This is a genomic window from Pseudomonas sp. NBRC 100443 (assembly GCF_030268185.1).
Lineage (GTDB): Bacteria > Pseudomonadota > Gammaproteobacteria > Pseudomonadales > Pseudomonadaceae > Pseudomonas > Pseudomonas citronellolis.
Window position 1 is genome coordinate 1 of sequence record NZ_BSQE01000001.1, and the last position, 55,378, is coordinate 55,378.

The 55,378-nt window shown below is 69.4% G+C and carries 54 protein-coding genes (1 of these 54 cut by a window edge); 25 read left to right on the forward strand and 29 right to left on the reverse strand.

What is annotated here, in order from left to right; genetic code table 11:
- The 6 genes from QSJ95_RS00005 to QSJ95_RS00030 all read right to left on the reverse strand — a co-directional run.
- Nucleotides 1–466 (reverse strand): IS110 family transposase (locus QSJ95_RS00005; protein ID WP_285638907.1); only part of this gene is annotated, 466 nt, incomplete at its 3' end.
- A gap of 325 nt (nt 467–791) precedes the next feature.
- The gene (locus QSJ95_RS00010) at nt 792–1,352 is read right to left on the reverse strand and encodes a nucleotidyltransferase family protein (protein WP_285638910.1); all 561 of its coding nucleotides are present in this window, start codon (nt 1,350–1,352) and stop codon (nt 792–794) included.
- Complete coding sequence (locus QSJ95_RS00015) at nt 1,349–2,317, reverse strand: XdhC family protein (protein ID WP_285638912.1); 969 nt, start codon at nt 2,315–2,317, stop codon at nt 1,349–1,351. The genes QSJ95_RS00010 and QSJ95_RS00015 overlap by 4 nt, the downstream gene beginning before the upstream one ends.
- A gap of 1 nt (nt 2,318) precedes the next feature.
- The gene (locus tag QSJ95_RS00020; RefSeq protein WP_285638914.1) at nt 2,319–3,554 is read right to left on the reverse strand and encodes a c-type cytochrome; all 1,236 of its coding nucleotides are present in this window, start codon (nt 3,552–3,554) and stop codon (nt 2,319–2,321) included.
- Between the two features lie 2 nt (nt 3,555–3,556).
- Nucleotides 3,557–4,090, reverse strand: a complete 534-nt coding sequence (locus tag QSJ95_RS00025) for a (2Fe-2S)-binding protein (protein WP_285638916.1) — start codon at nt 4,088–4,090, stop codon at nt 3,557–3,559.
- Nucleotides 4,083–6,914: a xanthine dehydrogenase family protein molybdopterin-binding subunit gene (locus QSJ95_RS00030; protein ID WP_285638917.1), complete on the reverse strand. Its 2,832-nt coding sequence runs from the start codon at nt 6,912–6,914 to the stop codon at nt 4,083–4,085. The genes QSJ95_RS00025 and QSJ95_RS00030 overlap by 8 nt, the downstream gene beginning before the upstream one ends.
- A 301-nt stretch (nt 6,915–7,215) precedes the next feature.
- Between QSJ95_RS00030 and QSJ95_RS00035 the strand changes: the two genes are divergently transcribed.
- Nucleotides 7,216–8,427, forward strand: coding sequence for an MFS transporter (locus tag QSJ95_RS00035; RefSeq protein ID WP_285638920.1), 1,212 nt, complete (start codon nt 7,216–7,218; stop codon nt 8,425–8,427).
- A gap of 376 nt (nt 8,428–8,803) precedes the next feature.
- On the opposite strand, the gene QSJ95_RS00040 is transcribed toward QSJ95_RS00035, so the two are convergent.
- Genes QSJ95_RS00040 through QSJ95_RS00050 form a run of 3 tightly spaced genes read right to left on the reverse strand, consistent with a single transcriptional unit; the run spans nt 8,804 to nt 11,407 of the window.
- On the reverse strand, nt 8,804–8,950 hold the full coding sequence (locus QSJ95_RS00040; RefSeq protein WP_009613174.1) for a DUF2474 domain-containing protein: 147 nt from the start codon (nt 8,948–8,950) through the stop codon (nt 8,804–8,806).
- 10 nt (nt 8,951–8,960) lie between these two features.
- The gene (gene cydB / locus QSJ95_RS00045) at nt 8,961–9,968 is read right to left on the reverse strand and encodes a cytochrome d ubiquinol oxidase subunit II (protein WP_285638923.1); all 1,008 of its coding nucleotides are present in this window, start codon (nt 9,966–9,968) and stop codon (nt 8,961–8,963) included.
- A gap of 2 nt (nt 9,969–9,970) precedes the next feature.
- Entirely contained in the window at nt 9,971–11,407 is a 1,437-nt protein-coding gene (locus QSJ95_RS00050) for a cytochrome ubiquinol oxidase subunit I (RefSeq protein WP_285638925.1), read from the reverse strand.
- Between the two features lie 426 nt (nt 11,408–11,833).
- On the opposite strand from QSJ95_RS00050, the gene QSJ95_RS00055 reads away from it, so the two are divergent.
- From QSJ95_RS00055 to QSJ95_RS00095, 9 genes are all read left to right on the forward strand, one after another.
- The gene (locus tag QSJ95_RS00055) at nt 11,834–12,613 is read left to right on the forward strand and encodes a MetQ/NlpA family ABC transporter substrate-binding protein (protein WP_285638927.1); all 780 of its coding nucleotides are present in this window, start codon (nt 11,834–11,836) and stop codon (nt 12,611–12,613) included.
- Between the two features lie 90 nt (nt 12,614–12,703).
- Entirely contained in the window at nt 12,704–13,600 is an 897-nt protein-coding gene (locus tag QSJ95_RS00060; RefSeq protein WP_009613178.1) for a sigma 54-interacting transcriptional regulator, read from the forward strand.
- 756 nt (nt 13,601–14,356) lie between these two features.
- Entirely contained in the window at nt 14,357–16,312 is a 1,956-nt protein-coding gene (betT, locus tag QSJ95_RS00065) for a choline BCCT transporter BetT (RefSeq protein ID WP_058073012.1), read from the forward strand.
- A 128-nt stretch (nt 16,313–16,440) separates the two neighbouring features.
- Nucleotides 16,441–16,947: a sigma-70 family RNA polymerase sigma factor gene (locus tag QSJ95_RS00070; RefSeq protein ID WP_043268844.1), complete on the forward strand. Its 507-nt coding sequence runs from the start codon at nt 16,441–16,443 to the stop codon at nt 16,945–16,947.
- Entirely contained in the window at nt 16,944–17,912 is a 969-nt protein-coding gene (locus tag QSJ95_RS00075; protein WP_285638943.1) for a FecR domain-containing protein, read from the forward strand. The genes QSJ95_RS00070 and QSJ95_RS00075 overlap by 4 nt, the downstream gene beginning before the upstream one ends.
- A 101-nt stretch (nt 17,913–18,013) precedes the next feature.
- Nucleotides 18,014–20,425, forward strand: coding sequence for a TonB-dependent receptor (locus QSJ95_RS00080; protein ID WP_285638945.1), 2,412 nt, complete (start codon nt 18,014–18,016; stop codon nt 20,423–20,425).
- Nucleotides 20,426–20,432: 7 nt separating this feature from the next.
- On the forward strand, nt 20,433–21,581 hold the full coding sequence (locus QSJ95_RS00085; RefSeq protein ID WP_285638947.1) for a PepSY-associated TM helix domain-containing protein: 1,149 nt from the start codon (nt 20,433–20,435) through the stop codon (nt 21,579–21,581).
- Nucleotides 21,578–21,760, forward strand: coding sequence for a hypothetical protein (locus QSJ95_RS00090; protein ID WP_043318704.1), 183 nt, complete (start codon nt 21,578–21,580; stop codon nt 21,758–21,760). Before QSJ95_RS00085 ends, QSJ95_RS00090 begins: the two co-directional genes overlap by 4 nt.
- Nucleotides 21,757–22,482 (forward strand): DUF6796 family protein, encoded by a 726-nt coding sequence (locus QSJ95_RS00095; protein WP_285638952.1) that lies wholly within the window; start codon nt 21,757–21,759, stop codon nt 22,480–22,482. Before QSJ95_RS00090 ends, QSJ95_RS00095 begins: the two co-directional genes overlap by 4 nt.
- Here the strand turns inward: QSJ95_RS00095 and QSJ95_RS00100 are convergent.
- From QSJ95_RS00100 to QSJ95_RS00175, 16 genes are all read right to left on the reverse strand, one after another.
- The gene (locus tag QSJ95_RS00100; protein WP_058488309.1) at nt 22,470–22,835 is read right to left on the reverse strand and encodes a type II toxin-antitoxin system VapC family toxin; all 366 of its coding nucleotides are present in this window, start codon (nt 22,833–22,835) and stop codon (nt 22,470–22,472) included. The two genes, QSJ95_RS00095 and QSJ95_RS00100, sit on opposite strands and share 13 nt — an antisense overlap.
- Nucleotides 22,829–23,044, reverse strand: a complete 216-nt coding sequence (locus QSJ95_RS00105) for a ribbon-helix-helix domain-containing protein (protein WP_009613188.1) — start codon at nt 23,042–23,044, stop codon at nt 22,829–22,831. The genes QSJ95_RS00100 and QSJ95_RS00105 overlap by 7 nt, the downstream gene beginning before the upstream one ends.
- Nucleotides 23,045–23,112: 68 nt before the next feature.
- Nucleotides 23,113–25,137, reverse strand: coding sequence for an OPT family oligopeptide transporter (locus QSJ95_RS00110; RefSeq protein WP_285638959.1), 2,025 nt, complete (start codon nt 25,135–25,137; stop codon nt 23,113–23,115).
- Between the two features lie 188 nt (nt 25,138–25,325).
- A complete protein-coding gene (gene tauD, locus QSJ95_RS00115; RefSeq protein WP_064584511.1) occupies nt 25,326–26,162 on the reverse strand; it encodes a taurine dioxygenase in 837 nt (278 codons plus the stop codon).
- A gap of 187 nt (nt 26,163–26,349) precedes the next feature.
- A complete protein-coding gene (locus QSJ95_RS00120; protein ID WP_285638961.1) occupies nt 26,350–27,168 on the reverse strand; it encodes an ABC transporter permease subunit in 819 nt (272 codons plus the stop codon).
- On the reverse strand, nt 27,158–27,949 hold the full coding sequence (locus QSJ95_RS00125) for a taurine ABC transporter ATP-binding protein (RefSeq protein ID WP_285638962.1): 792 nt from the start codon (nt 27,947–27,949) through the stop codon (nt 27,158–27,160). The genes QSJ95_RS00120 and QSJ95_RS00125 overlap by 11 nt, the downstream gene beginning before the upstream one ends.
- Before the next feature lie 191 nt (nt 27,950–28,140).
- Nucleotides 28,141–29,151, reverse strand: a complete 1,011-nt coding sequence (gene tauA, locus QSJ95_RS00130; protein ID WP_058488306.1) for a taurine ABC transporter substrate-binding protein — start codon at nt 29,149–29,151, stop codon at nt 28,141–28,143.
- A gap of 80 nt (nt 29,152–29,231) precedes the next feature.
- Nucleotides 29,232–30,203 carry an aliphatic sulfonate ABC transporter substrate-binding protein gene (locus tag QSJ95_RS00135; RefSeq protein WP_285638964.1) on the reverse strand — a complete coding sequence of 324 codons (972 nt, stop codon included), beginning with the start codon at nt 30,201–30,203 and terminating at the stop codon, nt 29,232–29,234.
- Between the two features lie 176 nt (nt 30,204–30,379).
- A complete protein-coding gene (locus QSJ95_RS00140; protein ID WP_061562853.1) occupies nt 30,380–31,282 on the reverse strand; it encodes an acyl-CoA dehydrogenase family protein in 903 nt (300 codons plus the stop codon).
- Between the two features lie 177 nt (nt 31,283–31,459).
- On the reverse strand, nt 31,460–32,422 hold the full coding sequence (locus tag QSJ95_RS00145) for an ABC transporter substrate-binding protein (RefSeq protein WP_285638967.1): 963 nt from the start codon (nt 32,420–32,422) through the stop codon (nt 31,460–31,462).
- Between the two features lie 11 nt (nt 32,423–32,433).
- Nucleotides 32,434–33,420, reverse strand: a complete 987-nt coding sequence (locus QSJ95_RS00150; RefSeq protein ID WP_285638969.1) for an aliphatic sulfonate ABC transporter substrate-binding protein — start codon at nt 33,418–33,420, stop codon at nt 32,434–32,436.
- 112 nt (nt 33,421–33,532) lie between these two features.
- The gene (locus tag QSJ95_RS00155; RefSeq protein WP_285638970.1) at nt 33,533–34,684 is read right to left on the reverse strand and encodes an acyl-CoA dehydrogenase family protein; all 1,152 of its coding nucleotides are present in this window, start codon (nt 34,682–34,684) and stop codon (nt 33,533–33,535) included.
- A 4-nt stretch (nt 34,685–34,688) separates the two neighbouring features.
- Complete coding sequence (locus tag QSJ95_RS00160; protein WP_058488300.1) at nt 34,689–35,771, reverse strand: LLM class flavin-dependent oxidoreductase; 1,083 nt, start codon at nt 35,769–35,771, stop codon at nt 34,689–34,691.
- Nucleotides 35,772–35,788: 17 nt separating this feature from the next.
- Nucleotides 35,789–36,733, reverse strand: coding sequence for an ABC transporter substrate-binding protein (locus QSJ95_RS00165; protein WP_285638973.1), 945 nt, complete (start codon nt 36,731–36,733; stop codon nt 35,789–35,791).
- A gap of 12 nt (nt 36,734–36,745) precedes the next feature.
- Entirely contained in the window at nt 36,746–37,834 is a 1,089-nt protein-coding gene (locus QSJ95_RS00170; protein WP_502945253.1) for an LLM class flavin-dependent oxidoreductase, read from the reverse strand.
- A 496-nt stretch (nt 37,835–38,330) separates the two neighbouring features.
- Nucleotides 38,331–39,227 carry a LysR family transcriptional regulator gene (locus tag QSJ95_RS00175; RefSeq protein ID WP_285638976.1) on the reverse strand — a complete coding sequence of 299 codons (897 nt, stop codon included), beginning with the start codon at nt 39,225–39,227 and terminating at the stop codon, nt 38,331–38,333.
- A 113-nt stretch (nt 39,228–39,340) separates the two neighbouring features.
- On the opposite strand from QSJ95_RS00175, the gene QSJ95_RS00180 reads away from it, so the two are divergent.
- The 3 genes from QSJ95_RS00180 (at nt 39,341) to QSJ95_RS00190 (ending at nt 41,898) form a co-directional block, all read left to right on the forward strand.
- Nucleotides 39,341–39,946, forward strand: coding sequence for a 3-mercaptopropionate dioxygenase (locus QSJ95_RS00180; RefSeq protein ID WP_009613210.1), 606 nt, complete (start codon nt 39,341–39,343; stop codon nt 39,944–39,946).
- On the forward strand, nt 39,943–41,526 hold the full coding sequence (locus tag QSJ95_RS00185) for a rhodanese-related sulfurtransferase (RefSeq protein WP_285638978.1): 1,584 nt from the start codon (nt 39,943–39,945) through the stop codon (nt 41,524–41,526). The genes QSJ95_RS00180 and QSJ95_RS00185 overlap by 4 nt, the downstream gene beginning before the upstream one ends.
- A gap of 120 nt (nt 41,527–41,646) precedes the next feature.
- Complete coding sequence (locus QSJ95_RS00190) at nt 41,647–41,898, forward strand: hypothetical protein (RefSeq protein ID WP_061562861.1); 252 nt, start codon at nt 41,647–41,649, stop codon at nt 41,896–41,898.
- A 6-nt stretch (nt 41,899–41,904) separates the two neighbouring features.
- Here the strand turns inward: QSJ95_RS00190 and yedA are convergent, their stop codons facing one another.
- Nucleotides 41,905–42,792 (reverse strand): drug/metabolite exporter YedA, encoded by an 888-nt coding sequence (yedA, locus tag QSJ95_RS00195; RefSeq protein WP_285639653.1) that lies wholly within the window; start codon nt 42,790–42,792, stop codon nt 41,905–41,907.
- A 167-nt stretch (nt 42,793–42,959) separates the two neighbouring features.
- Here yedA and QSJ95_RS00200 point away from each other — a divergent pair, with 167 nt between their 5' ends.
- Complete coding sequence (locus QSJ95_RS00200; protein WP_043268803.1) at nt 42,960–43,406, forward strand: Lrp/AsnC family transcriptional regulator; 447 nt, start codon at nt 42,960–42,962, stop codon at nt 43,404–43,406.
- Nucleotides 43,407–43,843: 437 nt separating this feature from the next.
- Here the strand turns inward: QSJ95_RS00200 and QSJ95_RS00205 are convergent, their stop codons facing one another.
- A complete protein-coding gene (locus QSJ95_RS00205) occupies nt 43,844–45,124 on the reverse strand; it encodes an acetyl-CoA C-acetyltransferase (protein WP_285638982.1) in 1,281 nt (426 codons plus the stop codon).
- 167 nt (nt 45,125–45,291) lie between these two features.
- Here QSJ95_RS00205 and QSJ95_RS00210 point away from each other — a divergent pair, with 167 nt between their 5' ends.
- A complete protein-coding gene (locus tag QSJ95_RS00210) occupies nt 45,292–46,647 on the forward strand; it encodes a 3-oxoacyl-ACP reductase (RefSeq protein ID WP_285638984.1) in 1,356 nt (451 codons plus the stop codon).
- A 332-nt stretch (nt 46,648–46,979) separates the two neighbouring features.
- Here the strand turns inward: QSJ95_RS00210 and QSJ95_RS00215 are convergent, their stop codons facing one another.
- A complete protein-coding gene (locus tag QSJ95_RS00215; protein WP_043268798.1) occupies nt 46,980–47,972 on the reverse strand; it encodes an AraC family transcriptional regulator in 993 nt (330 codons plus the stop codon).
- A gap of 212 nt (nt 47,973–48,184) precedes the next feature.
- On the opposite strand from QSJ95_RS00215, the gene QSJ95_RS00220 reads away from it, so the two are divergent.
- From QSJ95_RS00220 to QSJ95_RS00260, 9 genes are all read left to right on the forward strand, one after another.
- Nucleotides 48,185–49,042 carry a MaoC family dehydratase gene (locus QSJ95_RS00220; RefSeq protein ID WP_285638988.1) on the forward strand — a complete coding sequence of 286 codons (858 nt, stop codon included), beginning with the start codon at nt 48,185–48,187 and terminating at the stop codon, nt 49,040–49,042.
- A 48-nt stretch (nt 49,043–49,090) separates the two neighbouring features.
- Nucleotides 49,091–49,399, forward strand: coding sequence for a MazG-like family protein (locus QSJ95_RS00225; RefSeq protein ID WP_285638990.1), 309 nt, complete (start codon nt 49,091–49,093; stop codon nt 49,397–49,399).
- The gene (locus QSJ95_RS00230; RefSeq protein WP_285638992.1) at nt 49,392–50,144 is read left to right on the forward strand and encodes a methyltransferase; all 753 of its coding nucleotides are present in this window, start codon (nt 49,392–49,394) and stop codon (nt 50,142–50,144) included. Before QSJ95_RS00225 ends, QSJ95_RS00230 begins: the two co-directional genes overlap by 8 nt.
- 58 nt (nt 50,145–50,202) lie before the next feature.
- Complete coding sequence (locus QSJ95_RS00235) at nt 50,203–50,793, forward strand: DUF4136 domain-containing protein (protein ID WP_285638995.1); 591 nt, start codon at nt 50,203–50,205, stop codon at nt 50,791–50,793.
- A gap of 120 nt (nt 50,794–50,913) precedes the next feature.
- Complete coding sequence (locus QSJ95_RS00240) at nt 50,914–51,477, forward strand: DUF4136 domain-containing protein (protein ID WP_043269144.1); 564 nt, start codon at nt 50,914–50,916, stop codon at nt 51,475–51,477.
- Nucleotides 51,474–51,959, forward strand: coding sequence for a GNAT family N-acetyltransferase (locus QSJ95_RS00245; RefSeq protein WP_058488289.1), 486 nt, complete (start codon nt 51,474–51,476; stop codon nt 51,957–51,959). The genes QSJ95_RS00240 and QSJ95_RS00245 overlap by 4 nt, the downstream gene beginning before the upstream one ends.
- Nucleotides 51,946–52,320: a DsrE family protein gene (locus tag QSJ95_RS00250; protein WP_043318751.1), complete on the forward strand. Its 375-nt coding sequence runs from the start codon at nt 51,946–51,948 to the stop codon at nt 52,318–52,320. The genes QSJ95_RS00245 and QSJ95_RS00250 overlap by 14 nt, the downstream gene beginning before the upstream one ends.
- The gene (locus tag QSJ95_RS00255; protein WP_043318753.1) at nt 52,317–52,781 is read left to right on the forward strand and encodes a glycine cleavage system protein H; all 465 of its coding nucleotides are present in this window, start codon (nt 52,317–52,319) and stop codon (nt 52,779–52,781) included. Before QSJ95_RS00250 ends, QSJ95_RS00255 begins: the two co-directional genes overlap by 4 nt.
- Before the next feature lie 72 nt (nt 52,782–52,853).
- Nucleotides 52,854–53,060, forward strand: coding sequence for a hypothetical protein (locus QSJ95_RS00260; protein ID WP_009613244.1), 207 nt, complete (start codon nt 52,854–52,856; stop codon nt 53,058–53,060).
- Nucleotides 53,061–53,067: 7 nt separating this feature from the next.
- On the opposite strand, the gene QSJ95_RS00265 is transcribed toward QSJ95_RS00260, so the two are convergent.
- Nucleotides 53,068–54,693 carry a methyl-accepting chemotaxis protein gene (locus QSJ95_RS00265; protein ID WP_009613245.1) on the reverse strand — a complete coding sequence of 542 codons (1,626 nt, stop codon included), beginning with the start codon at nt 54,691–54,693 and terminating at the stop codon, nt 53,068–53,070.
- 191 nt (nt 54,694–54,884) lie between these two features.
- Here QSJ95_RS00265 and QSJ95_RS00270 point away from each other — a divergent pair, with 191 nt between their 5' ends.
- A protein-coding gene (locus QSJ95_RS00270) for a M15 family metallopeptidase (protein ID WP_285639008.1) crosses the window boundary here: on the forward strand, nt 54,885–55,378 show its 5' portion. It continues 181 nt past the right edge of the window; only the first 494 of its 675 coding nucleotides appear in the window; the start codon lies at nt 54,885–54,887; the stop codon falls past the right edge of the window.

The window sequence follows — 55,378 nt, forward strand, 5'->3', positions numbered from 1 at the left end:
GGCATTGGCGGACGAAGGAATCCCGGGCTTGATGCAAACGACGACGTTCATCATCGCGCTGGCTGACCAGTTGCTCTCGGCGTTGCACCAATTCCCGTAGCCGCTCGCGCTCTGGCGAAGGCACCGTACTGGGCGCTTCCTCCAGCGTCTGCGCCAGATGCGCCAGGACGGCTGCATCGATGGGATCGGTCTTGGCCAGCTTGCCCATGGCCGTGGCAAAAGCTCGCACCCGTGTGGGGTTCAGCCGTGAAACCCTGTGACCGGTACGAGACAGGCTGAACATCACTCCGCACTCATAACCGCCGGTCGCCTCCAGCACGATACGTTCGGGCTTTTCCTCGGCGAACAGCGCCAGCAACTGCTGGTGGCCTTGCTCGTCATTGGAAACGCTGAAGCTCTTGCCTTGTGGACGCAGCCATACGGCCAGCGAATCCTTGGCGACATCGATACCGACCCAACACGTCATGACCAAACCCTCGTAAACTGCACGGCGAGAGCACTCTGACTGCCCACGCTTGTGGTTCGAGGTTTAGCTCGTTCAACTGTTCGGGCTTGAGTCAGAGGACGGCGGGAGGCAGCTTGGGCTCCTACTCGTGCTCGCAACACCGCGGACCTGCAGCTTGCCTCCCGTCGCTCTCACCTTCGATCCTATCGAAAGTCGCTGACACAAGCGGACCTTGTTCGCGATAGCCGGAGGTATCGGCGCGGTTCGTGGATGAGAATCCTACGCTGCCCCAGCCGCGCCACGCCCCTGTAGGAGCGCGCCCTGCGCGCGAATCGCGGGCAGGGCCCTACAGGGCCGCGGGTGTGTCTACGTCGCGCAGGACGCCGGGGTCATTCACGTCGATGGGTTGCCAGGCTTCGCGGTGGGCTTGCAGCACCGCGCGGGCGCCTTCGTCGCCTTGCAGGGCGCGGAGTTCCGGCCAGAAGGCTCGGCCGAAGAGGACCGGGTGGCCACGTTGGCCTTGGTGCAGGGGGAAGACGATGCACTGTTCGCTGGCCTGCGAGGCCAGCAGGCGCAGGGTTTGCGGGGCTATCCAGGGCATGTCGGCGAGCAGGATCGCCACGCTGGCGGCCGGGTTGTCGGCCAGCGCGGCGACGCCGGCGGCGAGGCTGTGGCCCAGGCCGGATTCCGCCTCCGCGCAGCGCACGATGGAGATATCCACAGGCACGCCGAGCGCTAGCGGATCATCCTCCGGGCGCAGCACCACGCAGACCTCGTCGAACGCCTCGCAGGCATTGGCCAGGCTAGCCGCCAGCAAACCACGGCCATCGGCCAGGCGCGCCTGGCGCTTGTCGGCGCCGAAGCGCCGGGCGAAGCCGGCCGCCAGCAGCAGCGCGACGGTCGTCACAGGCTTTCGCGCTCGATGCCGCTGCGGGTACGGAGGATGTCGGCGAGCACCGCCAGGGCGATTTCCGCCGGGGTCTTGCTGCCCAGGTTGAGGCCGATGGGCGCGTGGATGCGCGCCAGCTCCGTCTCGCCCAGGCCGCCGACGCGCTCCAGGCGCTCCATGCGCCTGGCCGAGGTGGTGCGCGAACCCATCACGCCGATGTAGAAGGCTTCGGTGCGCACCGCTTCGAGCATCGCCAGGTCGTCGATCTTCGGATCGTGGGTCAACGCCACCACCGCGGTATCGGCGTGGCAGCCGCCGTTGGCGATGAAGATCGACGGCAGCTCGCGGCGGATCTCGATGCCGTCCAGCTCGACGCCATCCAGCGCTTCCTCGCGCGGATCGCAGAGGATCACTTCGAAGCCCAGGCCCTTGCCGAACTCGGCGCAGGCATGGGCCACGCTGGAATAGCCGGCCAGCAGCAGGCGCTGGGCCGCGCCGACGCGCAGCTGCACCGTGCCGGCGTCGCGTTCCACCCGGGGGCCGTGGCTATGGTCGTCGCTCAGGCTGTACGCGCCGCTGGCCAGGTCCACCCGGCGCAGCAGGCGGCGCTGGCCGAGCAGCGCCGCTTCCAGCTCGCGCAGGTGCGCCTGGACTTCGCAGTCCGGCGCCAGGTTTTCCACCAGCACGTCGAGGATGCCGCCGCAGGGCAGGCGGATGTTGCTGCGCTCGTCGCCTTCGCCGTAGCGCACCACCTTCACCGGCTCGGCGAACTCCCCGGCGGCCACGCGCTCGAGGAAGTCATCCTCGACGCAGCCGCCGGACAGCGAGCCCACCCACTGCCCGCCCTGGTTCACCGCCAGCAGCGAGCCCGGCGCGCGGGGCGCCGAGCCGTAGGTGAAGAGCACGGTGCAAAGCCAGACACGCTGCCCCTCGCGGGACCAGCGCAGCGCCTGGCGGATCACTTGCAGATCGAGATGTTGCACTTCACATCGCCTTGCCGGCATGGACCGGCACACCATCGGACTTCAGTTGCGCAACCGCCTTGGCGTCGAGGTCGCCGGGCAGGCCGCCCCAGCTTTGACGCAGGTAGTTGAGCAGATCGGTGAGTTGCGCGTCATCCAGTTTATCCGCGAAGCCGGGCATCGGCTGCATGCGCTCGAAACCGCCGAACTGCTGTTCGCCGATGCCGTCGACGATCACCCGCAGCAGGTTGCGCGAGTCGGCCAGGCGCAGGGTGGTGTTGCCCTGCATGGCCACGGCGATGTGCGGCTTGCCCTCGCCTTCGGTGCCGTGGCAGCCGGCGCAGACGTTGAGGTACTGCTGGCGGCCGCGCTTGGCGCTGGCGGACAGCTGTGGATAAGCCACCGCCTGCACCACCCTGGCCGCCGGCGGCTGGTCGCCCAGCAGGTAGCTGGCCATGGCCTGCAGGTCGGCGCTGTCCAGGTGCTGGGTGCTGTGGTGCAGCACCGGGAACATCTCGTTGAACATGCTGCCCTGGGCGCTCATGCCGTGCTCGAGGAAGGCCGACAGGTCGGCGTGGTTCCAGCCGCGCGCGGCCAGGTCCTCGGGCAGCAGGCTGGGCGCCAGGTAGCCGTTGAGCAGGGCGCCGGACAGGCGCTTGTCCTGCTGCAGCGCGCCGATGGCGTTGCGCGGGGTGTGGCATTCGCCGCAGTGGCCGAGCACTTCCACCAGGTACTGGCCGCGCTGCCAGGGTTCGCTCTTGCCCTCGGCGCTCTGCAGCTGGACGCTCTTGCCGTACAGCAGGTTCCAGCCCGAGAGCCCCGCGCGCACGTTGAACGGGAAGCTCAGCGCGGTCTCGGGCGCGGCGCGGTGCACCGGCTCGACGGTCATCAGGTAGGCGTGGATGGCGTCGGAATCCTCGCGCCTGATCAGGTGGTACGAGGTGTAGGGCATCGCCGGGTAGAGGTTGGCGCCGTCCTTGCGCTTGCCCTCGGTGAGGGCGGCGAAGAAGTCGTCGGCGCTGTAGTTGCCGATGCCGTAGTCCTTGTCCGGGGTGATGTTGCTGCCGTAGATGGTGCCGAACGGCGAGGCGATCGGCAGGCCGCCGGCGAAGGGCGCGCCGCCCGCCGCGGTGTGGCAGGCCGTGCAGTCGGCGGCGCGGGCCAGGTATTCGCCGCGCTTGACCAGGTCGGCGTCGGCGGCCTGGGCGCCGGCGACCAGGCCCGCGCTCAGCAGCAGGCCGGTTAGCAATCGCGCCATGCTCAGCCCTCCTTGACCAGGCCGAGGTCGGTGAGGACCTCGGCGGTGGCGTTGTAGTAGCGCACGTAACCGGTACAGCGGCAGATGTGGTGCCCGAGGCTGGCCTCGATCGCCGACTCCAGTTCGCTCTTCTTCAGCGGCTGGCGCTGGGCCTTTTCCACCAGCACGGTGGCGGCGTTGACGAAGCCCGGCGCGCAGTAGCTGCACTGGAAGGCGAAGCGCTCGACGAACTTCTGCTGGATCGGGTTCAGCTCGCTCACCTGGCCCTGCGCATCGCGCTTGGCGTGGCCTTCGATGGTGCGCACCTTCTTGCCGTCGAACCAGTTGGCGCCGGTGATGCAGGTGCGCACTTCCTCGCTGGTGCCGTCGGGGTTGTCGACGATCACCACGCAGGCGTGGCAGATGCCCTGGCCGCAGCCCAGGCGCGAGCCGGTGAGATTCTGGTATTCGTGCAGGTAGTCGATCATCGGCAGGTCTTCGGGGACCTCGACCGGGCCGACGCCCTGACCGTTGAGGGTCAGCTGGAGCTTAGCCATTGAGGGCCTCCTTGATGCGGGCGGGGGTGATGGGCAGGTCGCGGACGCGCTTGCCGATGGCGTGGGCGATGGCGTTGCCCACGGCGCCGGCGATGGGGATCATCACCACTTCGGCGATGCCCTTGGACGGGTCGCTGGGCGACAGCGGCGGAAGAATCTCCGAGGTCTGCTTCCACACCGCCACGTCCTTGGCGCGCGGCAGGCGGTAGCGGTTGAAGTTCCAGTCGCCCTCGGCCGGGCCGCCCTCGTGCAGCGGCATTTCTTCCAGCAGCGCGTGGCCCAGGCCCATGGCGGTGCCGCCCTCGATCTGGCCCTTGACCAGCTCCGGCACCAGCACCCGGCCGCACTCCACCCAGGAGTGGTGGTTGAGCACCTGTACCTCGTGGCTGCCCTTGTTGACCTTCAGCTCCACCAGGGTGGCCACCGGGCTGTAGTAGGTGACCGCGGCGTTGTTCAGCTGCACCGGCGGGTAGTTCACGTTCCTGCGGTCCAGCAGGTGGAAGCCGGCGCTGGTCATCTGCGCCTTCTTCGCGGCCGGCGCGCCGTCGCCGTACTTCACCGCCAGGCCGTCCAGCGGCAGGCGTTCGCTGACGCCGTCGATGCTGAATTCGCACTCGGCCCAGCTCCAGCGGTTGAAGGCGTGCACCGTGGCGCCGGTGACCAGGCCGCGCTCGTGGGCGCGTTTGGCCAGCACGGCGAAGGGCAGCGGCTGCATGCCGTTGGCGGTGAGTTCGCCGTTCACCCAGTGGGCGTCCTCGCGGCGCACCACGTAGGGGTTGGCCTGGCCGCCGTAGGGGCCCTGGCGCCAGATTTCCAGGGCCGCCGGCCACAGCCCGTGGTTGAACAGCACGCGCGCCGCCTCGCGGGTGGCGTGGCTGAAGTAGTAGGCCGAGTTGGTGGCCGAGGACGCCGAGGCGTACTTGCCCACCCAGCGTGGGTTGCGCAGCTTCTCGTCCTGGGTGGCCTGGCTCATGGTGTAGGGGTCTTCGCCGCTGAGCAGTTGCAGCTCCGGCCACTGCGTCTCGGCGGTCTTCACCTCGTCCGCCGGGCGGCCGAGGAAGTCGGCGGCGACCAGGGCCTGGGAGGTGGACATGCCGGTGCCTATCTCGATGCCGATGTGGCGCAGCTGGATGCGCCCCTCGGCGTCGAACTCCAGGCTGGCCATGGGCGCCTCGGAGCCGGTGCCGAAGTCCTTCTGGCAGATGGCGAAGCCGACGCCGTACCAGTTGTCCGGGTCCTGCGCGTCGAACTGCTGCTTGCGCTCGGCACGGTTCTTCCACACCTCGTGGGCGGCGGCCTTGTCGAGAATCTCGTGCAGGCGCAGGGCGCCGGCGGGCACCGCGCCCTGGGTGTTCTTCATGCCCGAGACCAGCGCGTTGCGCCGGCGCAGTTCGATGGGGTCGACGCCCAGGCGCTCGGCGATCTCGTCCACCATCATCTCGGTGGAAGCCATGCTCTGCAGGGTGCCGTAACCGCGCATGGAGCCGGCCTCGACGCCGCGCGAATGGTAGGCGGTGGCCTGCAGGTCGCTCTGCGGCATGTAGTAGATGGACTGCGCGGCGGTGGCGCCCACGGCGGCCACCGAGGCGCTGTAGTTGGCGCGGCCGCCGCCGTCCAGGCTCATCTCGGCGCGGAAGATGCGGAAGCCCAGGTCCTTCTTGTCCACCGCCAGTTGGTAATGGATGTCGAAGGCGTGGCGCTTGATGCCGCTCTGGAACTGCTCGTAGCGGTCGTTCGCCAGGCGCACCGGCACGCCTTCGCCGTACAGCGCGGCGAGGGCCGCGTAGTAGACGAAGATGTTGTGGTCCTTGGAGCCGTAGCCGACGGTGTAGCCGGGGTGGATGTTCAGCGTGGCCAGGCCGAAGCGCGACGGCGCGATCATGTGCACCGTCTCATAGGCGGCCTCGAACGGGCACTGGGTGGCGACCACGAAGTGCAGGGTCTTGCTGGCCGGGTCGTACCAGCCGTTGCCGTTGTCCGGTTCCAGCGCGGCGGGCTCGATGGACGGCGTCCTGTAGCGCTCGTCGAAGACCAGCCAGTCGGCCGGCGGGTTGTCCACCTGGTCCTTGATCTTCTGCGCGTAGAACAGGCCCTGCTCGGTGAGGTTGCCGTGCTGGCTGGGCTGCTGGTCCCACACCGGCTTGCGGTTGCGGATCATCGGAAACAGGATCGAGGCCTTGAGGCTGGAGAACTCGTCCTCGTCGGCCGAGGTCTTCCCGCCCACCCGCACGTAGCGGAAGCTGCCGTAGGGGTCGCCCTGGTACAGCGGCGCCTGGGCGCCGTAGCGGATGGCCTTGTCGTTGAACTTCAGCTTGAGCTTGGCCCGGCGGAAGCGCTCGAAGTCATGCCAGATGAGGATGGCCACCGGGTGGCCGATGAACATCGGCACCTTGCCGGTGGGCAGCAGCGGGTCCGGCCCGTGGGCCTCGGGGAAGGCGATGCCGTCTTTGGCCAGGTCGTCGGCGGTGACGATGCGGTCCGGCTGCAGGTCGTCGCCCAGCCAGGCGAGGTCGTAGCCGTCGTAGATACGGTCGGCCTTGAGCGTCTTCAGCAGCATGGCGTGGCCCTGCTGCTGCGGCCAGCCGGGCATGTCTTTCGCGCGGATGTCACGGGCGAACACCTTGTTGCCGCAGACCTTGGAAATGGCGTCGTTGCGCAAGCGCACCTTGCCGTCATGGCCGAGCCACTGCTCGGCCGGCACCGTCACGCTCTTCTCCATCAAGGCAGCGAAAGCCCGGCTGCCCAGCGGCGCCAGGGTGACGCTCACGCCGGCGATCAGACCGCCCTGGAGGAAGGCGCGCCGGGAGATATCACGGTTGGACATGGATCATCCTCTGGGCGGTGCACTACCCGCCCATGTCGTTATGGAGTTCTGGAACCGGCGGAACCGAGGCGTGGAACGGCGCGACGACGGCGTTGCGGGCCGCGTCGTCCTACGGAAAATCCTGACCGATACGTCAACTTTACCCAAATCGCACGCCTCAGGCAAAAGTTAAGCAGGGCGGTCAGCGAACCGAATGCGTCGTGGCCGCCCACTCGTCTGAAGGAAAATGCCTACCGAATTTGTTACGGCGTGCTACGCTCACCGGCCTTTGCTTAGCTCCCTAACCAGTCGTCCGCGCACCATGTCCGCCGAAGCCACCTCGCTGCTCCGCCACCGTCCCTTCCTCGCCTTCTGGCTCGCCCGCGTGTGCACCGCCAGTGGTTTCCAGATGCTCACCGTGGCCATCGGCTGGCACATGTACGAGCTGACCCACAACGTGCTCGACCTCGGTCTGGTGGGCCTGGTGGAGTTCCTGCCGCGGGTGCTGTTCATGCTGCACACCGGGCACGTCGCCGACCGCTACGACCGGCGCAAGGTCGCCGCCCTGTGCCAGGTGGCCCAGGGCCTGGTGGCGCTGGCCCTGGTGCTGGGCGCCAGCACCGGCAACGTGACCCGCGAGATGATCTTCGTGCTGGCCTTCCTGCTCGGCAGCGCGCGTTCCTTCGAGATGCCGACCACCCAGGCGCTGCTGCCGAACATCGTGCCCAGCGCCCTCTTCCCCCGCGCGGTGGCGGCCTCGGCCTCGGCCATGCAGGCGGCGACCATCGTCGCGCCGGCCCTGGGCGGCCTGCTCTACGCCTTCGGCGCCTTCTGGGTGTACGCGCCGACCACGCTGCTGTACTTCATGGCCTGCGCGCTGTCGCTGAGCCTGCAGGCGCGCCGGCAGAACGGCATCCAGGGCAAGGCCAGCCTGCAGTCGCTGATGGCCGGCATCCATTTCATCCGCAGCCGCCCGGACATCTTCGGCGCCATCTCCCTGGACCTGTTCGCCGTGCTGCTGGGCGGCGCCACCGCGCTGCTGCCGGTGTTCGCCAAGGACATCCTGCTCACCGGCCCCTGGGGCCTGGGCCTGCTGCGCTCGGCGCCGGCGCTGGGCGCGCTGCTGATGTCGTTCTGGCTGACGCGCTTCCCCATCGAGCGCAACGTCGGGCGCATCATGTTCCTGGCGGTGGGCATCTTCGGCGTGGCGACCATCGCCTTCGGCCTGTCCACGTCCTTCTGGCTGTCCCTGGGCGTGCTGGTGGTGCTGGGCGCGGCGGACATGATCAGCATGGTGATCCGCGGCGCCTTCGTGCAGCTGGAAACCCCGGACGAGATGCGCGGCCGCGTCAGCGCGGTGAACGGGCTGTTCATCGGCGCCAGCAACCAGCTCGGCGAGTTCGAGTCGGGGCTGACAGCGCACTGGTTCGGCACGGTGCCGGCGGTGGTTATTGGCGGTGTGGGGACGTTGGTTGTGACCGGGGCGTGGATGAAGCTGTTTCCGACGTTGGCGAAGAGGGACAAGCTGCACTGAGGCGCTCTTCGTAGGAGCGAGCTTGCTCGCGAACAGCGTTTCCCTGTCGCTACAGCGCCTGAGGTTGACTCCGCTCCCTCTCCCTAACCCTCTCCCTGAAGGGAGAGGGGACCGTTGGGCAGAGTCGGGCGTTCTGGAGTTAGCCGGCAGGTATGGTGTTTCCGGCGGAAACCATATCGTTCTCGGCACGGACTAGCCCCCTCTCCCTTCAGGGAGAGGGCTGGGGAGAGGGCGCTCTGAAACCCGAGCTCCAGAATCGCCGGGGAACTCTGTTCGCGAGCAAGCTCGCTCCTACGAAAAGCCCAAAAGCCCCCCAATAAAAAAGCCCCCGCCAAAGCGAGGGCTACAGGCACCCGAAGGCGCCCAAGTGGGAGTCTCAGTGCGGCGTTCCCAATCCCGCCGCATTCATCAGCAGGCGCATCAGCCAAGCCGCCACGCCCAGGGCGGCGACGCTGCCCGCCCAGATCAGCACCAGCCAGCCCAGGCGCTTGTACAGTGGCGCTTTCACGGTTTGCGGTTTCATCGCCGAGCCCTCAGTGGTAGCCATCGCCGTGCTTCACCTTGCCGCGGAACACGTAGTAGCTCCAGGCGGTGTAGCCAAGGATGAAGGGGATGATGAACAGCGCGCCCACCAGCATGAAGCCCTGGCTCTGCGGCGGCGCCGAGGCGGCCTGGATGCTCACCCCCGGCGGGATGATGTTCGGCCAAAGGCTGATGCCCAGGCCGCTGTAGCCGAGGAAGATCAGCACCAGGGTGAGCACGAAGGGCTGCGCGTTGTCGTTGCGCGCCACCGAGCGCAGCAGGGCGTAGAAGGTCAGCAGCACCAGCAGCGGCACCGGGGCGAACCAGAACAGGTTGGGCAGGCTGAACCAGCGCTGGGCGATCTCGGCGTGGGCCAGCGGCGTCCACAGGCTGACGATGCCGATCACCGCCAGCAGCACCAGCGCCAGCGGCCGCGCCAGGTCGTGCATGCGCTCCTGCAGCTTGCCTTCGGTCTTCATGATCAGCCAGGTGCAGCCCAGCAGGCTGTAGGCCACGATCAGGCCCAGGCCGCAGAACAGCGGGAAGGGCGCGAGCCAGGCCAGCGAGTCGCCGGCGTACTGCCCGCCGACCACCGGCAGGCCCTCGATGAAGGCGCCCAGCGCCACGCCCTGGAAGAAGGTCGCCGCCAGCGAGCCGCCGATGAACGCCTTGTCCCAGATGTGCCGCTTGTGCGCCTTGGCCTTGAAGCGGAACTCGAAGGCCACGCCGCGGAAGATCAGCCCCACCAGCATCAGCACCAGAGGCAGGTACAGCGCCGAGAGCACCACCGAGTAGGCCATCGGGAAGGCGCCGAACAGCCCCGCGCCACCGAGCACCAGCCAGGTCTCGTTGCCGTCCCACACCGGCGCCACCGTGTTCATCATCACGTCGCGGTCGCGCTCGTCCTTGAAGAACGGGTAGAGCATGCCGATGCCGAGGTCGAAGCCGTCCATCACCACGTACATCATCACGCCGAAGATGATGATCACCGCCCAGATCAGCGGAAGGTCGATACCCATGCTCAGTTCCTCCCCGCCGGATGGTCGTCATCCTCGTCGAAGCCCTCGGCGGTGGCCGACAGCGGCCGCGCCGCGGTGCGCTGGCGACCGGCGCCGCCCTCGTTGTGCTCGCGGCCCTCGTCGGTGACCGGGCCCTTGCGCACCAGGCGCATCATGTAGCCGATGCCCACGCCGAACAGCGAGAAGTACACCAGCACGAACATCACCAGGGTCAGGCTCATCTGCAGGGTGCTGTGGTTGGACACGCCGTCGGCGGTGCGCATCAGCCCGTAGACCACCCAGGGCTGGCGGCCGACCTCGGTGGTGAACCAGCCGGCGAGCAGCGCCAGCAGCCCCGAGGGGCCCATCCACAGCACCAGGCGCAGGAAGGCGCGGTTGCGGTACAGCCCCTCGCGCCAGCGCAGCCACAGGCTCCAGACGCCGACCAGGATCATCAGCATGCCCAGGCCGGCCATGATGCGGAACGACCAGAAGACGATGGTGGAGTTGGGCCGGTCCTCGCGCGGGAAGTCCTTCAGCGCCGGGATCGGCTCGGTCAGGCTGTGGCGCAGGATCAGGCTGCCGAGCACCGGGATCTCGACCTTGAAGCGGGTTTCCTCGCGCTGCATGTCCGGCCAGCCGAACAGGATCAGCGGCGTCGGGCCGCCCTCGGCGTTGTCCCAATGGCCTTCGATGGCGGCGATCTTCGCCGGCTGGTGCTCCAGGGTGTTCAGCCCGTGGGCGTCGCCGATCATGGCCTGGATGGGCGCGACCAGCAGCGCCATCCACATGGCCATGGAGAGCATCTTGCGGATCGCCGGGTTGTCGCGCCCGCGCAGCAGGTGCCAGGCCGACGAGGCGCCGACGAAGAAGGCGGTGGCGAGGAAGGCGGCGATGGACATGTGCAGCAGGCGATAGGGGAAGGACGGGTTGAAGATCACCGCCAGCCAGTCCACCGGGATCACCCGCCCGTCGACGATCTCGAAACCCTGCGGCGTCTGCATCCAGCTGTTGGAGGCGAGAATCCAGAAGGTCGACATCAGCGTGCCCAGGGCCACCATCACCGTGGCGAAGAAGTGCAGGCCCGGGCCGACGCGGTTCCAGCCGAACAGCATCACGCCGAGAAAGCCCGCCTCGAGGAAGAACGCGGTGAGCACCTCGTAGGTCAGCAAGGGCCCGGTGATGCTCCCGGCGTAGGCGGAGAAGTGGCTCCAGTTGGTGCCGAACTGGTAGGCCATCACCAGCCCGGAGACCACGCCCATGCCGAAGTTGACCGCGAATATCTTCGACCAGAAGTGATAGAGGTCGCGGTAGACCTCCTGGCCGCTCTTCAGCCACAGCCCTTCGAGCACGGCCAGGTAACTGGCCAGACCGATGGTGATGGCGGGGAAGATGATATGGAAGGAGACGGTAAAGGCGAACTGCATACGCGCCAGTTCCAACGCCTCTAGACCCAACATGACGTTTCCTCTTCAGGGTGACGCCCGTCGTCGCACGCAGCGGGCAACTCGCCGGCCCACGGGAGCCGACAGTTTCAGTGGTGATCCTGGAATCGGATTCTTGTTCGGGCCGGCGGACCTGTGGTCGCGGCGGTACGCCAAGCAAAGACTAGCAGGGCATGCATTGACGCAGCTCAAGAAAGCCCGTCGATGGTACCCCCGGCCCCGGAAAATGCCGCCGTGGCGGGTTGCCGCGCGGCAGCTTGCCTCAGTCTGAATATGAATTTTAGTCATATAAAAATGAATAAATAATATTTTAATGGAATAAAAAATCCCGGTAGCTTTCGCTCCAACGGCGCCCGCAGAGGCGCCGGAGCCAACCCCCGCCGCCCGCGTCGCCGCCACGAGCGCGACCTGCCCGGCACGCTGCCCTACAAGGACGCCGTCATGAAGAAACTGCTGCTCATCACTGCCCTCGCCGCCGCCTTCAGCGCCTCGGTCAACGCCAACGAGAAACTGGTGGTGGCCGCCACCCCGGTGCCCCACGCGGAAATCCTCGAGCTGATCAAGCCGACCCTGGCCAAGGAAGGGGTGGACCTGGAGGTCAAGGTCTTCACCGACTACGTGCAGCCCAACGTGCAGGTGGCCGAGAAGCGCCTGGACGCCAACTACTTCCAGACCAAGCCGTACCTGGACAACTTCAACAAGGGCAAGGGCACCGACCTGGTCACCGTGACCGGCGTGCACGTCGAGCCCTTCGGCGGCTACTCGAAGAAGTACAAGTCCCTGGCCGAGCTGCCCGACGGCGCCACCGTCGCCCTGCCCAACGAGGGCAGCAACAGCGGCCGCGCCCTGCTCCTGCTGCAGAAGGCCGGCGTCATCAAGCTGAAGGACCCGCACAACGCCCTGGCCACGCCGAAAGACATTGCCGAGAACCCCAGGCACCTGAAGTTCAAGGAGCTGGAATCGGCCCTGCTGCCGCGCGTGCTGGACCAGGTCGACCTGGACCTGATCAACACCAACTACGCCCTGGAAGCCAAGCTCAACCCGGTGAAGGACGCCCTGATCCTCGAAGACCGCAACTCGCCCTACGTGAACTACCTGGTGGCGCGCCCGGACAACAAGGACAGCGACGCCCTGAAGAAACTCTCCGCGGCCCTGACCAGCCCGGAAGTGAAGGCCTTCATCGAGAAGAAATACGACGGCGCGGTGATCCCTGCCTTCTGATCGATGCCCAGCCGGCGGCGCCGCGCAGCGCCGCCCATCCCCCACGCCGGTGAGCATCCGCACCGGCGTTTTCATTTCGAGATCGCGCAGATGAAAGTCCCCCAACCGCTGCTGACCTTCCCCGACGCCGACAAGAGCCCGCTGAGCATCCGCGCCAAGGCGCTGGTGTTCTTCGACCCGCGTTCGCACCAGGTGCGCGACGAGGTCGAGCGCCTGGCCCCGGGCCTTCAGCCGGTGCTGATCCGCGGCGAGACCGGCACCGGCAAGGAACTGCTGGCCCGGCACATCCACCGCGCCAGCGAGCGCCCCGGGCTGTTCGTCGCGGTCAGCTGCAGCGCGCTGAGCCGCAACTTCGCCGAGGCCGAGCTGTTCGGCTACGCCCCCGGTGCCCACAACGGCCCGGTGGGCAGCCGCGCCGGCTGGCTGGGCTCGGCCAACGGCGGCACCCTGTACCTGGACGAGATCGCCGACCTGCCGCTGGCCTTGCAGGAAAAACTCCTGCGCGTGCTGCAGGAGCGCGAGGTGCTGCGCGTCGGCGCCCGCGAGCCGATCCCGGTGGACGTGCGCCTGGTGGTAGCCACCAGCATCGACCTGGGCCAGGCGGTGGCGGCCGGCAAGTTCCTCGAACCGCTGCGGCAATACCTGGTGGACGGCGACCTGGAGCTGCCGCCGCTGCGCCAGCGCATCGGCGACATCCTGCCATTGGCCGAATACTTCCTCGGCATCCACGCCCAGCGCCTGGACCTGCCGGTGCCGCACATCGGCGAAGCGACCCAGGCGGCGCTGGAAGCCTACCCCTGGCCGGGCAACATCCGCGAGCTGGAGAACGTCATCCACTTCGCCCTGCTGGTCAGCCCGGGCGCGGAAATCCAGCCGCAGCACCTGAACCTGCCCGACGCCGCGCCGGCGGACCTGCGCCAGCTGCTGCGCCGGCCCGGCGTGCGCGAGCAGTTGCGCGCGTTATTGGAAGAAGACCCGCTCCCGTAACTCCGAGTTGCTCTTCTGCTCGCCTGCAATGTAGGAGCAACTGTCTTGCAAGCCGCGCCGAGGCGCTTTTCGTAGGATGGGTTGAGCTTGCGAAACCCATGCGGTTGCGCTGATGGGTATCGCTTCGCTCAACACCATCCTACGAAAAGCCATGCGCGCTCCTGCAAGGAGCTCAGCCCCCGCGAAAAAGCGTCTCATAAGCCCTGAACGTCCGTGAAAAGCGACGAATGGTCGCAGTGAAACGATTCGCCTACCCCGCCGCCGGCAGCAGGGAATCCTGATGGAAAGGTCAAAAACAGGAATTTCTCTGACATTTACATCGAAAAGCAGCCTCATCGACCACACCGATACCGATCATCAGGCGCATCAACTTCTTTTTGTCATGAAGATCAGGGAAAATGGCTACCAGGCAGTCGGGACCCAATTTCCCCGGCGCCTTTGGAGACTATCGTGACCAGCTTTGCCGCTCTTGCCAGCTTTTTCGCCGCCACCGCTTTCCTCAACGTACCTCAGCAGGTCGATCCGGAACGCCGTGAAGTCCGCCGCGTGAAGCGCCGCCGCAAGTAAAGCAGTACCCGCTCCGCTCGGCCCCCGCACGGGGCCGGCGGCGGGACCATCGGTCCCGAGGATTGGCCCTGGCACGGCCTTTCGTGTTTATATTGATTGGTTGATCAATTAAAAACACGAGGAACCCCGCCCGTTTTGTCCGCCGTTCCCTCCCCCTCCGTCACCGCGCCACCCACCCCCGCCATGCGCATGAACCCACCGGTCTTCTACGGTGCGGCAGCGCTGATCCTGCTGTTCGTCGCCCTGGTCATCGGCTTTCCCGCCGAGGCCGGCCAATGGCTGCTCGACGCCCAGGCCTGGGCCGCCGCCAACGTCGGCTGGTACTACCTGCTGGCGATGACGCTGTACCTGATCTTCGTGGTGGTCACCGCGCTTTCCGGCTACGGGAAGATCAAGCTCGGTGCCGACCACGACGAGCCGGAATTCAGCTACCTGTCCTGGGCCGGCATGCTGTTCGCCGCGGGCATCAGCATCACCCTGTTCTTCTTTTGCGTGTCCGAGCCGCTGACGCACTTCCTGCAGCCGCCCCAGGGCGCGGCCGGCGGCGCCGAGGCCGCGCGCCAGGCCATGCAGCTGCTGTTCCTGCACTGGGGCCTGCACGGCTGGGGCGTGTTCGCCCTGGTGGCCATGGCCCTGGCCTACTTCGCCTACCGCCACAACCTGCCGCTGGCGCTGCGCTCGGCGCTGTACCCGCTGATCGGCAAGCGCATCAACGGGCCCATCGGTTACACCGTGGACTGCTTCGGCATCGTCGCCACCGTGTTCGGCCTGGGTGCGGACATGGGCTTCGGCGTGCTGCAGCTCAACGCCGGGCTCGACTACCTGTTCGGCGTGGCCCACAGCCACCCGGTGCAGATGACGCTGATCGCCCTGATGATGGGCGCGGCCATCGCCGTGGCGGTGTCCGGCGTGGACAAGGGCATCCGCCTGCTGTCCGACATCAACATGCTGCTGGCCTGCGGCCTGCTGCTGTTCGTGCTGTTCGCCGGGCCCACCCAGCACCTGCTCAACACCCTGGTGCAGAACATCGGCGACTACCTGGGCGCGCTGCCGACCAAGAGCTTCGACCTCTACGCCTATGGCGAGGGCGGCGACTGGCTGGGCGGCTGGACGGTGTTCTACTGGGCCTGGTGGATCGCCTGGGCGCCCTTCGTTGGCCTGTTCATCGCGCGCATCTCCCGTGGGCGGACCATCCGCGAATTCGTCTTCGGCGTGCTGTTCATTCCCCTGGGCTTCACCCTGGCGTGGATGTCGATCTTCGGCAACAGCGCCCTGGACCAGGTGCTCAACCACGGCGCCGTCGAACTCGGCCGGGTGGCCGTGGCGGAGCCGCAGATGGCGCTCTACCAACTGCTGCAGGACTACCCCGGCAGCCGCGCGCTGATCGCCGTGACCGTGCTGGTCAGCTTCGTGTTCTTCGTCACCTCGGCCGACTCCGGCACCGTGGTGCTTTCCACCCTCTCCGCCCGCGGCGGCAGCGCCGACGACGACGGGCCGAAGTGGCTGCGGGTGTTCTGGGGCCTGGCCACCGCGCTGGTCACCGGCGGCCTGCTGTTCGCCGGCAGCATCGACGCGCTCAAATCAGCGGTGGTGCTCACCTCGCTGCCCTTCTCGCTGATCCTGCTGCTGATGATGTGGGGCCTGCACAAGGCCTTCTACCTCGAATCCCAGCGCCAGCGCGCGCGCAGCCACTCCCTGGCGCCGCCGCTGGCGGCCAAGGCCGGCGGCTGGAAGCGGCGTATCTCCCAGGCCGTGCACTTCCCCACCCGCGACGAGGTGTACCGCTTCCTGGCGGACGTGGTCAGCCCGGCGATGGCCGAGGTGGCGGAGGTGTTCCGCGACAAGGGCCTGCAGGTGGACGCCGACCTCGACCCGGGCAACCTGGAGCTGAGCCTGGAGATCGGCCACGGCGAGCAGCACCCGTTCTACTACCAGGTATCGATGCGCGGCTACTTCACGCCGTCCTTCGCCCGCGCCGGCATGGGCGGCCTGCACCTGAAGAACCGCCGCTACTTCCGCGCCGAGGTGCACCTGGCCGAGGGCAGCCAGGACTACGACCTGATGGGCTACGGCAAGGAGCAGATCATCAACGACATGCTCGACCAGTACGAGCGGCATCTGCAGTTCCTGCATCTGGTCCGCTGAGAAGCCGTCTACGATCCGCCATGCGTCGGCATGGCTGCGTAGACAGTTTCCAGACGCGACCAAGGGAGGCCTGGAAATAGGCAATTGATAGTGATTATCATTGGCCATTCTTTTCCCAGGCCATTCCCATGTCGGCGACCGTCCTCGACCCACAGCACGCCCTGCGCGACCTCTACAGCGAGCACCACGGCTGGCTGCACGGCTGGCTGCGGCGCCGCCTGGGCAATGCCTGCGATGCCGCCGACCTGGCCCAGGACACCTTCGTCCGCGTGCTGCGCGCGCGCAACGCCAGCGAAATCCGCGAGCCACGCGACTACCTGGCCACCGTCGCCCGCGGCCTGATGGTCGACCACTTCCGCCGCCGCGCGCTGGAACAGGCCTACCTGGAAGCCCTGGCCAGCCTGCCGGAAGACGAGCAGCCCTCGCCGGAGACCCAGGCCCTGCTGTTCGAGGCGCTGATGGAGATCGACCGCCTGCTCGACGGCCTGGGCGCCAAGGTCAAGCGCAGCTTCCTGCTGGCCCAGGTGGAAGGCCTGACCTACGCCGAGATCGCCGAGCGCCAGGGCATTTCCCTGCGCACGGTGAACAACCACATGGCCAAGGCCATGGAACACTGCTGCCTGATGCTGCCATGAGCACCGCCACTCCCAACGAGACCGAGCGCCAGGCCATCCGCGCCGCCGCCCAATGGTACGCGCGCCTCTATTCCGGCCAGGCCAGCGATGCCGACCGCAACGCCTGGCAGCACTGGTACGCCGCCAGCGCCGAGCACCAGCGCGCCTGGGCCCGGGTGGAACAGGTGCGCCAGCAATTCGCCCGGGTGCCGGGGCAACTGGCCGGGCCGACGCTGGGCGCCCGCGCGCTGTCGCGCCGGCAGATGCTCGGCGGCCTGGGCAGCCTCGCCCTGGGCTTGCCGCTGGCCTGGCTGGCCTGGCGCGAAACGCCCTGGCAAACCTGGCTGGCCGACTACCGCAGCGCGGTGGGCGAACGCCGCGAAGTCACCCTGGCCGACGGCTCCTCGCTGACGCTCAACACCGACAGCGCGGTGGACGTGCTCTTCGACCCCGAACAACGCCTGCTGCGTCTGCTGCGCGGGGAAATCTTCGTCAGCACCGCGCCGGACCCCAGCGGCAGCGCGCGGCCCTTCCGCGTGGAGACGCCGCAGGGGCGCATCCTCGCCCTGGGTACCCGCTTCAGCGTGCGCCTGCTCGACGGCCGCACCCGCGTCGCCGTGCTCGACAAGGCCGTGGAAGTCCGCCCCCAGGCCGCGCCGCAGCGCAGCCGCATCCTGCACGGCGGCGAGCAGCTCGACCTCGACGCGCTGGAACTCGGCCAACTGCGGCACAACGACGCCAACACCGCGGCCTGGCTGGCCGGCAGCCTGATCGCCGTGGACCGCCCGCTGGGCGAGCTGCTGGAGGAACTCTCGCGCTACCGCAGCGGCATGCTGCACTGCGACCCGCGGGTGGCCGGCCTGAAGGTCTCCGGCAACTTCCCCATCGGCGACACCGACCTGGCCCTGGCCGCCCTGGAATCCGGCTTCGACCTGCGCATCGTGCGCCATACGCGCTTCTGGGTCAGCGTGCAGCCACGCGCCTGAACGCCGGGGGCGAAAAAAATCCGCCCGTCCTTGCACTTTTTTCCGCCCTCGCCCGGCCCCCTCTTATTCCGGGCCATCTGGCCCAACTTGGGGGAGCTTGCATGAACCGCTACACCGCCCCGGCGCCGACCACCGGCAGCCGCTCGTTGCACAAACCGCTGGCCCTGGCCATCGCCCTGGCCCTGGGCGCCGGCGCGCTCGCCGCCACCACGGCCCAGGCCGCGGAAGCCGCGCGCTACGACATCGCCGCCGGCCCGCTGGCCGAGGTGCTCGGGCGCTTCGCCAGCGCCGCCGGGGTGGCCCTGTCGTTCGACGCCGCGCAACTGCGCGGCCGCCAGTCCACTGGCCTGCACGGCAGCTACGACGTCACCGGCGGCTTCAGCGCGCTGCTCGCCGGCAGCGGCCTGGAAGCCGAGCCCCAGGCCAACGGCAGCTACGTGCTGCGGCCACTGCCCACCGACGGCGCCGTGGCCCTGTCGGCCAGCACCATCACCGCCAGCCTCGGCGCCGAGACGCTGCCGCCCGCCTATGCCGGCGGCCAGGTGGCCAGCGGCGCGCGCCTGGGCATGCTGGGCAACGCCGACCTCATGGACACGCCCTTCAGCGTCACCAGCTACACCGCGCAGACCATCGAGGCCCAGCAGGCGCGCAGCGTCGCCGACCTGCTGGTGGCCAACGACCCGTCGGTGCGGGTGGTCGGCGGCCGCGGCGACCTGGTGGACACCTACGTCATCCGCGGCTTCAACGTGAACAACGCCGACGTCGCCCTCAACGGCCTGTACGGCGTGCTGCCCTACTGGCGGGTGCCGATCGAGTTCGCCGAACGCGTCGAAGTGCTCAAGGGCCCCACCGCCCTGCTCGGCGGCATGTCCCCCGGCGGCAGCGTCGGCGGCACCATCAACCTGGTGCCCAAGCGCGCCGAGGACCAGCCGCTGACCCGCGTCAGCCTGGACTGGACCGACCGCTCGCAGGTCGGCACGCACCTGGACATCGGCCGCCGCTTCGGCGAGGGCAACGCCTTCGGCGTGCGCTTCAACGGCGTGTACCGCAACGGCGACACCGCCATCGACCACCAGAGCCGCGAGTTCCCGCTGATGTCCCTGGCCCTGGACTTCCGCGGCGAGCGCCTGCGCCTGTCCAGCGACCTGCTGTACCAGAAGGAAAGCCTGGAGGGCGTGGTGCGCCCGGTGATCACCGGCACCGCCACCAGCATCCCCCACGCGCCGGACTCCAAGACGCGCTTCGGCCTGCGCGATTCCTACCTGGACCAGGAGGACTACTCCATGGTCAACCGCGGCGAGTACGACCTCAGCGACCACCTCACCGCCTTCGCCAGCATCGGCGGACGGCAGAGCAACTACGAGACCATCGCCGCCAACAGCATCCTCAACGGCAACCAGGGCGACATCATCAACGGCCTGGCGCGCCAGCGCGCCGACCGCCGCACCTACTCCGGCGAGGCCGGCCTGCGCGGCGACTTCGACACCGGCCCGGTGCGCCACGACTGGACGCTCAGCGCCAACCGCCTGCACGAGCGCGTGGGCATGGTCTACGTGTTCACCGGCATGCAGCCGGGCAGCCTCTACGAGACCTCGCCGCACACGCCGATCCCGGACTTCTCCAGCCTCGACGGCGGCATCCCCAAGACCAACGAAACCGACCTTTCCGGCGTGGCCCTGGCCGACAAGCTGTCGATCCTCGACGAGCGCGTGCAGTTCACCGCCGGCGTGCGCCGGCAGACGGTGCAGTCCAAGGACTACGACCCGTCCAGCGGGGCGCGCACCAACAAGTACGACGAGCACGCCTGGACGCCGATGTTCAGCCTGCTGGTCAAGCCGCTGGACGAGCTGTCGCTGTACGCCAACTACATCCAGGGCCTGAGCCAGGGCGACACCCCGCCCTCCACCGCGGCCAACGCCGGCCAGGCGCTGGCGCCGTACAAGGCCGAGCAGTACGAGGTCGGCGCCAAGTACGAACTGGGCAGCTTCACCACCACCCTGGCGCTGTTCGAGATCAAGAAGCCGAACGCCTTCCTCGACGCCGACAACGTGTTCCGCGCCGACGGCGAGCAGCGCAACCGCGGCATCGAGCTGAGCCTGTTCGGCGAACTGACCGACGACCTGCGCGTGCTGGCCGGCGCCACCTACATCAAGGCCGAGCAGAGCAAGACCGCCAACCCCGCCAGCGAAGGCCAGGACGCCCCCGGCGTGCCGCGGCGCCAGGCCAACCTGGGGCTGAGCTGGGACACCCCGTTCGTCCAGGGACTGACCCTCGACGGCCGCTGGATCTATACCGGCGCGGCCTACCTGGACACCACCAACGACCTCAAGGTCCCGCACTGGAACCGCGTCGACGTCGGCGCCAGCTATGCCTTCCAGGTCGCCGGCAAGCCGCTGGTGGCGCGAGCCAACCTTGAGAACCTGCTGGCCAAGGACTACTGGACCGCGTCCAACGGCTACATGACCGTCAGCTCGCCGCGCACCCTGTCGCTGTCGCTGACCGCGGACTTCTGAGGCGCCCATGACCGCGAAAGCCCTGCGCACCTGGTACCTGGTGCACAAGTGGACCAGCCTGGTGTCCACGCTGTTCCTCCTGCTGCTGTGCCTGACCGGCCTGCCGCTGATCTTCCACGAGGAGATCGAGCACTACCTGGAACCGCACCCGGAGCTCAAGCCGCTGACCGCCGAGTCGCCGCGCATCGACTACGACGACGTGGTGGCCCGCGCCCTGGCCGCGCGCCCGGGCGAGGTGGTGCGCTTCGTGGTGTTCGACCCCGACGAGCCGCTGGGCGCGGTGATCACCGCGCCCAGCCTGGTGCCGCCGCCGGAGATCGGCCACGTGCAGCCGTTCGACGCGCGCACCGGCGAGTTCTTCGACCCGGAGCCGCCGCCCGGCGGCTTCATGTACCTGATGCTCAAGCTGCACACCGACCTGTTCATGGGCCTGCCCGGCTATCTGTTCCTCGGCTTCATGGGGCTGCTGCTGTTGGCCTCGCTGGTGTCCGGGGTGGTGGTCTACACGCCCTTCATGCGCAAGCTCGACTTCGCCGCGGTGCGCACCCGGCGCAGCCGCCGGGTGAAGTGGCTGGACCTGCACAACATGCTGGGCATCGTCACCCTGGCCTGGGTGCTGGTGGTGGGCGCCACCGGGGTGATCAACACCCTGGCGCTGCCGATCCTCATGCTCTGGCGCAGCGACCAGCTGGCCGAGATGACCGCGCCCTACCGCGACGCGCCGCCCATGGCCGACAACGGCTCGCTGCACAGGGCTCTGCAGACCGCCCAGGCGGCGGCGCCGGACATGACCATGAGCTTCATCGGCTTCCCCGGCACCCAGTTCAGCAGCCAGCACCACTACGCGGTGTTCATGCACGGCGCCACGCCGCTGACCAAGCGCCTGCTCAAGCCGGCCCTGGTGGATGCGCAGACCGGCGAGCTGACCGACATCCGCGAGATGCCGCTGTACGTGAAGACGCTGTTCCTCTCGCAGCCGCTGCACTTCGGCGACTACGGCGGGCTGCCGCTAAAGATCGTCTGGACGCTGCTCGACCTGGTGGCCATCGTCGTCCTCGGCAGCGGCCTGTACCTGTGGTTCGCCCGGCGCAAGACCCTGGAGAAACGCCTGGCCGACCTGCAGGCCGGGCACCTGGCCGCGGAGGGCGAGGCATGAAGCGCAACCTGTGGAGGGTGTTCCGCTGGCCCCTGGCGCTGGCCGTGCTCAGCCTGGTGGGGCTGGTTTCCGCGCTGGTCGGCGACGGCCCCTGGGACGCGCTGTCCTGGTTCGCCCTGGGCGTTCCCCTGGCGGTGATCCTGGCGGCGCTGGCCCGCGCCCGCAGGCCGTCGCCATGAACCCGATCTACGGCGACCGCGCCCTGCGCCTGTGCGGCTACGCCGGGCTGCTGGCCGCGGTGTTCTGGATGATCGGCGACGCCGGGCTGCTCGGCGCCCGGGCCAACCTCGCCGACTACCCGCCGCTGCAGAACTACCTGGCGCGCATCAGCTTCGAAGGCCTGGACTACATGCTGCCCAACAGCGAGCCGCGCCTGGCCTTCGGCGCCCTGGTGGCGGTGCTGGCCATGCCGCTGTACCTGCTCGGCGCCTGGCACTGGTTCCTGGTCGCCCGCGGCCGGGGCTGGATGGCCTGGACGCTGTTCGCCCTGCTGGTCTGCGGCAACGCCTACTCGCCGCTGGGCCACGCCGCCTTCTACCACCTGGGGATGGTCTACAAGACCCTCCTGCTGGTGCCGGCGGACGCCCACCCGGCGCTGCTGGCGCTGGGCGAGCAGTTCCACCGCCTGCTGATGATCGCCTGGGTGGCGGCGGTGGGCGGCCTGGTGGCCGGGCTGGGCGTGCTCACCCTGGCCATCGCCTGCGGGCGCACGCGTCTGCCGCGCAGCAGCGCGCTGCTGCTCAACCCGCTGAGCCTGGGGGTGCTGGGCCACTTCGCCCCCGCCGTGCTGGCGGAGCCGCTGGGCACCTGGCTGCGCGGCGCCGGCATCAACATCGGCTGGTTCGTCGCCTACGCCTTCTCCAGCCTGTGGTTCGCCCGGCGCGGGGCTCAGAGCCGGTAGGGCAGGCGCACGCCGGCGTCGTCGACGGGGAAGTCCCTGGTGTTGCGAGTGACCAGCAGGCGCCCCTGCACTTCGGCGCTGGCCTTGATGATGGCGTCCGGCAGCTTCACCCGCAGCGCCTGGCGTACCGCCACGGCGCGCTCGGCGACGGGCGCGTCGAGCGGCACCAGGGCGAAGCTGTCGAGGAAGGCGCGGGTGGCCGCGGCGGTGGCGGGCGTGGCGCCGATCATCACCTCCATCCAGGTGACGATGCTGATGGCGGGGTCATCGTAGCGGCGCAACTCGTCGCGGGCCTGTTCGTGGCCGTTGAGGTAGTCGATGAGGACGTTGGTGTCGAACAGCGCCTTCACCATTCCTCGCGCACCTTCTCCTGGTAGGCCAGGCCGTCGCCGGCGCTGCCGTTCCACAGACCGAAGGCGGCCTCGGCATCCTGCCGGCGGTGCCGGACCAGGTACTCGGCGACCGCCTCGCGGATCAGCGCGGCGCGCGATTGCTGCTGTTGCTCGCCCAGGGCATTGAGCGCTTCAAGGTGTTCGGCAGGGATGTCGACCAGGGTACGCATGGCGCCCTCCATATGTGATATCGATAACATATATCACACATCCCCGATCGACCAAGCCTGCGTTTGTATCAGCGTTTGCCCAGCACCTGGCGGTGGAACAGCACGCAGACCACCACGAACACCAGCAGCCCCAGCCACTGCGCGGTGTCCTCGAAGCCGGCGCCGACCAGCGCCAGGGGCGCGTCCTTGCCGCTGGTGCCGATCAGCGCGGCGAGCAGGATGCCCATCAGGCTCTCGCCGACGATCAGCCCCGAAGCCAGCAGCACGCCGCGGCGGCGCGGCAGGTCGGCGTACTTCTCCTCGTCCACCCCGGCGGCCTGGGCGCGCTTCTTCAGCGCGCTTTCCAGCAGCCAGGCGAGCACCGCGCCCACCACCAGGGTCATGCCGATGGTCGGCGGCAGGTAGATGCCCAGGCCCACGGCCAGCACCGGCAGGCTGGCCTTGCCGGTGCGGCGCAGGAGCACGTCGACGAGGATCAGGGCGATGCCCAGGGCCACGCCGATGAGGATCATGTTCCAGTTCAGCGCGTTATGGAAAATCCCGCTGGCGATGGCGGTCATCAACGTCGCCTGGGGCGCGGCCAGGGCCGCGCCGGGGTCCATGCCCTCGCGCGGCAGGGCACCGGTGAAGCCATAGGCGTTGTACAGCAGCTCCAGCACCGGCGGGATCACCAGCGCGCCCACCAGGCAGCCGACGATCAGCGCCACCTGCTGGCGCCAGGGCGTGGCGCCGACCAGGTAGCCGGTCTTGAGGTCCTGCAGGTTGTCGTTGGAAATGGCGGCGATGGCCAGCACCACCGAGGTGGTGAACAGCGCCAGGGCGATCGCCAGCTTGCCGCCCTCGCGGTCGAGGAAGCCGGTCTCCAGCGAACCGACGCCGAGGATCAGCAGCGACACCAGGATCACCGCGATGATGCCGATGCCGGAGATCGGGCTGCTGGAGGAACCCACCAGGCCGGCCATGTAGCCGCAGGCGGCGGCGATCAGGAAGCCGAAGAAGAAGGCGAACACCACGCAGGTGGCCACCAGGCCCCAGAAGGCGAAGCCGGCGAGGTCCGGCGCGGCCTGGCCGAGGAAGTAGGCGAAGACCACGAACAGCACCACCAGCAGAAAGGCGGCGATGGCCAGGATCCAGGCCGCCGGCATGTCGCGCTCGGTGCGCAGGTCGCTGGCCTCGACGCGTCCGCTGATGGCGCCGAGCGAGGCCCAGACGCCCTGCACCATGGGTTTGAACAGGGTGGCCAGGGTCCAGAGCGCGGCCACGCCTATGGTGCCGGCGCCGAGGAAGCGCACCTGGCTGCTCCACAGCTTGCTGGCCAGTTCCGGCAGGCTCTGCCCGGCGGCCAGGGTGCTGTTCACGGTGAGCAGCGGCACCGCCACGCCCCAGGCGATCACCACGCCGATGAGGATGGCGATGCCGGCGGTGATGCCCATCAGGTAGCCGGCGCCCACCAGCGCCAGGGAGAAGCCGGTGGACAGGCGGAAGGCCGCCTGGCCGGCGCTGATCCAGAAGCTGAAGCCCTCGGCCAGCAGCTTGAAGCCGCTGCTGAACAGGCTGAACAGCGCCGCCACCAGACCGCCGGCGAGGATGTCGCGCAGGCCCGGCTTGTTGCCGTCGCCGGCCTGCGGGTGTTCCTCGTCATGGCTGCCGACACGGAGGATTTCCGCCGCCGCCACGCCCTCGGGGTACGGCAGGCTGCTCTGCACCACCATCACCCGGCGCAGCGGGATGGTGTAGAGCACCCCGAGGATGCCGCCGATGGAACAGATGGCCGCCGTCTGCCAGAACGGGAAGCCGGCCCAGTAGCCGATCATCAGCAGCCCCGGGAGGATGAAGATGATCGACGACAGGGTGCCGGCGGCCGAGGCCTGGGTCTGCACCATGTTGTTCTCCAGGATGTTCGAGCCGGAGAAGTAGCGCAGCACCGCCATGGAGATCACCGCGGCGGGGATCGAGGAGGCGAACGTCAGCCCGACCTTCAGGCCCAGGTAGACGTTGGAGGCGGTGAAGACGACGGTGATGAGGGCGCCGAGGATGAGCCCGCGCAGGGTCAGTTCGGCGAGGTTCGATTCGTCCGGAATCCGTTCGAGCATGGAAGGAAGTCTCTGAAAGGCAACCTGCCAAGCTTAGGCCAGAGCGGCGCGCGCGCCCACGTCACCGAATGTCGCCCAGGCGACGCCCCCCGCTTTTCGTAGGAGCGAGCTTGCTCGCGAACAGCTTCGGCACGAGGCGGTTCGCGAGCAAGCTCGCTCCTACAAGGGCAAGGGTTGGCGTGCGGGGGTCAGAACGGCTTGTCGCCGAGTATGGTCGCGCGGTGCATCACCCGGCGCTGCGGGCGGTAGTCGTCCACCGCGTAATGCTGGGTCACGCGGTTGTCCCAGAAGGCCACGTCGTTCTCGCGCCAGCGCCAGCGCACGGTGAACTCCGGGCGGGCGACGTGGGCGAACAGCAGGTCGAGGATGGCCCGGCTCTCGGCCGCCGACAGCTCGTTGATGCGGGTGGTGAAGCCGTCGCTGACGAACAGCGCCTTGCGCCCGGTGACCGGGTGGGTGCGGATCACCGGGTGCGAGCGCGGCGGGTTCTTCTTGCGCGCCTCCTCCAGCCGCGCCAGGTCGGCGTCGGTGGCGCCGAAGCGTTCCTGGGGGAAGGACTTGCTGATGTCGTGGGTGGCGGTCAGGCCGTCGAGCAGGCGCTGCAAGGGTTTGGACAGCGCCTCGAAAGCGGCGATGCCGCTGGCCCAGAGGGTGTCGCCGCCATAGGGCGGCAACTGCTTGGCGGCCAGCACCGCGCCCAGGGCCGGGGTTTCCAGGAAGGTCACGTCGGTGTGCCAGATGGCATTGTCGCGCACGTCGGTGACGGCGGTGTCGAGCACGATCACCTCGCGCTGCTCGGGCACGCTGGGGTAGATCGGGTGGATGTGCAGGTCGCCGAAGCGCGCGGCGAAAGCGGCCTGCTGCGAAGGAGTGAGCGGCTGGTCGCGGAAGAACAGCACCTGGTGGGTGAGCAGGGCCTGCTCGATGGCCTGGTGCTGGGCGTCGTCCAGCGGCTGGCGCAGGTCGATGCCGGAGACTACGGCGCCCAGGGCGGGGCTGAGGGGGGCCAGGGTCAGGGTGGTCATTTCTTTTCTCTCTCGTGTTCTGTGCAGGGAAGAGCACCCTCTCCCCAGCCCTCTCCCGCAAGCGGGAGAGGGAGCCGTTCGGTGTATTCGTCGAGCGCCGAGCTAGCCGGCAGCTCCGATCAGTCCCCTCTCCCTTCAGGGAGAGGGTTAGGGAGAGGGGCTCTTGCTCTTACCCCAGCTCCAGGCCCTACTCCCAGGAAGCAAACCGCCCCTGCAACCAGCGCAAGCCCACCTCGAAGCTCAACGCGATCCCGGCGATCAGCAGAATCCCCAGCACCACCACATCGGTCGCCAGGAACTGTGCCGCCGACTGCACCATGAAGCCCAGCCCGCGGTTGGCGGCGATCAGCTCGGCGGCGACCAGGGTCGACCAGCCCACGCCCAGGGCGATGCGCAGGCCGGTGAGGACTTCCGGCAGGGCGCTGGGCAGCACCACGTGGCGCACCACCTGCCAGCGGTTGGCGCCCAGGCAGCGCACCGCCTGGATGCGCGACCTGTCCACGCGGCGCACGCCGGCGGCGGTGGCGATCAGCAGCGGGGCGAACAGCGCCAGGTAAATCAGCAGCACCTTGGACAGCTCGCCGATGCCGAACCAGATGACGATCAGCGGCAGGTAGGCCAGCGGCGGGATCGGCCGGTAGAACTCCACCAGCGGGTCGAGCGCGGCGCCCACCAGCGGGTTGAGGCCCATGAGGATGCCCAGCGGAATCGCCGTGAGCACCGCCGCGCCCAGGGCCAGCAGCACGCGCAGCAGGCTGGTGCCGATGTGCTGCCACAGCGTGGCGTCGACGTAGCCTTCGGCGAGCACCCGCTGCAAAGCTTCGTAGAGTTGCTCGGGAGCCGGCAGGAACAGGGTGTCGACCCAGCCGAAATGGGTGGCGAACCACCAGAGCGCGGCGAGTGCGGCGATGCTCCCGGCGGCGGCCCAACGCCGCGCGTCGCGCGGGCGGGCAGGCTTGGCGCGACGGCGGGTGGGCAGCTTGGCGCTGAGGGTGTCAGTGGGCATGTTCGGCCTCCGGCTCTTCCAGGAACTCATCCAACAACTCTTGACGCAGGCGGCCGAACTCGGGGTCGGCCTTGATCGAGCGCACCGGCTCGCCGGCCGCGTAGCGCCGCGCGAAGTCCGGGCGCAGGCGCTTGACGATGCGCGCCGGCGGGCCATCCATGACCACCAGGTCGGTGGCCAGGAACAGCGCCTCGTCGACGCTGTGGGTAATCAGGAACAGGCCCTTGCCGGTCTTGCGCCACAGGTCCAGGGTGAGCACCTGCATGCGCTCGCGGGTCAGCGCGTCGAGGGCGCCGAAGGGCTCGTCCAGCAGCAGGAAGTCCGGCTCCACCGCCAGCGCACGGGCCAGGCCCAGGCGCTGGCGCTGGCCGCCGGAAAGCTGCGAGACGCGGTAATGCGCGTGCTCCTGCAGGCCCACCAGGGCCAGCACCTCGCGGGCGCGGACCTCGCGTTCGGCGCGGCCCAGGCCGCGGATGCGCAGCCCCAGGGCGACGTTGTCGAGGGCGTCCAGCCAGGGCATCAGGGCGTCGTCCTGGAACACCACGCCACGCTCGCCGCCGGGGCCTTCGAGAGTCCGGCCGTCGATCTGCACGCGGCCGCGGTCGGGCTTCTGGAACCCGGCCAGGACGTTGAGCAGCGTGGACTTGCCGCAGCCGGAGGGGCCCAGCACCACCAGGGACTCGCCCTTGGCCACGTCCAGGGTCAGCTCATGCAGCACGCGCCGGGTCTGGCCATGCTGCTGGAAAGAAAGGCTCACGGCCTCGGCCGTCAGACGGCTCATGTTTCTGCCCTCCGCAGGGTAAGAAGTGGCTCGCTGGAGCACCCTCTCCCCCCGCCCTCTCCCGCAAGCGGGAGAGGGGGCTACCCGTGCCATCCCCGGGAATCGGTGCCCAGGCCTGGCGACGGACGGCTCCCTCTCCCTTCAGGGCGAGGGCTGGGGAGAGGGACTCTTCAGCGGGCTTCCCAGTACTCTCAGCGCTGCCCCACCTGCACGCTCTCCGCCTGGCGCACGTACTCCGCGCTGACGTAGGGCGAGTAATCCTTGAGCACCGACGGCACGCGCTTCTGCTCTTTCAGGAAGGCCGCGGTTCCGGCGATGTCCTTGGCGGTGCCGCCACCCAGCAGCGCGCTGGACAGTTGTTCCTTGGTCTCGGGGAAGGCGCTGCCGGCCAGCAGCTCGGGCACGTCCTCAGGCGCCGCTCCGGTCAGCCGGGCGATCTTCTTCGCCTGCTCGGAATCGGCGGTCCACTGGGCCTTGTGGGCGTTGTAGTCGGCGAAGGAATCGAGGGTCACGCGAGCGAACTTGGCCAGCACCTCCGGGTGCTTCTCGGCGAAGTCCTTGCGCGCCACCCAGACTTCGAAGGTCGGCGCGCCCCATTTGCCCACTTCCGCGGCGTCGGTCAGCACCTTGCCGCTCTTCTTGATCTCGCCCAGGGCCGGCGACCAGACGAAGGCGCCGTCGATGTCGCCACGGCGCCAGGCGGCGGCGATCTCGGTGGGGTTGAGGTTGACGATCTTCACTTTGGTCGGGTCGATCTTCCAGTGCTTGAGCGCGCCCAGCAGGCTGTAGTGCGAGGTGGAGACGAAGGGCGTGGCGATGGTCTTGCCGACCAGGTCCTCGGGCTTCTCGATCCTGCTGCCGTTGCGCACCACCAGGGCCTCGGCGGCGTTGATCTGCGCAGTGACGATGAAGGCCACGATCGGCAGGCCGCGCGAGGTGGCGGCGGCCAGCGGGCTGGAACCCAGGTTGCCGAGCTGCACGTCGCCCGAGGCGATGGCGGCGACCACTTCCGGGCCGCTGTTGAAGCGGCGCCAGTCGAGCTTCTCGCCGATGGCTTTCTCGTAGGTGCCGTCGGCCTGCGGGACCTTGGTCGGGTCCACGCCGGTCTGGTAGCCGAGGGTGATGTCGGCCTGGGCGATGCCGGCGACGCCGGCCAGGGCGAGCGCGGCCAGCAGGCGGCGCGGGGCGAAGGTGCGTTTCATGGGGTGCTCCTGGAAATGCATTCGGGGCGGCCGGCCGGGCCGTGACGGGCCGCCCCTTGCGGAGCGGCGGGAAATTCGCTTCAGTTGCGCGCCAGGTCCGGCTGCCAGACCTGCACGGCGCGGGCGTCCACCGGCTTGGGCAGCAGGCCCTCGGCGTAGAAGGCATCGGCGATACGCTGCTGCTCGTCGAGGCCGTCGGCGCGCACCGGCTGCACGTCGTAGCTGCGGCGGGCGTTGGCCCGCTCCACGGTGGCGGCGTCGAGGTTGCCCCACAGCGGGCCGAGCAGCTTGGCCGCGTCGGCCGGGTGTTGCTTCACCCAGCGCCCGGTCTTCTGCAGCTCGGCGAAGACCTGCCCGAGCACTTGCGGGTGGGCCTTGGCGTAGTCACTGGAGGCCAGGTAGTAACGCTGGTAGCTGGCCAGGCCCTGGCCGTCGGCGAGCACGCGGGCGTGCTGCTGGCGCTGGGCGCTGGCGACGTAGGGGTCCCAGGTCACCCAGGCGTCCACCTTGTGGTTCTCGAAGGCGGCGCGGCCGTCGGCGGGGGTCAGGTAGGCAGGCTGGATGTCGGAGAACTTCAGGCCGGCCTTGGCCAATGCGGCGATCAGCAGGTAATGGCTGCCGGCGGCCTTGGTCACGGCCACGCGCTTGCCCTTGAGGTCGGCCAGGGATTTCAGCGGCGAATCCTCCGGCACCAGGATCGACTGCGCAGTGGGCGACGGCGTCTCGCGGGCGAAGTAGGTCAGCTGCGCGCCGGCGGCCTGGGCGAACACCGGCACGGTGTCGGCGACGTCGGCGGACAGGTCGACGTTGCCGACGTTGAGCGATTCGAGCAGCGGCAGGCCGCTGGGGAACTCATGCCAGGACACCTTGATGCCCTGCTTGCCCAGCTCGCGCTCCAGGGTGCCCTGGGCTTTGACTATGGTCAGCAGGGTGGAGGACTTCTGGAAACCGATGCGCAGGGTGCCTTCGGCGTGCGCGCCCAGGGCGCCCAGCAGGGCGGCGGAGGCGGCGAGGCCGACGGCGAAACGGCGCAGGAACGGGCTGCGGGACATGGGTACGGCTCCTCGGGTACGGGGCGGCCGCCTGCAGAGCGAGGACGGACCACTGGACTGGTGTCAGGTGTTCTGGATGAGTCCGGTGGTCCGGTGAAGCAGAGATTACAGGCATAAAAAATAAGAAATAAATAATTTTTAGTTCTTAACTAATACCGCGCGGATTCATCCCGCCATCAGTGCGCAGCCCCCAGCAGCCGGGCCCTCACGCCCTCCGCGCGGAGGCTGGCCTGGGCCGCCTGGCGGGCCACCGCCAGGGCCTGGGCGGCGAGGTTGGCGAAGTGGCTGGCGCGGCCGAAGGCCAGCGCCGCGCCCGCCTCGATGTCCTCGTCCAACTGCCGGGCGGCCTGCTCGCTGAGCACCAGGCCCAGGCCGAGCAGCCGCGACAGTTCCGAGGCCTCGGGCAGGTCCAGGTTGTCCGCGGCCTGCAACGCCAGGCCCAGGGCGACGTTGGCCTGCAGCAGTTGCGCCAGGCCGTCGCCGAGCACACGCCGCGGCGTGGCCGCCAGGCCCGGCGGCAGCAGGATGTCCTCCGGGTGCAGGCGCAGGCCCTGGCAGTGGGCGCCGGCGCGCAGCGCAAGGCCCGCCCGCGCGCTGGGCAGCGCGGCCAGCAGGAAGTCGCCGCTGGGCGCGTGCCAGGCGCGCAGCAGCAGCCAGTCGGCCGCCTCGGCGGTGAAGGCATCCCACTGCGCGCCGTTGACGCGGAAGCCGCCGCGCAGGTGTTCCTCGGCCCGCAGCAGTTGGCCATCGTCCTCGCCCAGGGCGCCCCACAGCGGCTCGCGCAGCAGGCTCAGGTGCAACAGGCGCTGCAGCTGTTCGCGGCTGCCGAGCAGGCGCACGCGGGTCAGTTGCAGGTGGTGCACGGCGAACAGCCGGGCCAGGCCGCCGTCGCGCTCGCAGAGGTCGCGCAGAACCTGCAGGACCTCGCGCCAGGGGCTGCCGGCGCCGCCCAGCTGGGCCGGCAGCGACAGCCGCAGCAACCCGGACTCGCGCAGGGCGCGGGCCCAGGCGACGGGCCCGGCGACGGCGGGCTGGGGGAACGGCTCGGCGGGAGCCAGCCGGGGCGGGGCGACGCTCATGGGCACCTCGGGACGACGGAATCAGTGCCTGGGCGAATGGCGCGCGGGAAGACTGAAGCGAAGGGGTTCGGCGGCGCCCCGTTGCGCCGCGCACGAGGCGCGGCCGGGGCGGCACTTAGAACCATATCCAAGCAGTGCGGCAAGGTTAAATAACCTTTTTGCCTTAGCTGAGAACCGTCAGGGCTGCCGCTGGCCAACGGCCGGCCCCTGCTCCACCGCGAAGCCCGCGGCGAAGGTCGGCTGCACGTCCAGGCGCTGCGGGATCAGCCCATGGGCCTGGTAGAAGTCCGCGGTCTCCTGCTGCTGGGCGAGGGTCTGGGCGTCCAGCGCCTGCCAGCGCAGTTGCCGGCGCTCGAACTGCAGGCGCGCGGCATCCTCGGGGAAGCCGATGATCTTCGCCAGGCTGCGCGAATACTCGTCCAGGTGCGCGTAGGCCCAGCGCTGGGCGCCGGCCAGGCGTTGCAGGTAGTCCTGCAGGGCGGCGCGTTTCGCCGGGTCGGCCAGGGCGCTGTCGGTGGCGGCGAGGAAGCTGTTGCCAGCCCACAGGCCGCGGCCGTTGACCAGCACCCGCGCCTTGTCGGCGGTCTCCGAGAGCGCGGTGTAGGGCTCCCAGGTCGCCCAGGCGTCCACCGAGCCGTTGGCCAGTGCCATCTTCGCGTCCACCGGGCCGAGGAAGCGCAGTTCCACGTCCTTCTCGCTCAGGCCTGCCGAAGCCAACGCCTTGAGCGCCACGAAGTGGCCGATGGAGCCGCGCCCGGTGGCGATGCGCTTGCCCTTGAGGTCCGCCGCCGAATGCAGCGGCGAGTCGCCGCGGACGATCACGGCGGTGCCGTAGGGGTCGGACTTGTCCACCGCGATGGCCTTCACCTGGGCGCCGGCGGCCAGGGCGAAGAGCAGGGGCGCATCGTCGATGATGCCGGCATCCACCGCGCCGGCGTTGAGCGCTTCGGCCAGGGGCGCGGCGGCGGGGAATTCGAACCACTGGATGTCGTAGGTCAGGCCCTTGAGCGCACCGGCGGCGTCCAGCTGGGCACGCATGTTGCCCTTCTGGTCGGCCAGGCGCAGCGTCACGCGCTCGGCGGCGAGGGCCTGGCCGGCGGCCAGGCACAGCAGCAGGAACAGGCTGAGGATCTTGCGCATGGCGAGGCTCCTCAACGCTGGCCGACGGTAAGGTCGGCGGGTAGCTGGCGGGCCACTTCGGCGGCGCCGGCGGACAGGCTGAAATCGAACGCCGGGGCGACGTCCAGCGCCTTGGGCAGCACGCCCTCGCCGTGGAAGAAGTCGGCGGCCTTCTGCAGCGTGGCGGCGATGTTCGCATCGAACACGACGGGGCTGATGCGCGCCTCGCCCACCCAGCGGCGCGTCACCTCCCGGGGCATGTTCAGGTCCTTGGCCAGCGCCGCGGCGAAGGCGTCCGGATGCTGCAGGGCCCAGACCTGGGCGCGCGCCAGGCGCGTCAGCAGGTCGCTGATGGCGGCCTTCTTGCCGGCGATGGCGGCATCGCTGGCCAGGGCGTAGGAGTAGCCGGTCATGATGCCGTCGCCGTTGTCGATCACCCGCGCCTGGTCGAGCAGCACGGCGCTGGAGGTGTAGGGCTCCCAGGGCACCCAGGCGTCCACCGAGCCGCGCACCAGGGCGGCGCGGCCGTCCACCGGGCCGAGGAAGGAGAAGGTCACGTCCTCGGGCTTGAGCCCGGCGCGGCGCAGCGCGCCCAGGGCCATGAAGTGGCCCCAGCCGCCGCGGTTGACGGCGATGCGCTTGCCCTTGAGCTCGGCCACCGAGTGGATCGGCGAATCCTTGCCCACCACCAGCGCCACGGTCGCCGGGTTGAAGTGCCAGGCGCCCACGGCCTTGAGCGGCGCGCCGGCGGCATAGACGAAGAGGAACGGGATGTCGCCGGTGAAGCCGATGTCCAGGGCGCCGGCGTTCAGCGCTTCGAGCACCGGGGCGCCGGAGGGGAAGGCGGACATCTCCAGCTTGTACGGCAGGTTGTCCAGCTCGCCGGAAGCGCGCAGCGCGGCATAGCGGTCGCCCTTCACGTCGCCCAGGCGCAGGGTGACGGGTTCGGCGGCGCTGGCGGCGCCGGCCAGCAAGGTCGCGGCCAGCAGGCCGGCGAAAACACGCAGGGTTCGTTTCATGGGGCAATCTCCAGGCGGCTTCGCACGGAAGCCAGGGGTTGTCTTGGGGCTATCCGTTCCGCCGGTGCGGTCGCCGATATTGCCGTCGTTGTTGTCGGGTGATCGCACGGGCTCAGGGGCTCAGCGCCGCCCTCCCCGCCGCGATCCAGACGCTGTCCTTCTGCGGGGTGTGCACGCGCCCGCAGAGCACGTCGCGGTAGTGGCGCTGCAGCGGGTTGTGCCGGCTCAGGCCGTGGTTGCCGCTCAGCTCCAGGGCCTTCTCGACCACCGTCACCGCGTTGTCGGTGACGGCGACCTTGATCAGCCCCGCCTCGCTGGCGCTCAGCCGCTCGCGGCAGGCGGCGTCGAGCAGCAGGCGGTTCTGCAGCAGCAGGCCGTCGATGGCGCCCAGCGCTTCCTGCACCCGCGGCAGGCTCGCCAGGGGCGCGCCGAGGCTGGCCGGCACGCGCTCGCGCAGCCAGCCCAGCAGCCAATCGCGGGCGGCACCGGCGATGCCGTCGTAGAGCGCGCCGAGCAGCGCCGCGCTGGCCTGGGCGAAGTCGCGCAGCACGGCCTCGTCCGGCGCCGGCGGCTGGTCGTGGGGGTAGAGGCCGACGGCGTGTTCCAGCGGCACCGGCACCTCTTCGAAGATCACCTCATGGCTGCCGGTGGCGCGCATGCCCAGGTGGTCCCAGCTTTCCACGATGCGGATGCCGGGGCTGTCGCGGCGCACCAGCCAGGCGCCCACCCGCGGCGTCGGCTCGTCGCTGCGCGCCCACACCGCCAGCCAGGTCAGCCCGGGAATGCCGGTGGTATAGAGCTTGTGCCCGGACAGCCGCCAGCACTCGCCGTCACGCCGCGCCACGGTTTGCGGCAGGCCGCCGCGCGAGGGCGAGCCCAGCTCCGGCTCCACCCGCAGGCTGTTGATCAGCGCGCCCTGCTCCAGCGCCTCGCGGGCCACGCGGCGCTTCAGCGCTTCGGGCCAGCCGGGGTTGTCCGCCAGGCGCCGCAGGTGCAGGTACTGCATGCACAGCACCAGCGCGGTGGAGGGTTCGCCACGGGCCACGGCGCCGACCACCCGGCGCAGTTCGCCGAGGTCGGCGCCGGGGCCGCCGAGCGCCTGCGGCAGGGCCAGGCCGAGCAGGCCGTGGTGTTGCAACAGGGCGAGGTTGGCGTGGGGAAAGTCGCCGCTGCGGTCGTAGGCCTCGGCGCTCTCGGCCAGTTGCCGGGTGAGCGCCGGCAGCAGGTCGTTGAGCGCCAGCGATGGGCTCTGCAAGTTGCTCATGGGCTCAGGCCGTGGCACGCCGGCGCTCGCGCTCGGCGACCTTGGCGCGGGTCAGCGGGATCAGCTCGCGGCCGTATTCCACGGCGTCGTTGAGCGGGTCGAAACCGCGGATGAGGATGCTGCGCACGCCCAGGTCGTAGTAGGCCAACAGCGCATCGGCGACCTGCTCCGGGGTGCCGACCAGCGCGGTGGAGTTGTGCCCGCCGCCGACCAGCTTGGCGATGCCGGTCCACAGGCGTTCGTCGACGCGGTCGCCCTGCTCCACCGCCTTGAGCAGGCGCTGGGCGCCGACGCTCTGCGGCTTGCCCTTGGGGAAGCCGGCCTCGCCCAGGCGCTGGCTGGCAGTCGCGCGGATCGCCTCGGCCCTGGCCCAGGCCTCCTCCTCGGTGCGCCCGAGAATGGGCCGGAACGACAGGCTGAACTCCACCTCGCGGCCGTTCTGCCGCGCCTGCTCGCGCACCGCGGCGATGGTCTCGGCGGCCTGGGCCAGGGGCTCGCCCCAGAGCATGAACACGTCGGCCTGCCTGCCGGCGACCTTCAGCGCCGCCTCCGAGGAGCCGCCGAAATACACCGGGATGTGCGGCTTCTGCTGCGGGCGGATGGCCGAGAAGGCCTGTTCCACGCGGTAGTGCTCGCCGTGGAAGTCGAAGGGCTCGGCGCTGGTCCAGGTGCGCTTGAGCACCTCGATGAACTCGTCGCTGCGGGCGTAGCGCTGGTCGTGGTCGAGGTAGTCGCCGTCCTTGCGCTGGTCGGCGTCGCTGCCGCCGCTGATGATATGCACCGCCAGGCGCCCGTCGAGCAGGTGCTCGAGGGTCGCCAGCTTGCGCGCGGCCAGGGTCGGGGCGACGAAGCCGGGGCGGTGCGCCAGCAGGAAGTTGATCCTGGAGGTGGCCAGGCCGGCGGTGGCGGCCACCAGGAAGCCATCGGGCTGATCGGACCAGTAGCCGACCAGGATGCGGTCGAAACCGGCCTCCTCGTGGGCGCGGGCGAAGGCGGCGATGTACTGCTTGTCGAGGATCGGGCCGGCCGGGGCGATGGTCTCGGAGGCCAGGCGGTGGCCGATCATGCCGAGGAACTGGATGCTCATGGGGTTGCGTCCTGTGCTCAATGGAAGGCGTTGGCGAAGGAGGGGTCGATCACGCTGGCGGTGTCGAAGGCCTTGGGCAGCGCGCCGGTCTGCAGCAGGAAGTCGGCGGTGCCCTGGTAGTCGGCGGCGGCCTGGGCGTCCACCGGACCGACGCTCATGCCGGCCTGGCCGATCCAGTGGCGCGACACGGCCGGGTCGAGGTTGGCCTTCTTCGCCCAGATGTCGGCGTACTGCTCCTTGTGCGCCTCGACCCAGGCCCGGGCCTTCTGCAGGCGGCCGAGGAAGTCGGCGATCTGCGCGCGCTTGGGTTCGATGGAGGCGGCGTTGACGGCGATGCTCGACAGCCCCGGCATCAGGTCGCGGGCGGTGAGGATCGGTCGCGCGCCGGAGAATACGATCTGCTGCGAGATGTACGGCTCCCACACCGGGAAGGCATCGATGCTGCCGCGCGGCAGGGCGGCGGCGGCGTCGATGGGCATCAGCTTGACGAAGTCGACGTAGTCGCTGGGCAGGCCGGCCTTCTCCAGGGCGCGCAGGGTCAACTGCTGGCTCCAGGCGCCGGGCCAGTAGGCGACCTTCTTGCCCTTGAGGTCGGCGATGCTCTTCACCGGCGAGTCCCTGGGCACCAGCAGGGCGATGGTGTCGGGGTTCTGCCGCGACACGCCGATGAGCTTCACCGGCGCGCCCTTGGCGGCCAGGAAGATGAACCCGGAGTCGCCGAGGAAGCCCAGGTCCAGCGCCCCGGCCTGCAGCCCTTCGGCCACGGGCGCGGCGGACTGGAAGTGCTTCCAGTCGACCGTGTAGGGCGCGCCTTCGAGCACCCCGGAGGCCTCCATGGAGGCGCGCACGTTGTAGTAGTTCTGGTCGCCCACGCGCAGCGTCGGCAGGTCGGCGGCCTGGGCCAGGGGCGCGCCCAGCAGCAGCGCGGCGAAGGTGGCGCGCAGGCGTCGTTTCAGGTTCATCGGTGGTGCTCCTCAGCCGGCGCGGCGCAGTTGCGGCAGGCGGGCGATGTGGTCGTGGATGGCGGGAATCAGGCCCTGGCCGTAGCGCACGGCGTCGCCGAGCGGGTCGAAGCCACGGATCAGGAAGGTGGAAACGCCCAGGCGGTAGTACTCGCCCAGGGCGGCGGCGACCTGCTCGGGAGTGCCGACCAGGGCGGTGGAGTTCCAGCGCGCGCCGGTCAGCCGTGCCACGCCGGTCCACAGCCGGGTGTCGAGCACCTCGCCCTGTTGCGCGGCGGCCAGCAGGCGCTGCGAGCCGACGTTCTGCGGCTGGTGGTCGTGCAGCGGCAAGCCCAGGCGCTCGCGGTTCTCGCGCACCTGTTCGAGCACCTCGGCGGCGCGCTTCCAGGCGGCCTCCTCGGTGTCGGCGACTATCGGCCGGAACGACACCGAGAAGCGTGGCTCACGGCCCTGGGCGTTGGCAGCGGCGCGCACCCGGCGGATGTGGCCGTCGACGGCGGCCAGCGGCTCGCCCCAAAGCATGTAGGTGTCGGCGTGCTTCGCCGCGACTTCGATGGCGGCGTCGGAGGAGCCGCTGAAGTAGATCGGGATATGCGGCTTCTGCCGCGGGCGCACGGCCGGCGAGGCGCCCTGGAAGCGGTAGAACTCGCCGGCGAAGTCCACCGGGGCCTCGGCGGTCCAGATACGCCGCAGGGCGTCGAGGTATTCGTCGGTGCGGGCGTAGCGGCGGTCGTGGTCGAGGTAGTCGCCGTCGCGCGCCAGGTCCTCGTCGTTGCCGCCGCTGACCACGTTCAGGGCCAGGCGGCCGTCGCTGAACTGGTCGAGGGTGGCGAGCTGGCGCGCAGCCAGCGGCGGTGCGATCACTCCGGGCCGGTAGGCCAGCAGGATGCCCAGGCGCCGGGTGGCGGCGGCGACGAAGGAGCTGACCACGGAGCCCTCGGCGGCATTGCTGAAGTAGCCCACCAGCACGCGGTCGAAACCGGCGTCCTCATGGGCCTGGGCGAAGCGCCGGACGAAACCGGCGTCCACCGCCTCCCCCAGCGGCTGGTCCACCTCGGAACTCGGGGTGGCGGTGATCATGCCGAGAATTTCCACGCTCACTGTGTTGCCCTCGCCTGGGCCGCTGCATAAGGGCGGCGGCTTTCGTTATAAGAAAAACGTCTTTATGGACGTTGTTCTTAGAAGCTATAGGCAAGCACTTCATGATGGAAATTCATTTTTTGCATATTCTAATATGCTAATTACGCATATTCAGGATTGGGCAAGTTGCGCGGGGGAGGTTTTTTACTTTTGTAGGAGCGAGCTTGCTCGCGAACAGAGTTTCCCGGTCATGCCGGTGTCAGGCATGAGAGCGCCCTCTCCCTAACCCTCTCCCTGAAGGGAGAGGGGACCGTTGGGCAGAAACGGGTATTACGGAGTCAGCCGGAAACTCTGGCGTATCCGGCGAACATCAGGCTTGCAGCCGGCACGGACAAGCCCCCTCTCCCTTCAGGGAGAGGGCTGGGGAGAGGGGACGGAGTCGACCTGAGACGACAGCGCTGCCGGGAGAGTCTGTTCGCGAGCAAGCTCGCTCCTACAGGGGGCGAATGAGTAAGACTCACCCCACCCGCATATCCAACCCTTCAGCCACCGCATCGCCGAACAACCGCGCCGGCGCCTCCAGGTTGCCCAGCAAGCGCGGCCGCACCAGCCAGAGCTGGATCAGCGGCTGGAAGTCCTCCAGCTGCAACACCCGCAGTTGCTCCCGATAACGGCTGCGCGCAAGAGCCGGCGCCGGCACCAACCCGAGGCCACGCCCCTCGGCAACCAGGCCCAGCTGCAGCTCGCTGCCGAAGGTCTCCAGGTTCAACTGCAGGCCCAACCCCTGGTCGGCCAGAGCGCGCTGCAGGCCGGCGCGGAAGCCGCAGCCGTCGGGGTTGAGCACCCAGCCGTGCTGGTAGCAGTCGAGCAGGCGGCGGGCCTGCACGTCGCTGTCGCGGGCGGCCACCACGCACAGTTCCACGCGGCCCAGCGGCGTGGCACCGAGGTCGTCGGGGAACACCTTGCTCGGCGGGAACAGCACCACCGCCGCATCCAGCTCGGCGTTCTCCAGCCGCGCCAGCAGGTGGCCACCCCAGCCGCTGCTGACCTGGGCGCGCAGCTCCGGGTACTCGCCGGCCAGGCGCCGCAGCGCTTCCAGCAGCACCACCTCGCCGATGCTCTGCGGCACGCCCAGGCGCAGCACGCCGCTTGGCGTCGTGTCGCTGGCCACCAGTTCGCGCAGCCCGTCCACCTCGCGCAGCACCCGGCGGCACTGCTCGTAGACGCGCAGGCCGGCGGCGGTGGGCTTGAGCGGCTTGGTGTTGCGGTCCAGCAGTTCCACGCCCAGGGCTTCCTCCAGGCTCTGCACCCGGCGGGTGATGGCCGACTGCGTCAGGCCCAGGCTCTCGGCGGCCTGGCTCAGGGAGGCGTTGCGGATCACCGCGACGAAGGCGTCGATGTCGTCGATCTTCATGGGGCTGGCACCAATTGCATTTCTCGCATATTAGCTTAGATTCAAAATGCATTTCAGGAATAAAAACGCGTTTGCTACCGTACAGCCAGAACCTTCCGGAGTGAATACGCCGCATGTCCGCCCCCCTGCGTTTCGACCGCCTGCGCCAGTTCATCGGCGACCTGGCCAGCCTGCTCGACGAGCATCCCGACGAAGCCACCCTGCTCGCCCGCGCCCGCCCGCTGCTGGCCGAGCTGGTGCGCCATGACGACTGGCTGCCCGAGGCCTGCGCCCAGCCCGACGCGCAGCGCTACCAGCAGTACCTGCTGCACGCCGACTCGCAGCAGCGCTTCTCGGTGGTCAGCTTCGTCTGGGGTCCGGGCCAGCGCACGCCGGTGCACGACCACCGCGTCTGGGGCCTGATCGGCATGCTGCGCGGCGCCGAGTATTCGCAGCCCTTCGCCTTCGCCGCCGACGGCAGCCTGCAGCCGGCCGGCGCGGCGCTGCGCCTGGAGCCGGGCGAGGTGGAGGCGGTGTCGCCGCGCATCGGCGACATCCACCAGGTCAGCAACGCCTTCGCCGACCGGCCGTCCATCAGCATCCACGTCTACGGCGCCAACATCGGCGCGGTGCGGCGTGCCGTCTATACCGCCGAGGGTGAAGAGAAGCCCTTCATCTCCGGCTATTCCAACAGCCAGTTGCCCAATATCTGGGACCTGTCGAAAGAGAACCCCGCATGAGCCAGATCGCCCGCCGTACCTTCCACGACCTCCGCGCCGCCCTCCTCGCCCGCCGCGAGCTGGCGCTGCTCGACGTGCGCGAGGAAGACCCCTTCGCCCAGGCGCACCCGCTGTTCGCCGCCAACCTGCCGCTGTCCAAGCTGGAGCTGGAGGTCTACGCCCGCGTGCCGCGCCGCGATACGCCGGTCACCGTCTACGACGACGGCGAAGGCCTGGCCGAAGTCGCCGCGCAGCGCCTGCTGGCGCTGGGCTACAGCGACGTGGCCGTGCTCGACGGCGGCCTGGCCGGCTGGCGCGCTGCCGGCGGCGAGCTGTTCAAGGACGTCAACGTGCCGAGCAAGGCCTTCGGCGAGCTGGTGGAAGCCGAGCGCCACACCCCGTCGCTGGGCGCCGAGGAAGTGCAGGCGCTGCTCGATGCCAAGGCCGACGTGGTGGTGCTCGACGCCCGCCGCTTCGACGAATACCAGACCATGAGCATCCCCGGCGGCATCAGCGTGCCCGGCGCCGAGCTGGTGCTGCGCGTCGCCGAGCTGGCACCCGACCCGGCCACCCGCGTCATCGTCAACTGCGCCGGGCGCACCCGCAGCATCATCGGCACCCAGTCGCTGGTGAACGCCGGCATCGCCAACCCGGTGTCGGCGCTGCGCAACGGCACCATCGGCTGGACCCTCGCCGGCCAGCGGCTGGAGCACGGCCAGGCGCGGCGCTTCGGCGAAGTCTCCGCCGCCACCCGCGCAGCCGCCGCCCAGCGCGCCCGCGCCGTGGCCGACCGCGCGCGGGTGGCGCGCATCGACCTGGCCGGCCTGCGCCAATGGCAGACCGAAGGCGCGCGCACCACCTACCTGTTCGACGTGCGCACCCCAGAGGAATACGAGGCCGGCCACCTGCCCGGCTCGCGCTCCACTCCCGGCGGCCAGCTGGTGCAGGAGACCGACCACGTCGCCAGCGTGCGCGGCGCGCGCCTGGTGCTGGTGGACGACGACGGCGCGCGCGCCAACATGAGCGCTTCCTGGCTGGCGCAGATGGGCTGGGAGGTGGCGGTGCTGGACGGCCTGTCCGCCGCCGACTTCAGCGAGCGAGGCGCCTGGGCCGCGCCGCTGCCGCAGCAGCCGCAGGCCGAGACCATCGCCCCGCAGATATTGGCCGAGTGGCTGCGCGAGCCGGGCACCCGGGTGCTCGACTTCACCGCCAGCGCCAACTACGTGAAACGCCACATTCCCGGCGCCGCCTGGGCCCTGCGCAGCCAGCTGAAAGAAGCGCTGGCGCAGCTGGGCACGGCCGAGCGCTACGTGCTCACCTGCGGCAGCAGCCTGCTGGCGCGCTTCGCCGAGCCGGAAGTGCAGGCCCTGAGCGGCAAGCCGGTGTTCCTGCTCGAAGGCGGCACCGCCGCCTGGGTCGCCGCGGGGCTGCCCACCGAGGAAGGCGAGAGCCTGCTCGCCGCGCCGCGCATCGACCGCTACCGCCGTCCCTACGAGGGCACCGACAACCCGCGCGAGGCCATGCAGGGCTATCTGGACTGGGAATTCGGCCTGGTCGAGCAGCTCGGCCGTGATGGCACCCACGGCTTTTTCGTCATCTGAAAGCCCGCCATTTCGCGACGTCTGTCGGTGAGTGGCGAAAAAATGACCACCTGTCGGCTGTCCGGGAAAGTGATGGGAATTTTGACGTTCTGGGGTGTCTTAGCCTGCAGAGGTGCCACCATGAACGTCACCCACCGCTACGCCATCCACTACCGCCTGCGCGAACAGCCGCGCCGGCTGATCCACGAGTGGTCCGAGGAACCCAACGAATTCCTCGCCCTGCTCCAGGTGCTGCTGCACCTGGCGCAGGAGACCGGCGAAGACCCCACCGGGCTGACCGACGCGCCGCTGGACCCCAACCTGATCCCCAACCTGCGGCACAGCGCCGACCGCGTCGGCGTCAGCCGCGTGCGCATCGTCCCGATCGACTGAGCCGACTCAGGCCGCCTCGCGCCGCCGCCACTGCGGCAGGCTGATCAACAGCACCGCCCCGATGATCACCGCCATCGCCAGCGCCTCCGGCCAGCCGATGTGCTCGCCGGCGAACGCCACCCCGAGCAGCACGGCCACCGCCGGGTTGACGAAGGCATAGCTGGTGGCCGCCGCCGGGCGCACGTTGGCCAGCAGGTAGACGTAGGCGCTGAAGGCGATGATCGAACCGAACACCACCAGGTAGCCCAGCGCCAGCCAGCCGCGCACATCCGGCATCTGCTGCAGGTGCTCGCCGGAAAGCTGGCTGCCCAGCAGCAGCGCGGCGCCGCCCACCAGCATCTCCAAGGCACTGGCCATGGGCCCGGCCGGCAGGTCCAGGCGCCGGCTCCACACCGAACCGAAGGCCCAGGCCGCGGCGGCGAAGAGAATCAGCGCAGCGCCCGCCGGGCTGCCCTGCAGGTTGGAGCCGAGGTTGAGCAGCACGATGCCGCACAGCCCAAGGCCGATGCCGCTCCACTCCAGCAGGCTGTTGCGCTGGCCGAACAGGCGCGCGAACACCAACGCAAACAGCGGCACCGTGGCCACCCCCAGTGCGGCCACGCCCGAGGCCACGCCCCAGTGCTCGGCCACCGTCACCCCGCCGTTGCCGCAGCTGAGCAGGAGGATGCCGATGGCCCCGGCGTTCAGCCACTGCCGCCCGCTGGGCAGCGGCGCGCCGCGGTACAGCGCCCAGGCCAGCAGCAGCGCCCCGGCGATGACGAAGCGGCAGCCGGCCATGAGCATCGGCGGCCAGCTTTCCACGCCGATGCGGATCACCAGGTAGGTCGAGCCCCAGATGAAGTAGAGGGCGAAGAAGGCGGCGATCAGCGTCAACGAAACGCGGGCTTTTGGCATGGGCATGACGGACATGGCAGAGGGCTCGACAAGTGGGTCGTAGCGCCTCATTTTATTAAGTGCTTTCGGGCCTTATAAGGCACAGAAAACGCATTATCTGGCGGAACACTTTTCTTTCGATGGATTTTCAAACGCAAAGCCGTCGATTCGACAGACGGGAGAGACCGATGGACAAATACGACCGCGCACTGCTCGCCGCCCTGCTGGAAAACGGCCGCCTGTCCTTCGCCGAACTGGCCCGGCGCATCAACCTCTCGCCCCCGGCGGTGGCCGACCGCGTGGCGCGCCTGGAGGCCGACGGCGTGATCACCGGCTACCACGCCAGCGTAGACCTGACCAAGCTCGGCCGCCCGATCCAGTGCCTGATCGAACTGCGCCTGAACGACCACCGCGGCGCCCTGCAACTGCAACGCCTGACGGAAATCCCCCAGGTGCTCGACTGCTACCGGGTGACCGGCGAATCCTGCGTGATGCTGCGGGTGGCGGTGACCAGCACCGCCGAGCTGGAAGAGTTGATCGACCAGTTGGCCCAGCACGGGGCGAGCAAGACTTCGCTGGTGCTGTCCACGGCGCTGGATGGGCGGGTGCATCCGGCGATGTTGCAGGGGGGATGAAAGGCTGGAGGCTGGAGGCTTTTCGTATTTCGTAGGAGCGAGCTTGCTCGCGAACAGCCTGTCCCGGCAGCGCTGTCGCCTCGGGTCGACTCCGTCCCCTCTCCCCAGCCCTCTCCCTGAAGGGAGAGGGGGCTATCCGTGCAGTCGGTGGTTTTTGTGACATCCGGCAACACCGGAGTATCCGGCGAGCTTTGAAATCACGCTTCACACCGAACGGTCCCCTCTCCCTTCAGGGAGAGGGTTAGGGAGAGGGCGCTCTAAAGCCCACCTCCCAAGCCCGCCGGCAAGCACCATTCGCGAGCAAGCTCGCTCCTATGAAAAGCCAAAGCCCCCACCCTGCGCGCAAAAAAAGAGGCGGCACCGCTCGCACGGCACCGCCTTAAGTCACGGAGTTGCTGTTACATCGTGGGCCGGCCACAGCCGCCCGATGTATTGGATTACTTTTCCACGATCGCGGTCACACCTTGCCCGCCCGCCGCGCAAATCGAGATCAGCCCGCGCCCTTTCCCGGCCGTGTTCAGCAGCTTGGCCAGGTTGGCAACGATGCGCCCGCCGGTGGCGGCGAATGGGTGGCCGGCGGCCAGGGAGCTGCCCTTGACGTTGAGCTTGCTGCGGTCGATCGAGCCCAGCGGCGCGTCCAGGCCGAGGCGGGTCTTGCAGTATTCCGCGTCTTCCCAGGCCTTGAGGGTGCACAGCACCTGGGCGGCGAAGGCCTCGTGGATCTCGTAGTAGTCGAAGTCCTGCAGGCTCAGGCCGTTGCGCGCCAGCAGCCGCGGCACGGCGTAGACCGGGGCCATCAGCAGGCCTTCTGCGCCTTCGCCGACGAAGTTCACCGCCGCCGCCTCGCCATCCCTGAAGTACGCCAGGATCGGCAGGCCGCGCGCCTTGGCCCAGTCCTCGCTGGCCAGCAGCACCACCGAGGCGCCGTCGGTCAGCGGGGTGGAGTTGGCCGCCGTGAGGGTGCCGCGCGGGCCCTTCTCGAACACCGGCTTGAGGGTGCCGAGCTTTTCCAGGTTGATGTCCGGGCGCAGGTTCTGGTCGCGGGTCAGGCCGCGGAACGGCGTCATCAGGTCGTTCTGCCAACCTTCGGCGTAGGCCGCGGCCAGCTTGATGTGGCTTTCGTAGGCGAGCTTGTCCTGCTCGTCGCGGGGGATCTGCCAGGTCTGCGCCATCAGCTCGCAGTGCTCGCCCATGGACAGCCCGGTGCGCGGCTCGCCGTTCCTGGGGATGTGCGGCATCAGGTGGCGCGGGCGGATCTTCAGCAGGCTCTTGAGCTTGTCGCCGTTGGACTTGCCGCGGTTGGCCTCGAGCAGGATGCGCCGCAGCCCCTCGTTGACGCCGATGGGCGCGTCGGAGGTGGTGTCCACGCCGCCGGCGATGCCGCAGTCGATCTGCCCCAGGGCGATCTTGTTGGCCACCAGGATCGCCGCCTCAAGCCCCGTGCCGCAGGCCTGCTGGACGTCGTAGGCCGGAGTTTCCGGGGCCAGGCGGGTGCCCAGCACGCATTCGCGGGTGAGGTTGAAGTCCCGCGAGTGCTTGAGCACCGCGCCGGCCACCACCTCGCCCAGGCGCTCGCCGTGCAGGTTGTAGCGCTCGATCAGGCCGTCGAGGGCACAGGTGAGCATCTCCTGGTTGCTCGCCGTGGCGTAGACGGTGTTGGAGCGGGCGAAGGGAATACGGTTGCCGCCGACGATGGCGACCCGTCGGGTCTGGGTCATGCAAGGCTCCTTGCGGGCTGAGCGGGTTCTGGCGCACAGGCTAACCTTAGCCGGTCCCGTCGCATTGGCCGCCCCGCCATGGCGCAGGTCAGCGCGGTCAATTGCGCGGAACCGGTGCCTGCGTAGAGTGGTCGGCACTTCGAGTATCCGTGCAGGAGCCCCCGTCCATGACTGATCGCTACATCGCCTTCGCCAACTCCAATGTCGGCCGCCGCCTGGTCGGCGCCTTCGGCCTGCCCACGCCGGTACGCCTGGAACGCTGGAGCGCCGGGCGCACCCGGCCGGTGGACGGCGCCCTGTTGCTGGGCGGGACGGGCAACCTGGGCGAGGCCATGCTGGGCTTCAGCCAGCGCCTGACCGACGCCGTCTACGCCGCCGTGGAGGGCCAGTACGGCCTGCCGCGCTGGACCGCCGAGCACGGCCCGAAGCTCAAGGCCATGGTGTTCGACGCCAGCGGCCTCACCGGCTTCGAGCAACTGATCGAACTGCGCGACTTCTTCCAGGCCGCGCTCAAGGGCCTGGACCTGTGCCCCCACGTGGTCATCCTCGGGCGCGCCCCGGAATCGCTGAAAGACCCCATTGCCGCCAGCGTGCAGCGCAGCCTGGAGGGCTTCAGCCGCTCCCTGGGCAAGGAGATCCGCCGCGGCGGCAACGTGCAGCTGCTGTACGTCGGCAAGGGCGCGGAAAACCAGCTCGAAGGCGCCCTGCGCTTCTTCCTCTCGCCCAAGAGCGCCTACGTGTCCGGCCAGGTGATCCGCCTTTCCGCCTACGCCGGCCAGGTGCAGGACTGGAGCCGCCCGCTGGTGGGCAAGCGCGCCCTGGTCACCGGCGCGGCCCGCGGCATTGGCGCGGCCATCGCCGAAACCCTGGCCCGCGACGGCGCCGAGGTGGTGCTGCTGGACGTGCCGCCGGCCAAGGACGCCCTCGACGCCCTGGCCGCGCGCCTGGGCGGCAAGGGCGTGGCCCTGGACATCTGCGCGCCGGATGCCGGCGAGAAGCTGGTGGAAGCGCTGCCCGAAGGCGTGGACATCGTGGTGCACAACGCCGGCATCACCCGCGACAAGACCGTGGCGAAGATGAGCGAGGCGTTCTGGAACTCGGTGATCGACGTCAACCTCAAGGCCCCGCAGGTGCTCACCCAGGCCCTGCTCGACGCCGGCAAGCTGCGCGACGACGGCCGCGTGGTGCTGCTGGCCTCCATCAGCGGCATCGCCGGCAACCTCGGGCAGACCAACTACGCGGTGAGCAAGGCCGGCCTGATCGGCCTGGCCCAGGCCTGGGCCCCGGCCCTGGGCAAGAAGGGCATCAGCATCAACGCGGTGGCCCCGGGCTTCATCGAAACGCAGATGACCGCGGCCATTCCCCTGACCATCCGCGAGGCCGGCCGGCGCATGAACTCCATGGGCCAGGGCGGCCTGCCCCAGGACGTGGCCGAGGCCGTGGCCTGGTTCGCCCAGCCGGGCAGCGGGGCGGTGAGCGGGCAGGTGTTGCGGGTGTGTGGGCAGAGTTTGCTTGGGGCGTGAGGGCGGAGGGGATCGCGGACGAGCCCCGAGTGGTTTCCAGGTGGTCTGGGTGTTTGGGGTTTATTCCGCCCCTCTCCCTAACCCTCTCCCTGAAGGGAGAGGGGACCGTTGGGCAGGGTTTGATGTTATGGCGTTAGCCGGCTAGCACAGAGGTTTCCGGCGGAAACCATCACCTTTCTCGGCACGGACTAGCCCCCTCTCCCTTCAGGGAGAGGGCTGGGGAGAGGGCGCTCTTCAGGGCAAGCACCGACGCCACCGGCAGAACAGCGTTCGCGAGCAAGCTCGCTCCTACGAAAAGCCGCTCCCTCCCGTCGCTAGACTCGGCCGCTCTCTCAAACCTTCCCGCGCTTGCGGAACTCCACTGGCGTCTCCCCCACCCAGCGCTTGAAGGCGCGGTAAAAGGTACTCGGCTCTGAGAACCCGGTACGCTCGACGATCACCTCGATACGCTCGTCGGTCTTCAGCAACAGCTCCTTGGCCAGCCGGCAACGGTAGTCGGTAACCAGGTCGTTGAAGCGCACCCCAGCCATGGCCAGGCGCTCGCGCAGGCGCCGGGCCGGCATGTCCAGGCGCGCCGCCACCTGCTCCAGGGTGGCGCCGCCGTCCACCAGCAGCTCGCCGATCAGCTCGCGCACCTTGCGCACCAGGTCCAGGCGTTCCACCTCGGCCAGTTGCCGGCGCGCCAGCGACTCGTGCATGCGCAGCAACTCCGGCGCGGCGTGGCGCGAGGGCTTGTCCAGCACCGCGGCGTCGAAGACCAGCGCATAGCGCTCGGCGCCCAGGCGCACCGGGCAGCCGTAGACCTGTCGGTAGCGTTCGGCGGGGGCGCCTTCGCCGTGCATCAGCTCCACCTCGTGGGGCCGGAAGTCGCCCTCGGTGAGCGCGTGGAACAGGCGGATCACCGCGCCGGCGAGCATTTCCGGGAAGTGCCGGTTGGTCCCGGCGCTGTGGCCGAGCAGCAGCACGGCGCGCTCGCCCTCCACTTCCAGGCGGGCGTTGAGGGTGTCGGAGAGCAGGCGCACGTAGCGCAGAGCGTGGCGCAGGCCCTCGCCGAAGGTGGCGCTGGAGAGGAACAGGTATTCCAGCAGTAGGCCGTGGAAGGCCGGCAGGTGCCCGGCCAGGTACAGGCCGACGTGCTCCTCGCCGCATTCCTCGGCGGCGGCCTTCCAGAACAGGTTCTGCGCGCTATGCGGGAAGCGCCCGGCCGGCAGGGCGCCCGGCGGCAGGCCAACCCGGGCGAGCACACGGTCGGGATCGCTGCCGCTGGCGCGCAGCGCGTCGATCACCGGGCGCATCAGCGCCACATCGTCGGTCAGATCGTGCATGGTATTTATTCTGGTTATCCATGAAGCGGGCCCATCTTAGGCAGCTTTCCTACCGCCTCTCAAGTAACACGCCATGGCAGCGGTCGAATTATCCACAAGCCCCATGCCAGAGCCGCCGATTGACCGGCCTGCCGCCACACTGCCCCGCCCCGGCCAATGCCCGGCCGGGCCCGGCGACTAAGCTGAAGGCAATACCGCTCAGGAGATTCCGAATGCCCAAAGACTGGCTGGACCTGTCCGCCCCACCCGCCCTGCCCGGCCTGTTCCTGCGCGCCGCCGTGCGCCGCGGCCTGCGCGGCCGCAGCCTGCCCACCCGCGGCGTGCGCGCGCCGGTGATGGTCGACGCCCGGAACCTGGAGCGCTACCGCCAGGTGTGCGGCTTCAGGAACGACCACCTGCTGCCGCCGACCTACCCGCACATCCTCGCCTTCGGCCTGCAGATGGGCCTGCTCACCGACGCCCACTTCCCCTTCCCGCTGCTGGGCCTGGTGCACCTGGAGAACCGTATCAGCGTGTTGCGCCCCCTCGGCGGCCTGGGCCCGTTCCAGGCCAGCGTGCGGGTGGCCGACCTGCAGCCCCACGACAAGGGCGTGACCTTCAGCCTGATCACCCAGCTGCACGACCAGCTCGGCCTGCTCTGGGAAGGCGACAGCCGCCTGCTGTTCCGCGGCATGCGCCTGGAAGGCAGCCCGCCTGCGCGCGAAGAACAGCCCGAGCTGCCGCTGGAGCAGATCGACCACTGGCAATGCCCGGTGGACATCGGCCGGCGCTACGCCCGCGTGGCCGGCGACTACAACCCCATCCACCTGTCGGCGGCCAGCGCCAGGCTGTTCGGCTTCCCCCGCGCCATCGCCCATGGCCTGTGGAACAAGGCGCGCAGCCTGGCGGCCCTGGGCGAGCGCCTGCCGGCGGCCGGCTACCAGGTGCAAGTGCGCTTCCAGAAGCCGGTGCTGCTGCCCTCCAGCGTCAGCCTGCTGGCCAGCGAGGTGGCCCCGGCCGGGCAGTTCGCCCTGCGCGGCGAGGACGGCCTGCCGCACATGGCCGGCGCCTGGAAACCGCTCGACGCTTGATGCGGCGCCGCTGAAGCCGGAAGCTATGGGGCTCCCAAGGAGCCCCCGATGAACCTCGACGAACTCACCGCGCGCCTGCACGCGATCCGCGACCACAACCACTGGAAGCGCTTCCACAGCCCGAAGAACCTGGCCATGGCCGCCAGCGTGGAAATGGCCGAGCTGGTGGAAATCTTCCAGTGGCTGAGCGAGGACGAGTCGCGCCAGCTGCCGGCTGACAAACTCGCCCACGCCGGCCAGGAGGTCGGCGACATCGTCCTCTACCTGCTGCTGCTCTGCGCCGAACTGGGCCTGGACATGGACCAGGCGGTGCGCGCCAAGCTGGCCGACAGCGAAAGGCGCTTCGTGCATGGCTGACCGGCATTTCGACGAACTGGCCACGCGCTTCGCCGAGAAGATCTACGGCGGCGCCAAGGGCGCCATCCGCCTGGCCGTGCTGCAGGCCGACCTGGCCGAAGCGCTGCCCGAACGCCCGCTGCGCGTGCTCGACATAGGCGCCGGCCTGGGCCACATGGCGCTGTGGCTGGCCGAACGCGGCCACCAGGTAACCCTCGCCGAACCCGCCGCGCCCATGCTCGAAGGCGCCCGCCAGCGCTTCGCCGAGGCCGGCCGCGCGGCCACCTTCATCGAGGCGCCGTGGCAGGCACTGCTCGGCCAGCTCGACGAACCCTACGACCTGGTGCTGTGCCACGCCGTGCTGGAATGGCTGGCCGAGCCCCAGGCCATCCTCCCCGTGCTGCACCAGCTGACCGCCCGCGACGGCTGGCTGTCGCTGGCCTTCTACAACCGCGACGCGCTCATCTACCGCAACCTGCTCAAGGGCCACTTCCGCAAGCTGCGCAAGCAGCGCTTCGCCGGCGAGGGCCAGAGCCTGACGCCGCAGCAGCCGCTGGACCCGCGCGAGCTGGAAGCGGCCATGGCGGACGCCTGGAACATCGAGGCGCGCAGCGGCGTGCGGGTGTTCCACGACTACATGCCGCAGGAATTCCAGCACAAGGCCGAGCCCCTGGACCTGGTGGAAATGGAACTGGCCTACCGCCGCCACCCGGCCTTCGCCGGCCTGGGGCGCTACCTGCACTGGCTGTGCCGCCCGCGCGAATAGGTGCACAATCGGCCCATCACCGTCGTCGCCCGCGCCCCGGCGCGGGCGGGAGCCCCGCATGTCGCCACGCCTGATCCTGCTGCCGCTGCTCGCCGCGCTGGCCGCCTGCCAGAGCCAGAATCCCTACACCAGCCAGTCGCTGCCGCCGCCCCCGGTGCCGGCCCAGGCCAGCGCCCCGGGCTTCGACCCCGGCGCCTACCCGGCCGCGCCGCCGGACTACGGCCGCTACCGCTCGTGGAACTGGACCGGCGCGCCCAGCGGCGCCACCACCTACGGCAGCTCGCTGCAGGACGCGGTCAGCGAAGGCCTCGACCAGGTCGGCCTGCGCCCGGCGCGCCCCGGCGCCACGCCGGACCTGCGCGTGAGCGCGCGGGTCAGCAGCGAGCAGCGCACCCGCCAGGTCACCGACTACTACGGCGGCGGCTACTACGGCGGCTGGAACGATCCCTGGTACGGCGCCTCCATCCCGGTGACGCGGACCTACATAGTGCAGGTCAACGTGGTGCGCATCGAACTCTACGACGCCCGCGACAACCACGCCGTCTGGGTGGCCTCGGCCGAATACCAGCCCAGCGGCAACCAGAGCGAAAAGGCCCGCGGCCTGCGCGAAGCGGTGCGCAAGGCGTTGTCGGGCTACCCGCCGCACTGAGGCGCTTGTCCGGCTTTGCTGCCAGAAAACTGCGGAATAGGGCCATTTCGAGGCATTCCGACACTTGCCTTTGCGCACGCTCTGAGCTTCGATGAAGACTCTGCCTGGAGTATGCCGATCATGATCCGCCGTCTGTTGTTGCTGGGCCTGCTGCTGGGCCTGGCCGCCTGTGAGACCGTCAACCTCAGCCGCGACTACGATTCCAGCCGCGACTTCGCCGCGTACCGCAGCTGGGCCTGGGCGCAGCCGGCCTTCGAATACCGCCCGGACGACCCGCGCATCAAGAGCGACCTCACCGAGCAGCGCATCCGCTCGGCGGTGGCCGACCAGCTCGACCAGCGCGGCCTGCGCCCGACCCAGGGCAGCGCCGCGCCCGACGTGACGGTGCGCGCCTACCTGATCGTCGACCAGCGCCAGGACCAGGTCACCACCTACACCGGCGGCTACTGGAACGGTTATTGGGGCGGCTACTGGGGCGGCCCAGCGATGGCCGAGTCGCGCACCGTGACCTACAAGGTCGCCACCATCCAGGTCGACCTGCTCGACGGCAAGGACGGCAAATTGGTGTGGCGCGGCAGCGGCGAGCAGATCATGCGCAGCAGCCCGCCGACCCCGGCCGAGCGCGAAGCGGCGATCCGCGAGACCGTGCAGAAGGTCCTCGCCCAGTACCCGCCGCACGGATGAGCCTGCAGCATCGCCCCGTGGAAGCCGGCGACCTCGCCGAGGTGGCCGGCTTCGTGCGTAGCGCCGACGAACTCTTCTACGCCTACCCCAAGGCCCGCTGGCCGTTCAGCGTCGAACAGTTGGCCGCCGCCGTGGCCGAGCGCCGCGCCAGCACCCTGGCCCTGCTCGACGGCCGCGCCGCCGGCTTCGCCAACTTCTACCAGAGCCTGCCCGGCGAGTACTGCGCGCTGGGCAACATGATGGTCGCGCCCTGGGCCCGCGGGCACGGCGTGGCGCGCTACCTGATCGGCGTCATGGAAGACCTCGCCCGGCGTGACTACGCTGCACCGCTGATGAAAATCTCCTGCTTCAACGACAACGCCGGCGGCCTGCTGCTCTACGCCGGCCTGGGCTATCGCCCGGTGGGCATCGTCGAGCGCCAGGCGCCGGACGGCCGCCGCGTGGCCCTGGTGCAGATGGAGAAAGCCCTTGGACCAGCCTGACATCCAGCGCGTGCTGATCATCGTCAGCAGCGGCCCGAGCACCCCGGCGCGCTGCGCCGCGCCCTTCTACACCGCCACCCTGCTGGCCTGCATGGACGCCGAGGTGACGCTCTTCCTCAGCGGCGAAGGCGTGCAGCTGGCGCGCCAGGACGTGGTGGACAACCTCTACGCCGCCCCCGGCGGCGAGCCGCTCAGCCACTTCATCCAGCAGGCCAAGGAAGCCGGCGCGCGCCTGCTGATGTGCCGCGCCCCCGGCGTGCCCATCGACGAAAGCGCGCTGATCGGCGAAATCGACGAAATCGCCAGCGGCGGCGAACTGGCGCGGATGATCCTCGAATACGACCGGGTGCTGACCCTGTGAAACTGCACGGCCTGGAGTTCCCCGACGACCTGCTCTACGCCCCGGACTACAACCTGTGGCTGCGCGAAGAAGCCGACGGCGCCGTGACCCTCGGCCTGAGCGCCTATGGCTGCGCGCTCTACGGGCAGATCTTCGCCTTCACCCCCAAGCGCGACGGCTGGCACATCGAGCGCGACCGCAGCTTCGGCGTGGTGGAGTTCGCCAAGGCCGCCTCTTCGGCCCGCTGCCCGCTGGCCGGCACCCTGCTGGTGAGCAACGAGGACGTGCAGCGCCGCCCCGGCCTGATCAACCTCGACTGCTACGGCGAAGGCTGGATGGTGCGCCTGCGCCCGGACGACTGGGCCAGCGCGAAGGCCGGCTTCGTCAGCGGCCAGGCGGCGCTGGAGGCCTTCGCCGAACGCATGCGCCTGGACGCCTTCGACCCCGAAGGCAACGACGTCCAGGCCCTGCGCCGCGACTGAGCTTAAGCAAGCCATAAGCTTCGCCGGCCTAGGCTGTGCGATCCGCAAGCTCCCCCACAGAAGGAGTCCACCATGCCCCGGCTTCCCGCGCTCGTCCTCGCCCTGCTCGCCCTCTCCGGCTGCGCCGGGCAGAGCAGCTACAACCTCGGCGCCATCGAGTCGCCGGTGAAGGAATCCTTCGGCCTCGACGACGTCGAACGGCAGCCCATGATGGGCGCGCAGTTCCAGCAACAGGGCGGCTTCTCCTCCCAGCAGCAGCGCCTGCTGATGGGCCAGTGAGGCAGTCCTAGTCCACCCGGAAGCCGGCCAGCTGCTGCTGTTGCTCGACCGCCAGGCGGGCCAGCTCCAGGCTCGCCGCGGCGCTCTGCTCGGCGTTCTCCACCACGCTCTGGATGCTGTCGTTGAGCTGGGTGATGTTCTGGCTGATCTCATGGGCCACCGCCGTCTGCTCCTCGGTGGCGGTGGAAATCTGCGCGTTGCCGTCGGCGATGCGGTCGATGGCGTTGGCGATGTGCCGCAGCGCCTCGCCGGACTCGCGCGAATGCCGCACGCTGTCCCCGGCCCGCTCGCGGGACTCCTGCATCACGCCCACCGCCTGGCGCGCGCCGCTCTGCAGCGAATCGATCATGCCGCGGATCGACTCGGTGGCCTTCTGCGTGTTGCTCGCCAGGCTGCGCACCTCGTCGGCCACCACGGCGAACCCGCGCCCGGCCTCGCCGGCCCGCGCCGCCTCGATGGCGGCATTGAGCGCCAGCAGGTTGGTCTGCTCGGCGATGCTCTGGATCACCCCCAGCACGCTGCCGATCTCGTCGCTCTGGCTGTGCAGGCGGTCGATCACCTCGGCGCTCTCCTGCACCGCCTGCGACAGGCGCTCGATGGCGCCCAGGTTGGCCTCCACCAGCTCGGTGCCCTGGTGCGCCTCGCGGCGCACGTCCTCGGCCACCCGCGCCATGTCCAGGGCGTTCTCCGCCACCTGCTGCACTGCGGCGCTCATCTCGTGCACGGCGGTGGCGACCATGGCGGTCTGGTCGCCCTGGCCGTTGGCGGCATCGCTGACCTGGGCACTGATGGCGCTCATCTCCTCCGACGCGCTGGCCAGCTGCACCGAGGCGCCGCCCAGGTGGCGGATCAGCCGCTGGAAGTGTTCGAGCATGGTGTTGAAGGCCTGGGCGGTCTGCGCCAGCTCGTCGCGGCCCACGGCCTCGGCGCGCAGGCTCAGGTCGGAATTGCGCTGCACCGTGGCGATGGTCCGGCCCAGCTGTTCCAGCGGGCGGTTGATCGAGCGGCTGACCAGCAGGCTGAACAGCAGCATGCCGACCAGCACCACCACGGCGATGGCCACGAAACTGGCCTTCATCGCCTGGTAACGCGCGGTGGAGGCCTGGCTCAGCCTTTCGCCCTCGCGGACCTGCAACTGGGCCAGTTCCTCCAGCGCATCCCCCAGCGGGTCGAAGGCCGCATACAGGCGCCGGATGAAACTGGCGTCGCTCTCGCCGCGCAGGCTGCCGTCGGTCTGCTCCTGCAGCGTGTCCACCAGCTTGTCCACCGCGGCCATACGCGCGCGGATGCCGGCCACCATCTGCTGCTCGGCATCGGTCATCTTGCTGTCCTGCACCAGGCGCCAGGAGTCCGCGATGGTCTTGCGCGCCTCGCCGATGGCGCCGCGCAAGACGTCCACGTCGATCACCCCGGAGCGATACTTGTGCAGCGCATCCACCATGTTCACCGCATAGGCGTTGGAGATCAGGTTGAGCCGGTTCACCGGGCGCATGCGGTCGTTGAACAGCTCGTCGAAATCATCGTTGAGCTGGTCGGCGTTGTACGCCGCCAGCGCCATCACCCCGGCCAGCACCAGCAGGGGCAGGAACGCCAGCGACAGCAGGCGGGTACGTACGCGGATCTGGTTGAGCATCGCATCTCTCCTGGGCTGCTCGAACTCGTGCGCGGACCGCACAACCGCGATCCGCTCGTCTCGGCGAATGGATCGGCCCGCCAGGGGATAACTGGACCTGAGGATTAAGTAGGAAAAATCCCGCCATTTCGAGAGATGCGTCGCAGGAAAGGACTGCTAGGGTGAAAGAAACCCCACGCCCGGGAGGCCGGATGCTCCGCCACGCCCTCGCCCTGCTCCTGCTGCTGGCCAGCCTCGGCGCCAACGCCGACCAGCCGGCGCAACCCGGCTTCGTCTACCTCGACCAGGTGCTGCAGCACGCCCATTACGAAGCGCGCTACTACAGCGGCGACAACTTCGTCGGCAGCCGCATCGACGGCTACGAAAGCCCACGGGTGATCCTCACGAAGGAAGCGGCCACGGCCCTGGCCGAGGTGGAACGCGACGTCGCCCTGAGCGGCCTGCAACTGAAACTCTTCGACGGCTACCGCCCGCAACGCGCCGTGGCCCACTTCCAGCGCTGGGCCGCAGACCTGGCCGACACCCGCACCAAGGACCGCTACTACCCGCACCTGGACAAGGCGGCACTGTTCCGCGACGGCTACATCGCCAAGAAATCCGCCCACTGCCGAGGCAGCACGGTGGACCTCACACTGGTCGATGCCAATACCGGCCAGGAACTGGACATGGGCAGCCACTTCGACTT

Bases quoted from the DNA above. Each gene is read 5' to 3' on its own strand.
- QSJ95_RS00125 (WP_285638962.1), bottom strand. From the start codon at position 27,949: ATGAGCCGTCTGACGGCCGAGGCCGTGAGCCTTTCTTTCCAGCAGCAT.
- QSJ95_RS00205 (WP_285638982.1), bottom strand. From the start codon at position 45,124: ATGACCCAGACCCGACGGGTCGCCATCGTCGGCGGCAACCGTATTCCC.
- QSJ95_RS00075 (WP_285638943.1), top strand. From the start codon at position 16,944: ATGAGCACCGCCACTCCCAACGAGACCGAGCGCCAGGCCATCCGCGCC.
- QSJ95_RS00200 (WP_043268803.1), top strand. From the start codon at position 42,960: ATGGACAAATACGACCGCGCACTGCTCGCCGCCCTGCTGGAAAACGGC.
- QSJ95_RS00105 (WP_009613188.1), bottom strand. From the start codon at position 23,044: ATGCGTACCCTGGTCGACATCCCTGCCGAACACCTTGAAGCGCTCAAT.
- QSJ95_RS00085 (WP_285638947.1), top strand. From the start codon at position 20,433: ATGACCGCGAAAGCCCTGCGCACCTGGTACCTGGTGCACAAGTGGACC.
- QSJ95_RS00025 (WP_285638916.1), bottom strand. From the start codon at position 4,090: ATGGCTAAGCTCCAGCTGACCCTCAACGGTCAGGGCGTCGGCCCGGTC.
- QSJ95_RS00180 (WP_009613210.1), top strand. From the start codon at position 39,341: ATGTCCGCCCCCCTGCGTTTCGACCGCCTGCGCCAGTTCATCGGCGAC.
- yedA (WP_285639653.1), bottom strand. From the start codon at position 42,792: ATGCCAAAAGCCCGCGTTTCGTTGACGCTGATCGCCGCCTTCTTCGCC.
- QSJ95_RS00190 (WP_061562861.1), top strand. From the start codon at position 41,647: ATGAACGTCACCCACCGCTACGCCATCCACTACCGCCTGCGCGAACAG.
- QSJ95_RS00030 (WP_285638917.1), bottom strand. From the start codon at position 6,914: ATGTCCAACCGTGATATCTCCCGGCGCGCCTTCCTCCAGGGCGGTCTG.
- QSJ95_RS00070 (WP_043268844.1), top strand. From the start codon at position 16,441: ATGTCGGCGACCGTCCTCGACCCACAGCACGCCCTGCGCGACCTCTAC.
- QSJ95_RS00210 (WP_285638984.1), top strand. From the start codon at position 45,292: ATGACTGATCGCTACATCGCCTTCGCCAACTCCAATGTCGGCCGCCGC.
- QSJ95_RS00100 (WP_058488309.1), bottom strand. From the start codon at position 22,835: ATGGTGAAGGCGCTGTTCGACACCAACGTCCTCATCGACTACCTCAAC.
- QSJ95_RS00055 (WP_285638927.1), top strand. From the start codon at position 11,834: ATGAAGAAACTGCTGCTCATCACTGCCCTCGCCGCCGCCTTCAGCGCC.
- QSJ95_RS00240 (WP_043269144.1), top strand. From the start codon at position 50,914: ATGATCCGCCGTCTGTTGTTGCTGGGCCTGCTGCTGGGCCTGGCCGCC.
- QSJ95_RS00235 (WP_285638995.1), top strand. From the start codon at position 50,203: ATGTCGCCACGCCTGATCCTGCTGCCGCTGCTCGCCGCGCTGGCCGCC.
- QSJ95_RS00080 (WP_285638945.1), top strand. From the start codon at position 18,014: ATGAACCGCTACACCGCCCCGGCGCCGACCACCGGCAGCCGCTCGTTG.
- QSJ95_RS00145 (WP_285638967.1), bottom strand. From the start codon at position 32,422: ATGCGCAAGATCCTCAGCCTGTTCCTGCTGCTGTGCCTGGCCGCCGGC.
- QSJ95_RS00160 (WP_058488300.1), bottom strand. From the start codon at position 35,771: ATGAGCATCCAGTTCCTCGGCATGATCGGCCACCGCCTGGCCTCCGAG.
- QSJ95_RS00165 (WP_285638973.1), bottom strand. From the start codon at position 36,733: ATGAACCTGAAACGACGCCTGCGCGCCACCTTCGCCGCGCTGCTGCTG.
- QSJ95_RS00090 (WP_043318704.1), top strand. From the start codon at position 21,578: ATGAAGCGCAACCTGTGGAGGGTGTTCCGCTGGCCCCTGGCGCTGGCC.
- QSJ95_RS00150 (WP_285638969.1), bottom strand. From the start codon at position 33,420: ATGAAACGAACCCTGCGTGTTTTCGCCGGCCTGCTGGCCGCGACCTTG.
- QSJ95_RS00230 (WP_285638992.1), top strand. From the start codon at position 49,392: ATGGCTGACCGGCATTTCGACGAACTGGCCACGCGCTTCGCCGAGAAG.
- QSJ95_RS00175 (WP_285638976.1), bottom strand. From the start codon at position 39,227: ATGAAGATCGACGACATCGACGCCTTCGTCGCGGTGATCCGCAACGCC.
- QSJ95_RS00140 (WP_061562853.1), bottom strand. From the start codon at position 31,282: ATGAGCGTCGCCCCGCCCCGGCTGGCTCCCGCCGAGCCGTTCCCCCAG.
- QSJ95_RS00040 (WP_009613174.1), bottom strand. From the start codon at position 8,950: ATGAAACCGCAAACCGTGAAAGCGCCACTGTACAAGCGCCTGGGCTGG.
- QSJ95_RS00095 (WP_285638952.1), top strand. From the start codon at position 21,757: ATGAACCCGATCTACGGCGACCGCGCCCTGCGCCTGTGCGGCTACGCC.
- QSJ95_RS00260 (WP_009613244.1), top strand. From the start codon at position 52,854: ATGCCCCGGCTTCCCGCGCTCGTCCTCGCCCTGCTCGCCCTCTCCGGC.
- QSJ95_RS00020 (WP_285638914.1), bottom strand. From the start codon at position 3,554: ATGGCGCGATTGCTAACCGGCCTGCTGCTGAGCGCGGGCCTGGTCGCC.
- QSJ95_RS00060 (WP_009613178.1), top strand. From the start codon at position 12,704: ATGAAAGTCCCCCAACCGCTGCTGACCTTCCCCGACGCCGACAAGAGC.
- betT (WP_058073012.1), top strand. From the start codon at position 14,357: ATGAACCCACCGGTCTTCTACGGTGCGGCAGCGCTGATCCTGCTGTTC.
- QSJ95_RS00050 (WP_285638925.1), bottom strand. From the start codon at position 11,407: ATGTTGGGTCTAGAGGCGTTGGAACTGGCGCGTATGCAGTTCGCCTTT.
- cydB (WP_285638923.1), bottom strand. From the start codon at position 9,968: ATGGGTATCGACCTTCCGCTGATCTGGGCGGTGATCATCATCTTCGGC.
- QSJ95_RS00220 (WP_285638988.1), top strand. From the start codon at position 48,185: ATGCCCAAAGACTGGCTGGACCTGTCCGCCCCACCCGCCCTGCCCGGC.
- QSJ95_RS00185 (WP_285638978.1), top strand. From the start codon at position 39,943: ATGAGCCAGATCGCCCGCCGTACCTTCCACGACCTCCGCGCCGCCCTC.
- QSJ95_RS00155 (WP_285638970.1), bottom strand. From the start codon at position 34,684: ATGAGCAACTTGCAGAGCCCATCGCTGGCGCTCAACGACCTGCTGCCG.
- QSJ95_RS00245 (WP_058488289.1), top strand. From the start codon at position 51,474: ATGAGCCTGCAGCATCGCCCCGTGGAAGCCGGCGACCTCGCCGAGGTG.
- QSJ95_RS00120 (WP_285638961.1), bottom strand. From the start codon at position 27,168: ATGCCCACTGACACCCTCAGCGCCAAGCTGCCCACCCGCCGTCGCGCC.
- QSJ95_RS00135 (WP_285638964.1), bottom strand. From the start codon at position 30,203: ATGTCCCGCAGCCCGTTCCTGCGCCGTTTCGCCGTCGGCCTCGCCGCC.
- QSJ95_RS00110 (WP_285638959.1), bottom strand. From the start codon at position 25,137: ATGCTCGAACGGATTCCGGACGAATCGAACCTCGCCGAACTGACCCTG.
- QSJ95_RS00225 (WP_285638990.1), top strand. From the start codon at position 49,091: ATGAACCTCGACGAACTCACCGCGCGCCTGCACGCGATCCGCGACCAC.
- QSJ95_RS00215 (WP_043268798.1), bottom strand. From the start codon at position 47,972: ATGCACGATCTGACCGACGATGTGGCGCTGATGCGCCCGGTGATCGAC.
- tauA (WP_058488306.1), bottom strand. From the start codon at position 29,151: ATGAAACGCACCTTCGCCCCGCGCCGCCTGCTGGCCGCGCTCGCCCTG.
- QSJ95_RS00265 (WP_009613245.1), bottom strand. From the start codon at position 54,693: ATGCTCAACCAGATCCGCGTACGTACCCGCCTGCTGTCGCTGGCGTTC.
- tauD (WP_064584511.1), bottom strand. From the start codon at position 26,162: ATGACCACCCTGACCCTGGCCCCCCTCAGCCCCGCCCTGGGCGCCGTA.
- QSJ95_RS00035 (WP_285638920.1), top strand. From the start codon at position 7,216: ATGTCCGCCGAAGCCACCTCGCTGCTCCGCCACCGTCCCTTCCTCGCC.